Raw genomic sequence first — 56777 nt, 5'->3', positions numbered from 1 at the left:
GAACCCTCCCTCGGGCTCGCCCCGCTGATGGCGGCCCGGATCGCGGACGCCGTCCGCGAGATCAACACCCAGGGGACGGCGGTGCTCCTCGTCGAGCAGAACGCGGCGCTCGCGCTGCGGCTCGCCTCCCGCGCGTACGTCCTGGAGGTCGGCGAGGTCACGCTCTCCGGGCCCGCCGCCGAACTCGCCGCCTCCGACGAGGTGCGCCGCCGCTACCTGGGCGTGGTCGACGAGGACGCCGCCGCCGACGCGGCCCGCGCCGCCACCGCCCACCCGGTCCTGACCCGCTGGGAGGAGACCCGATGAGACCGCAGCCACCGCAGCCCCCACCGGCGGAACCCGCACCGGCCCCCGGCACCGCGCCCGCGCCCGGCACCGCCCCCGGCGCTTCCGACGTCCCCGCCCTCCACGTCCGCGACCTGACCGTCCGGTTCGCCGGGCTCACCGCCCTCGACGCCGTCGGCTTCACCGTCCGGCCCGGCACCGTCCACGCCCTCATCGGCCCCAACGGCGCCGGCAAGTCCACCTGCTTCAACGTCCTCTCCGGCGTCCACCGCGCCACCTCCGGCTCCGTCCGCCTCGGGGAACGCGAGCTGACCGGCCTGCCCCCGCACCGGATCGCGGACCTCGGCGTCGGCCGGATCTTCCAGAACCTGGCCCTGCCGCCCCGCGCCACCGTCGAGGACAGCCTGATGCTCGGCCGCCACCGGCTCACCCGCACCGGCTTCCTCGCTGCCGGGCTCCGGCTCCCCTCCGCCGCCCGCGAGGAGGCCCGGCACCGGGCCAGGGTGCGGGAGATCGCCGCCTTCGTCGGCCTGGAGCGGGAGCTCTCCAGACCCGCGGGCTCCCTCCCGTACGGGCAGCAGAAGCTCGCCGAACTGGCCCGCGCCCTCTGCATGGAACCCCGGCTCCTGCTCCTCGACGAGCCCGTCGCCGGGATGACCGCCGACGAGCGGCGCCGCACCGCCTCCGTCATCGCCGGGGTCCGCGACGGCCTCGGCATCTCGGTCCTCCTCGTCGAGCACGACATGGGCCTGGTGATGCGGCTCGCCGACTCCGTCACCGTCCTCGACTTCGGCCGCCGGATCGCCGACGGAGCGCCCGCCGACGTGCAGAACGACCCGGCGGTCGTCCGCGCCTACCTCGGAGAGGAGTCCGCCGCGTGAGCACCCTCGCCGAGTTCCTGATCAACGGCGTCTCCCTGGGTTCGGTCTACGCCCTCGTCGCCCTCGGCTTCGTCGTCGTCTTCCGCGCCACCGAGGTCGTCAACTTCGCCCACGCCTCCCTCCTCCTGGCCGGCGGCTACGTCACCGCCGTCCTCCACGACGAGATCGGCTTCTGGCCCGCCCTGCTCGCCGGGATCGCGGGCGCGGCGGTGGTCGGCGCGGCCGTCGAGTTCCTCGTCGTGCGCCGCCACCGGGGCGCCGACCACAGCGTCCTCGCGATCGTCACCATCGGCGTCGACATCCTGCTCGCCACCGAGCTGACCCGCCGGATCGGCACCGACATCCTCGCCCTCGGCGACCCCTGGGGCGACGCCGTCGTCACCGCCGGACCGGTCACGATCGCCCAGACCCGGATCGCCGCCCTCCTCGCGGCGGCCCTCCTCATCACCGCCTTCCTGCTCGCCTTCCGGCACACCTCCTGGGGCGTCGCCATGCGGGCCGCCGCCGAGAACCAGGAGACCGCCGCCCTCATGGGCATCCGGCTCGGCCGGGTCTCGCTCGGCGCCTGGGCGGTCGCGGGCGGCCTCGCCGCGGTCGCCGCGCTCTTCCTCACCGTCTTCCCGACCCCCGGCCTGGAACGGGCCACCTCGCTCGCCGCCCTCAAGGCCTTCCCGGCCGCGATCCTCGGCGGCCTCGACTCCACCACGGGCGCCCTCGTGGGCGGCCTCCTCGTCGGCGTCACCGAGTCCCTCGCCACCGGCTACCAGGGCGACCTGGCGTTCCTCGGCCGGGGCATCGGCGACCTCGCCCCGTACCTCGTCATGGTCGCCGTGCTCCTGATCCGCCCGTCCGGCCTCTTCGGCACGAAGGAACCGGCCCGTGTCTGAGACCCCCGCCCGCCCCGGCCTCCGGCTCCGCCCCGCGGCGTACGGAGGGGCCGCCGCCGGCCTCGTCCTGCTCGCCCTGCCCTTCTACCTGGACCGCTTCTGGCTCCAGGCCGGCCTGTTCGCCATGGCCGCCGCCCTCGGCGCCCTCGGGATCAACCTGCTGACCGGCGCCACCGGACAGCTCTCCATGGGCCACGCCTTCTTCCTCGCCGTCGGCGCCTACGGCTACTGCGCCCTCGCCGGGGACGGCGCCGACGGCCTCGCCGGACTCGGTCTGCCCGGCTGGCTCGCCGCCGTCCTCGCGGTCGCCCTCGCGGGCCTGGCGGGCGGGGTGTTCAGCCCCATCGCGGGACGGCTGCACGGCGCGTACCTCGGCATCGCCACCCTCGCGCTGATCTTCATCGGCCAGCACGTCCTCTTCAACGCCCACGACCTCACCGGCGGCTACAACGGCCGGGCCGTCCCGCCGCTCTCCCTCCTCGGCCTCACCTTCGACGACACCGAGCTGCTCGTCGCCCAGGTCCCCTTCGGGGCCGTCGAGAAGCTCTGGTACCTCGGGCTCGCGCTGCTCCTGGGCGGGGCGCTCTTCGCCCGGGGCGTCCTCCGGGGCCGCCCCGGGCGCGCCATGAACGCCATCCGCGACCACCGGATCGCCGCCGGCGTCCTGGGCGTCCCCGTGGCCCGCCACCGGGCCACCGTCTTCGTCCTGTCCTCCGTGTACGCGGGCCTGGCCGGCGTCCTGCTCGCCCTGGTCTTCCAGCGGACCGTCCCGGAGTACTTCGGCATGGCGCTCTCCCTGGAGTACCTGGCCATGATCGTCATCGGCGGCCTCGGCTCGGTCGCGGGGGCGGTCGCCGGAGGCGTCTTCGTCTCCCTCCTGCCCCAGCTCCTCACCCGCTACGGCGACGCCCTGCCCCTGGTCTCCGCCCCCGGAACGGGAGGGATCGCACCGGGGGAGGCCGCCCGCTACCTGTACGGCGCCGCCGTCGTCGCGGTGGTGCTGTTCCTGCCCGGCGGCCTGGCCCGCCTCGCCGCCCGGACGCCCGGGGCCGCCGCGGCACCCGGGACACCCACGACCCCCACGTCCACCGAACCCCCAGGGGAGACACGATGAACCACAGACGACAGGCCGTGCGGGGCCTGGCCGCCGCGCTCGCCGCACTGGTCGCCCTCACCGCCGCCGGATGCAGCTCCAAGGCCAGGACCGGCGACGGAAAGCAGACCGGCGCGGGCGGGGTGAAGACCGGCAAGGGCGTCACCGACGAGACGATCGCGCTCGGCGCGCTCACCGACATGACCGGCGTGTACGCCACCCTCGGCAAGAGCGTCACCCAGGCCCAGCAGCTCTACGTGAAGCAGGTCAACGCCGCCGGAGGGATCTGCGGCCGGCGACTGGAGCTCACGGTCCGCGACCACGGCTACGACCCGCAGAAGGCGCTCGCCGCCTACACCGAGCTGGAGCCCGGGGTCGTCGGCTACGTCCAGTTCATCGGCTCCCCGTTCGTCGCCGCCGTCAAGCAGCGCGTCGACGCCCGGGACAAGGGCCTCGTCCTCCCGCAGGCCTGGTCGGCCTCGCTGCTCGGCTCCCCGTACATCCGCGTCCTGGGCTCCACGTACGACGTCGAGACGATCAACGCCGTCGACTTCCTCCTGAAGGAGAAGGGGCTCAGGGCCGGCGACCGGCTCGGCCACGTCTACTTCGAGGGCGACTACGGCGAGAACGCCCTCAAGGGCTCGAAGTACGCGGCGCAGAAAGCCGGCCTGACCGTCGTCGAGCAGAAGATCAAGCCCACCGACAACGACATGTCCGCGCAGGTCGCCGCGCTCAAGCAGGCCGGGGTCAAGGCCGTCGTCGTCAGCGCGGGCCCCCGCCAGGCCGCCTCCCTCGTCGGCGTCGCCGCCGCCACCGGCCTGAAGGTCCCGGTCGTCGGCAACAACTCGGCCTTCGCCCCGCAGCTCCTCGGCACCCAGGCCGGACCCGCCCTGGAGAAGATGTACTGGTTCGCCTCCCCGAGCCTCCCCGTCGGCGCGGACACCCCGGTCGCGAGGAAGCTGGTGGCGGACTACCGGGCCGCCTACCCGGGCGATGCCCTCGACAACGGCGTCGTCGCCGGCTGGACCGCCGCGAGCGTCTTCGGCGAGGCCCTGAAGAAGGCCTGCGCCGCCGAGGACCTCACCCGCGAGGGCGTCGGGAAGGCGCTGCTCACCCTGACCGCCCACGACGCCGGCTTCGGCATGACCCACGACCTCGGCGACCCGAAGGCCCCGTCGTCCCGCGAGTCCGTCATCGTCCAGCCCGACAAGTCCGTCCCCGGCGGCATGCGCACGGTCCGGCAGCCCTTCGTCTCGGACGCGGCGAAGGGTTACGCCCCCTAGAAGCCCTTGAGGAGATCGTCACCTCCCGGAAACACGCCGGTGTGAAGCTCGGGCCCATGAAGCCGTACACCGCTCCCCTCATCGAGGAGAACCGTTCCCACCCGCACCTCGCCGACCTGCTGGGCGCCTACCACCTGGCCAACCAGGAGGAGAAGGGGACGCCCGTGGCGACGGTCGCCGAGCTCCCGGCCGCCTACCGCGGGGAGGCCGAGGACCCGGCCGCCGCGTTCGCCGCCGACACGGTCCTGCTCGCCATCCCGCCCGGCGGGGACGGACCGGCCGGCTGCGTCGTCCTGAAGGCCCCCCGCGCGGGGCGCGCGCCCGAGGTCAAGCGGCTCTGGGTCGTGCCCGCGGCCCGCCGCAAGGGCCTCGCGCGGGCCCTCGTGGCCGAGGCCCTGCGCCGGGCCGCCGCCCTCGGGGCGCCCTCGGTGCGCCTCACGGTCTGGGACTGGCGGCGGGAGCCGCTGGCCCTCTACCGGAGCCTCGGCTTCGAGACGGTCCCCTCCTGGGACCCCCGCCCCGGCCTCCTCTGCCTGGAGAAGCCCCTCGCGGCCGACCGCGTCGAGCTCCTCGCTCCCGGCGCCGTGCGCGCCCACGCCGCCGACGGCCTCGCCGCCCTCCTCGTGGACGCCGTGGACGGCGGGGCCTCCGTCGGCTTCACGGCGCCCCTGGACGCCGCCGAGGCGGCCTCCTGGTGGCTCGGGGCCGCCGAGGAGGCCGAGGAGGGCGTACGCGAGGTCTGGGCGGCCCTGGACGGCGCGGGACGCCCGACCGGGGTCGTCACCCTCGTCCGCGCCTCCGCGGCCAACGGCCGGCACCGGGGCGAGATCGCCCGGCTCCTGGTCCACCGCTCCGCCCGGGGCCGGGGCCTCGGGCGGCGGCTGCTCGCCGCGGCCGAGGCGCACGCCGCCGCCATCGGTCTGACCCTGCTCGTCCTGGACACCCAGGCCGGCAGCCCGGCCGAGCGCCTCTACCGGGGCGCGGGCTGGACGGCCGCCGGGACGATCCCGGACTTCGCCGCCGACCCGGCCGGGGTCCTCCGCGCGACCACGCTGTACTACAAGAAGCTCGGCTAGGGCACGCGAAAGGGCCCCGGAAGGCTGCTCGCCTTCCGGGGCCCTGTCGTACGCGTACCGTCCGCTACGGGAGCTGGGCCGCCCGCGCCTCCCGGCTCTCGCGCCGGTTGCCGCGGAAGGTGTTCACCCGCCGGGCCGTCGCGAAGAGGGGGATCACGGCGCCCATCACGACCTGGAGCGCGCAGCCGGTCTGGAGCAGGAACTGACCGCCCGGGGCGTCGAACGCCCAGGCCGCCAGCATGCCCATCGCGCCGACGATCCAGGAGAGCATCGCCACCGCGAGCACACCGCGCGGCTTCGGGTACTCGACCCGGCTCACCATCAGCCAGGCCACTCCGATGATCGCGAGGAGGGTCGGGATGAACGGCAGCTCCAGGAGGACGATCGAGACCACCGTCAGCGCGCCGAAGGGGCTCGGCATGCCCTGGAACATGCCGTCCTTCATGGTCACGCAGGAGAATCTCGCCAGGCGCAGCACCACCGCGAGCAGTACCACGATCGCGGCCACCGCCGAGACCTTCTGCTGCGCGTCGTCCGCGACCATCCCGTACACGAGCACGAAGTAGGCCGGGGCCAGGCCGAAGCTGATCAGGTCCGACAGGTTGTCGAGCTCGGCGCCCATCGGGGACGAGCGGAGCTTGCGCGCCACGATCCCGTCGAAGAGGTCGAAGATCGCCGCGCACAGCATCAGGATCACGGCGGTGGCGGCGCTGTTGCGCGCCATGCCGGTCTCGGTGCTGCCCGTCAGGTGCGGGATGAGGATGCCGGTGGTGGTGAAGTACACCGCCATGAATCCGCACGTGGCGTTACCGAGCGTGAGGGCGTCCGCTATGGACAGCCTCAGCGACAGCGGCATCTCCTCGGCCTCTTCGGCCGCGTCGGCCCAGTCGGCCGCCCGTGTGTCGGGATCAATCACGGTCAATGCGAGTCACCCCCGCCGTGGTGACCTGCCCGACCTCGACCGCGACCTCGACGCCCTCGGGGAGGTAGATGTCGACGCGCGAGCCGAAGCGGATCAGGCCGATGCGGTCGCCCTGCTCCACCTTCGTCCCCTGGGGGACGTACGGCACGATGCGACGGGCGACGGCGCCCGCGATCTGGATCATCTCGATGTCGCCGAGCTCGGTGTCGAAGTGCCAGACGACGCGCTCGTTGTTCTCGCTCTCCTTGTTGAACGCCGGCACGAACCCACCGGGGACGTGCTCCACGGACGTCACCGTGCCGGCCAGCGGCGCGCGGTTGACGTGGACGTTCAGGGGGCTCATGAAGATGGCGACCCGGGTCCGCCCGTCCTTCCACGGCATGATGCTCTGCACCACGCCGTCGGCGGGGGAGACGACCCGGCCCTGAGCGATCTCGCGCTCGGGGTCGCGGAAGAACCACAGCATGCCGGCCGCGAGAGCGGTGGTCGGCACGGCGATGGCCGCGGCGCGCCGCGAGCTGCGGGCGCGCACGAGGCTGAGCGCCGCGGTGGCGACGGTCGGCAGGAGCCACGGCGATGCTCCGCGCGCGAGGCGAACGCCCTTGAGGCTGTCGCGGTGTGCAGAGGTTTGGCTGTGGGGCATGGATGACCTTCGTAGCGGATGATGCCGCGCAGGCAACAGGGACGGCGGCTTTCCGGCGATGCTATCGGTTGCGGGGCGCAACTGGGCAAGCCAGGAACCGAGTCGGAGGCCGGAAGACGAACACAGGGTGTGATCTTCTTCGCGGCCCAACCGGCTCAAAAGCGACAATCATCCCTGGAATCGGTACTCCTCGAGCAGCCGACGACCAATGATCATTTTCTGGATCTCGGCGGTACCTTCGCCGATGAGCAGCATCGGCGCCTCGCGGTAGAGGCGCTCGATCTCGTACTCCTTCGAGAACCCGTATCCACCGTGGATACGGAAGGCGTCCTCGACGACCTCCTTGCAGTACTCGGAGGCGAGGTACTTCGCCATCCCCGCTTCGAGGTCGTTTCGTTCTCCGGAGTCCTTTTTGCGTGCTGCGTTGACCATCATCGCATGAGCGGCCTCGACCTTGGTAGCCATTTCGGCCAGTTTGAACTGGATGGCCTGGTGCTGGGCGATGGCCTTGCCGAAGGTGTGGCGCTGCTGGGCGTACGAGACGCCCAGTTCGAACGCACGCTGAGCGACGCCGCAACCACGGGCCGCCACGTTCACGCGCCCGACCTCGACACCGTCCATCATTTGGTAAAACCCCCGGCCGGTTTCCCCGCCCAGGACACGATTGGCCGGAATGCGCAGTCCGTCCATGATGAGCTCGGTCGTGTCGACGCCCTTGTAGCCCATCTTGTCGATCTTCCCGGGGATGGTGAGGCCGGGGCGGACCTCTCCGAAGCCCGGCTCCTTCTCCACGAGGAAGGTCGTCATCGACTTGTGGGGCGCGGTGCCCTCGGGGTGTCCTTCGTCACTTCGGACCAGAACGGCCACGAGCGAGGACGTCCCGCCGTTCGTCAGCCACATCTTCTGGCCGTTGAGGACGTACTCGTCGCCGTCCCTCACCGCCTTCGACGTGATGGCCGACACGTCCGAGCCGAGGGCCGGCTCCGACATCGAGAAAGCGCCGCGCGTCTCGCCGGCCGCCATCCGCGGGAGGAAGTGATCCTTCTGCTCCTGCGTGCCGTGCTGCTTGAGCATGTACGCCACGATGAAGTGCGTGTTGATGATGCCGGAGACCGACATCCAGCCGCGGGCGATCTCCTCCACGCACAGCGCGTAGGTGAGCAGCGACTCGCCCAGGCCCCCGTACTCCTCGGGGATCATCAGGCCGAAGACGCCGAGCTCCTTGAGCCCGTCCACGATCTGCTGGGGGTACTCGTCGCGGTGCTCCAGGTCCGTCGCGACCGGGATGATCTCCTTGTCGACGAAGTCCCGGACGGTGGCGAGGATCTCCTGCTGGACATCGGTCAGACCGTGGGTCTGGGCGAGTCGCGCCATGACTACTTCTCCGACTTCTTGGAGGGCTCGACGAGCGTGGGGCGGCCGGGCTGCTCCCCGCCGCGCTCCTTGATGTACGTCTCGGTGGGGACCATCACCTTGCGGCGGAAGACGCACACCAGGGTGCCGTCCTGCTTGTAGCCCTTGGTCTCCACGTACACGATCCCGCGGTCGTTCTTCGACTTCGACGGGGTCTTGTCGAGGACCGTGGTCTCGCCGTAGACCGTGTCGCCGTGGAAGGTCGGCGCCACGTGCCGCAACGACTCGATCTCCAGGTTGGCGATGGCCTTGCCGGAGACGTCCGGCACGGACATGCCGAGCAGCAGCGAGTAGATGTAGTTGCCGACGACGACGTTCTTGCCGAAGTCCGTCGTGTTCTCGGCGTAGTTCACGTCCATGTGCAGCGGGTGGTGGTTCATCGTGAGCAGACAGAAGAGGTGGTCGTCGTACTCCGTGACCGTCTTCCCGGGCCAGTGCTTGTAGACGGCACCGACCTCGAACTCCTCGTACGTGCGGCCGAACTGCATGGGACTCAGGCCTCCGCCTTCTTCTCCGTCGAGGGGTGTTCGAACTTGCTGGTGCGCTGCATGCCGGCGGCGCGGCCCTTGCCGGAGATGACCAGGGCCATCTTGCGGGAGGCCTCGTCGATCATCTCGTCGCCGAGCATCGCGGAGCCCTTCTTCCCGCCGGCCTCGGACGTGTAGTAGTCGTACGCGTCGAGGATCAGCTCGGCGTGGTCGTAGTCCTCCTGCGAGGGCGAGAAGATCTCGTTCGCGGCGGCGACCTGGTCCGGGTGCAGCACCCACTTGCCGTCGAAGCCGAGGGCGGCGGCGCGCTGCGCGACGGCCCGGTAGCCCTCCTGGTTGCGGATCTGGAGGTAGGGACCGTCGATCGCCTGGAGGTTGTTGGCGCGGGCGGCCATCAGGATGCTCATCAGGATGTGGTGGTAGGCGTCGGCCGGGTAGCCGGGCGGCTGCTCGCCCACGACCAGCGACTTCATGTTGATGGAGGCCATGAAGTCGGCCGGGCCGAAGATGATCGTCTCGACGCGCTGGGAGGCCTGCGCGATGGCGTTGACGTGGGTCAGGCCCTGCGCGTTCTCGATCTGCGCCTCGATGCCGATCTTGCCGACCTCGAAGCCCATCGTCTTCTCGATCTGGGTGAGCAGCAGGTCGAGCGCGACGATCTGCTGCGCGTCCTGGACCTTCGGCAGCATGATGCAGTCGAGGTTCTGGCCGGCGCCCTCGACGACCGTGACGACGTCCCGGTACGTCCAGTGGGTCGTCCAGTCGTTCACGCGGACCACGCGCGTCTTGCCGGTCCAGTCGCCCTCGTTCAGGAACTTCACGATGGTGTGCCGGGCCTCGGGCTTGGCCAGCGGGGCGCAGGCGTCCTCCAGGTCCAGGAAGACCTGGTCGGCGGCGAGGCCCTGGGCCTTCTCCAGGAACCGCGGGTTGGACCCGGGGACCGCCAGGCAGGAGCGGCGGGGGCGCAGCCGGTTCACGGGGGACGCGGGGCTGGTCATGCGGGGACCTCCAGGGGATCGAGCTTGTTCGCTTTCCGGATCTCGTCGACGATACGGCCGATGATCTCCGTGATGCCGAAGTCCTTCGGTGTGAAGACGGCGGCCACGCCCGCGCGCTTCAGTTCTGCGGCGTCGGCGTTCGGGATGATCCCGCCGACGATGACCGGGATGTCGGCCGCGCCCGCCTCGCGGAGGCGGTCGAGGACGTCCGGGACCAGCTCGGCGTGCGAGCCGGAGAGGATCGACAGGCCCACGCAGTGCACGTCCTCGGCCAGGGCCGCGTTGACGATCTGCTCGGGGGTCAGCCGGATCCCCTGGTAGACCACCTCGAAACCGGCGTCACGCGCGCGTACGGCGATCTGCTCGGCCCCGTTGGAGTGCCCGTCCAGGCCGGGCTTGCCGACGAGCAGCCGCAGCCGCCCGGCGTTCAGCTCCTCGGCGGTCCGCGCCACCTTCTCGCGCACGAGGGCCAGCGGCGTGCCCGCCTCGGCCGTCACCGCGACCGGGGCGGAGGAGACGCCCGTCGGGGCGCGGAACTCGCCGAAGACGTCCCGCAGCGCCCAGGACCACTCCCCGGTGGTGACGCCCGCACGCGCGCACTCCAGGGTGGCGGCGAAGAGGTTGCCGTCGCCGGCCGCCACCGCCTTCAGCGCCGCCAGGGACTCCTGGGCGCGGGTCTCGTCGCGGTTGTCGCGCCACTCGTGGAGGGCGGCGACCACCCGCGCCTCGTTCGCCGGGTCCACCGTCATGATCGCGGTGTCCAGGTCGGCGGTGAGAGGGTTCTCCTCGGTCGACTGGAAGATGTTGACGCCGACGATCTTCTCCTCGCCGGCCTCGATCCGGGCGCGCCGCTCGGCGTGCGAGGAGACGAGCTGCGACTTGAGGTAGCCGGACTCGACGGCGGCCATCGCGCCGCCCATCTCCTGGATCCGGTCGATCTCGGCCAGGCACTCCTCGACGAGGGCGTCCACCTTGGCCTCGACGACGTGCGAGCCGGCGAAGATGTCCTCGTACTCCAGCAGGTCGGACTCGTGGGCGAGCACCTGCTGGATGCGCAGCGACCACTGCTGGTCCCAGGGCCGGGGCAGGCCGAGGGCCTCGTTCCAGGCGGGGAGCTGGACGGCCCGCGCGCGGGCGTCCTTGGAGAGGGTGACGGCCAGCATCTCCAGGACGATCCGCTGGACGTTGTTCTCCGGCTGGGCCTCGGTCAGACCGAGCGAGTTGACCTGCACGCCGTAGCGGAACCGGCGCTGCTTGGCGTTCTCGATGCCGTACCGCTCCCGGGTGACCTTGTCCCAGATGCGCCCGAAGGCGCGCATCTTGCACATCTCCTCGACGAAGCGGACGCCCGCGTTCACGAAGAACGAGATGCGGGCGACCACCTCGCCGAAGCGGTCCTCCGGGACCTGGCCGGAGTCCCGGACCGCGTCGAGCACCGCGACGGCGGTGGACATCGCGTACGAGATCTCCTGGACCGGGGTGGCCCCGGCCTCCTGCAGGTGGTAGCTGCAGATGTTGATCGGGTTCCACTTCGGGATGTTGTTCACCGTGTAGGTGATCATGTCCGTCGTGAGGCGGAGGGAGGGGCCGGGCGGGAAGACGTGCGTCCCGCGCGACAGGTACTCCTTCACGATGTCGTTCTGGGTGGTGCCCTGGAGCCTGGTGACGTCCGCGCCCTGCTCCTCCGCGACCACCTGGTAGAGCGCCAGGAGCCACATCGCCGTGGCGTTGATCGTCATCGAGGTGTTCATCTGCTCCAGGGGGATGTCCTGGAACAGCCGGCGCATGTCACCGAGGTGCGAGACGGGGACGCCGACCCGGCCGACCTCGCCGCGGGCGAGGATGTGGTCGGGGTCGTACCCGGTCTGCGTCGGCAGGTCGAAGGCGACCGAGAGGCCGGTCTGACCCTTGGCGAGGTTGCGCCGGTACAGCTCGTTGGACGCCTCGGCGGTCGAGTGACCGGCGTACGTCCGCATGAGCCACGGACGGTCCTTCTGGCGCTCAGTCATCTATGGTCCCGGGCTCAGATGTTGCGGAAGCGGTTGATGGCGTCGATGTGCTGGGCCCGCAGCTCCGGGTCGCGCACGCCCAGGCCCTCCTCGGGCGAGAGCGCGAGGACGCCGACCTTGCCCTGGTGGAGGTTGCGGTGGACGTCGTAGGCGGCCTGGCCGGTCTCCTCCAGGGAGTAGACCTTCGACAGGGTCGGGTGGATCTTGCCCTTGGCGATCAGGCGGTTGGCCTCCCAGGCCTCGCGGTAGTTCGCGAAGTGCGAGCCGATGATCCGCTTGAGCGACATCCACAGGTAGCGGTTGTCGTACTGGTGCATGTAGCCGGAGGTGGAGGCGCAGGTGGTGATGGTGCCGCCCTTGCGGGTGACGTACACGGAGGCGCCGAAGGTCTCGCGGCCCGGGTGCTCGAAGACGATGTCGATGTCCTCGCCGCCGGTCAGCTCGCGGATGCGCTTGCCGAAGCGCTTCCACTCCTTGGGGTCCTGGGTGTTCTCGTCCTTCCAGAACTTGTAGCCCTCGGCGTTGCGGTCGATGACCGCCTCGGCGCCCATGGACCGGCAGATGTCGGCCTTCTCGGGGGAGGAGACGACACAGATCGGGTTGGCGCCGCCGGCCAGGGCGAACTGCGTGGCGTACGAGCCGAGGCCGCCGCTGGCGCCCCAGATGAGGACGTTGTCGCCCTGCTTCATGCCGGCGCCGTTGCGGGAGACGAGCTGGCGGTAGGCGGTGGAGTTGACCAGGCCCGGGGCCGCCGCCTCCTCCCAGCTCAGGTGGCCGGGCTTCGGCATGAGCTGGTTGGACTTGACGAGGGCGATCTCCGCCAGGCCGCCGAAGTTGGTCTCGAAGCCCCAGATGCGCTGCTCGGGGTCGAGCATCGTGTCGTTGTGGCCGTCCGAGGACTCCAGCTCGACCGAGAGGCAGTGCGCGACGACCTCGTCGCCCGGCTTCCAGGAGTTGACGCCCGGGCCGGTGCGCAGGACGACGCCCGCGAGGTCGGAGCCGATGACGTGGTACGGCAGGTCGTGGCGCTTGGTGAGCTCGGAGAGCCGGCCGTAGCGCTCCAGGAAGCCGAAGGTCGAGACCGGCTCGAAGATCGAGGTCCAGACCGAGTTGTAGTTGACCGAGGAGGCCATGACGGCGACGAGCGCCTCGCCCGGGCCGAGCTCGGGCAGCGGGACGTCGTCCAGGTGGAGCGACTTGCGCGGGTCCTTGTCGCGGCTGGCGAGTCCGGTGAACATCTCCGCCTCGTCCTTGTGGACGGTGACGGCGCGGTACGACTCGGGGAGCTTGATGTTCGCGAAGTCGGCGGACGTGACCGCGGCGGAGCCGCTCGATGTCACAGTCTGGGACTGGATCGCGTCCAGGATTTCCTTCACGGGTTGCCTCCGGCGGTGAGCGTCCGAGGGGAGGACGCCTGAGGGTTACGGCGGTGGGTGCTGCTGTGGAGGTGTGCCGTCGGTTCGGCTGGGTCGTGCGGTGGCGCGGCGCCGGTCGGGCGCGGGGTTGCCTGTGACGCAGGCGTCCGGGCACACGAGCCGTCGGCTTGTGGGGACAGCCGGCGCACGAGGTTGGTCTCTGCGCGCCGGCCGCCCGGACAACATCAACGTATGGCACGCCGTGTCACCTGACAAGGCACTGGGTGCCAACAATTTCACTCAGATGCAATCTGGTGGTCACACATGAGCGATGATCGATCGAATCGACCCCTCGAACCGCTCCGACCTGGGCAAACGCCGTGTGGGCCGCCCCCGGATCCCGGGAACGGCCCACACGGCGAAAAGGCTTCGGAGGGGGAGGAGGGGCTCAGGCGGTGCCGAGCGCCTTCTGGATGGTCCGCATGACCTCGTCGAGGGGCGCGTCCGTGCGCGCCACGGCGACCACCACGTCACCGGCGGTGGAGGCCCGGACGGCCGGGGCGGCCGGGGCGGTCTCCTCCGGAGCGGCGGAGGAGGCGGCGGACGGGGCCGGCCGGCCGGCGCCTATGCCCGATCCGAAGGTCTCCCGGACGATCGCGAAGGCGTGGTCGAGCTGGGTCTCCACGTCGCCCCGGCCGCCCGCCCGCAGCCAGCGGCGCAGCACGTGGTTGTGGGCGGTGACCACCGCGGAGGCGGCCACCTCGGCGAGCAGCGGGTCGTCGTTGCCGTCGTGGTGGTCGCGCTCGTCGAAGTGCCCGAGGAGGTAGCGGGTGAAGAGGCGCTCGTAGCGGGCCACCGAGGCGATCTCCCGCTCCCGCAGGGTCGGCACCTCGCGGGTGAGCCGGTAGCGCTCCACGGAGACCGCGGGGGACCCCGCGTACATCTTCATGACCTCCTTGATGCCCCGGCACACCGTGTCGAGCGGGTGCTCGTGCGGCGGCGCGGCGTTGAGGACCGCCTCCGCCCGCACCAGGGTGTCGTCGTGGTCGGGGAAGATCGCCTCCTCCTTGGACCGGAAGTGCCGGAAGAAGGTCCGCCGCGCGACCCCGGCCGTGGCCGCGATCTCGTCCACCGTGGTGGCCTCGTACCCCTTGGTCGCGAAGAGTTCCATCGCGGCGGTGGCGAGCTCCCGGCGCATCTTGAGCCGCTGAGCGGCGGCACGGGTGCCCGCCGCGCTCTCCGGAGCGTCGGACGGGGACGTGGCACGGGGTGACTTCGCGGCCTTGGGCATGGTCCGAACGTACTGCATCGGAGGGGAAGTGTGCCCAGGTGGGGGCGGGGAGCCCCCCGGGGCACCGGAGGTGCCCGAGGGGCTCAGGAGCCCGCCCCAGTTGGGAGTGCGGGGCTCAGCGCCGGGCATATTCGCGGAAGCCGCGCCCCGTCTTGCGGCCCAGGCAGCCGGCCGCCACCAGGTGCTCCAGGAGCGGGGCCGGGGCGAGGCCGGGGTCGCGGAACTCGCGGTGCAGGACCTGCTCGATCGCGAGCGAGACGTCCAGGCCGACCACGTCGAGCAGTTCGAACGGGCCCATCGGGTAGCCGCCGCCCAGCTTCATGGCGGCGTCGATGTCGTCCAGGGTCGCGTAGTGCTCCTGGACCATCTTGATCGCGTTGTTCAGGTACGGGAAGAGCAGCGCGTTCACGATGAAGCCGGCCCGGTCGCCGCAGTCCACCGGGTGCTTGCGGATCTTCGCCGTGACCTCGCGGACGGTGGCGTGGACGTCGTCGCCGGTCAGGACCGTGCGGACGATCTCCACCAGCTTCATCGCGGGCGCCGGGTTGAAGAAGTGCATCCCGATGACGTCCTGCGGGCGCGTGGTGGCCCGGGCGCAGGCCACGACCGGCAGCGAGGAGGTCGTGGTGGCGAGCACCGCGCCCGGCTTGCAGATCTTGTCGAGCCGCGCGAACAGGTCCTGCTTGACCTCCAGGTCCTCCGCGACCGCCTCGACCGCCAGGTCGACCTCGGCGAAGGCGTCGAGCGTACCGGCCGGGGTGATCAGGGCGAGCACGGTGTCGCGGGCCTCGGCCGTCATCCGGCCCTTGGAGACCGAGCGGTCCAGGGACGTGGCGATCCGGGCCTTGGCGGTGTCCGCCTTCTCCTGGGAGCGGGCGGCGAGCACGACCTCGTACCCGGCCTTGGCGAAGACCTCCGCGATGCCCGAGGCCATGGTGCCCGAGCCGGCGACGCCGACCGAGCGGACCTCGCGCCCGCCGCCGCCCTCCGCCGCGGTCAGCGGGGTCAGCGCGTCGCGCACCACCTCGTCGGAGCCCGGCGCCGCGTACGTGTAGAAGCCGCGGCCCGCCTTGCGGCCGGTCAGGCCCGCCTCGCTGAGCTGCTTGAGGATCGGGGCCGGGGCGTGCAGCCGGTCGTGCGAGGAGGCGTACATGGCCTCCAGGACCGTACGGGCCGTGTCCACGCCGATCAGGTCGAGCAGCGCGAGCGGGCCCATCGGCAGGCCGCAGCCCAGCTTCATCGCCGCGTCGATGTCCTCGCGGGAGGCGTACTTGGCCTCGTACATGGCGGCGGCCTGGTTCAGGTAGCCGAACAGCAGCCCGTCCGCGATGAAACCGGCCCGGTCCCCGACCGCCACCGGCTCCTTGCCGAGGTCCTGGGCGAGCCGGGTGACGGCGTCGACGGCCCGCGGGTCGGTCAGCACCGAGGAGACCACCTCGACCAGCTTCATGGCCTGGACCGGGGTGAAGAAGTGCAGGCCGAGGACCCGCTCGGGGTGCGCCGAGTCGGCCGCGAGCCGGGTGACGGAGAGCGCGTTGGTGCCGGTGGCCAGGATCGCGTCGGGCCGGACGATGCCGTCCAGGGCCCGGAAGACCTCCTGCTTCGCCTCGTACGACTCCGGCACGACCTCGATCACGAGGTCGGCACCGGCGGCCGCCTGGAGGTCGGAGAAGGTGCGGAAGCGGGCCAGGACGTCCTGCCGCTCCTCCTCGGTGATCCGCTCGCGGGCCACGGCGCGGGCGGTGGAGGCCTCCAGGGCGGCGACGGCCCGGGCGGCGGCGGTGTCGCTGACGTCGATGCCGATGACCTCGCGGCCGGCCCGGGCGAGGACGTCGGCGATGCCCGCGCCCATGGTGCCGAGACCGACGACGGCGATGGTGGAGAGAGGGGTGTCCATCAGGGGACTCCAGAGAGGAAGAGTGACGACTGAGGGCAGTGCGTGCGGGTGGTGCCGCGGAATTGCGCGAGCGCGGGGCGAATCGCGGGAAACACACGGGAAGGAGCCCGCGGAAAGGGGCGGCGCCCGGTGGAGAAAGGGGCGACGGGCTCTGTCCCGGAGCCGCGTCGAAACTGCCGAACCGACGTACGCTCACCACGGCTGCGTCACCAGGCCGTTGTGAGAAGCGGGGGTTGACCCGCTCACCTGAGACTAACCGGCGGGTAACGAGCGCGCCAGTCCCGGGAAGTCGAGAAGATGTGATCTGGATCGCGGATACGCTCGGTTTCATGGAATACGCCGAGGATCCGGAATTCTGCTCGATGATCGATCGATTGCGCGACGAGATCGGGAATGGCACCGGAGAAGTCCCGGCGGCATTCGGCCGGCTCGCGGAAACCGGCGACCCCGCGGAACTGCCCGGCGACCCCGAGGAGCTGCACCGCCTCCTCACCGAGCCCGGCCGGCCGCTCTGGGCCCGCGAGGTCGCCGCCTACGCCCTCGGGGTCGCCGGCGACCCGCGCGCCTTCGAGGCCCTCGTGCTCCTCCTCAACCACCGCGACCCCGAGCGCTGCGTCACCGCCGCCCACGCCCTGGCCCGGCTCGGCGACCCCCGCACCGCCCGCGCGGCCGCCGCCCTCGCCACCAACGAACTCCGGGCCGCCTACGCCCTGCTGCCCGTCCGGCTCCTCGCCGAACTGCGCGCCCCCGAGTCCGTACCGGCCCTGATCACCGTCCTCGAACGGCGCCTCCCGGCCGACGACCCCCACTGGCGGGTCGGCCTCGCCTGCGTCGAGGGCCTCGGCACCCTCGGCGACCCCCGGGCGCGCCCCGCCCTGGAGGCCGCCCTGCCCCATCCGCGCCTCGGCGCGGCGGCCGCGCGCTCACTGGGCCTGCTCGGCCCGGAGCGCGCGGCCGACCGCGCCTGAGGGAAGGGGAGTTCGGTGCGTACGCCCGCTCAGCGCACGTGCCCGAGGAGGCCGTGCAGGGTGGTGCCGGCCGGTGCCTTCCGCCCGGTGCCCGCGCGCGTGCCGCTCTTCTCCGGGGGCTTCGAGCCGTTCGTGACGACGGGCTCGGGCTCCGGCTCCGGGAGCGCGGCGCAGACCGCGTCCACCTCGGCGCCGTCCTCGCCGCGCGGGACCCTGCCCGTGGCCAGGTAGGCGGCCAGGTGCTCGTCCAGGCAGTCGTTCCCGGCCAGCGTCACGCCGTGGTTGCCGCCGCCCTCCTCCACGACCAGGCTGGAGCGGCGCAGCAGCCGGTGCGCGGCCACCGCCCCCTCGTACGGCGTCGCCGCGTCGTCGGTCGCCTGGAGGACGAGGACCGGCGGCAACCGGTCGTTGCGGACGTCGGTCGGGGTCAGGGACTCCACCGGCCAGAACGCGCACGGCGCGTTGTACCAGGTGTTGTTCCAGGTGGAGAAGGGTGCCTTGGTGTGCGTCTTCCACGCGTCCTCGCGCCAGACGTTCCAGTCGCGGGACCAGCCCGCGTCCCGGCACTGCACGCTCGCGTAGACCGAGTAGCCGTTGTCGGCGGCCGCGTCGGCCTCCCCGTACCGCTCGTACGCCTCGACCAGCGGCCCGGAGTCCCCGTCGTTGACGTACGCGGAGAAGGCGCTCGCGAGCCTGGGCCAGTAGCCGTCGTAGTACCCGCCGGGCAGGAAGGTGTCCTCCAGCTCGCCCGGCCCGACCTTCCCGCCGGCCGGCTCCGCGCGCACCGCGTCGCGCATCCGGTACCAGGCGGCCTCGACCGCCGCCGGGTCGGTGCCGAGCCGGTACGTGGCGTCGTACCGGGCCACCCACGCCATGAAGTCCTTGTGGCGCGCGTCGAAGGCGGAGTTCTGGGCGACGTTGCTCTCGTACCAGACCCCGTGCGGATCGACGACGGAGTCGAGCGCCATGCGCCGCACCCGGTCGGGGAAGAGCCGGGCGTACACGGCGCCCAGGTAGGTGCCGTACGAGTAGCCGAGGTAATTGAGCTTCGGCGCGCCGACCGCGTCCCGGATCGCGTCCAGGTCCTTCGCCGCGCTCACGGTGTCGACGTACGGCAGCACGTCGGCGTACTTCTCGCCGCAGGCCCGCGCGAAGGCCCGCGCCCGCTCGATCCCCGTCCGCTCGGCCCGCGAACCGCGCGGCACCGAGTCGGGGCGGACCGGGTCGAAGTGGCCGGGCAGGCAGTCGAGCGCGGGCTCGCTCTTCCCGACCCCGCGCGGGTCGAAGCCGATCACGTCGTACTGGGCGGCCACCTCCTGGGGCAGCGACGCCGCCACGTACCCCGCCATGCCGCGCCCGCTGCCGCCGGGCCCGCCCGGGTTGACGAGCAGCGGACCCTGGAAGGTCTCCGCGGTGTGCGGGACCCGGGTCAGGGCGAGGGTGATCCGCCGCCCGTCCGGGTCGTCGTGGTCGAGCGGCACCTCCAGGGCGGCGCACTGGAGCCTCGGGTACGCCTGGGTGGCGCAGTCGGTCCAGGCGAGCCGGGGGAGCGGGCGGGGGGCCGGGTCGGCGGCGTCCGCGGGCGCGGCGGGCAGCGCGGTGACCGTCCCGGCCACCAGCGCTCCAGCGGCGATCAGCATTCCTGCGCGTGGGGTCATAGGGCCTTTGTGCCTCGCACGGGCGCCGGCGGGACCCGTTCCGCCCGGAGTTGACCCGAAAGGAGGGGATCGGACGGCGCGTCAGACGGGCCGGTCCGATGATCCGCCCGGCCGCCGGAGGTCTCGGTCCCCGGGACGCGGAGGTCTCCGTTTCCGGGTCTCGGGGTCTCGGGATCTCGGGGTCTCGGGGTCTCGGTTCCCGGGGCTCAGAGGAAGGTGAGCTGCTCCGGGTCGGTCGCCGCGTCCGGCTCCTCCGGCAGGGCGATCCGGCGCGTCCCGTCCCGCCCCGCGGGGCCGATGCCGAACTCGGCCGCGAACTCGTGCACCTGACGGGTGATCCGGCGCTGGTACCAGGTCGGCGCGTAGGCCCCGTCCGCGTACATCCGCTCGTACCGCCGCACCAGACCCGGGTGGTGGCGCCCCAGCCACTCGGCGAACCACTCGCGGGCGCCCGGCCGCAGGTGCAGGACGAGCGGGGTGACCGAGCTCGCCCCGGCCTCGGCCACCGCCCGGACCGTCGCGCGCAACTGCTCGGGCCGGTCGCTCAGGAAGGGCACCACGGGGGCCATCAGGACCCCGCAGTCGATGCCGTTCCGGACGAGCGCGCGGACGACGTCGAGGCGGCTCTGCGGGGAGGGCGCGCCGGGCTCGACCGTGCGCCACAGTTCCCGGTCGGTGAAGCCGACGGAGACGGAGACGCCGACCTCGGTGACCCGGGCCGCCTGGGTCAGCAGCGCCAGGTCGCGGAGGACCAGGGTGCCCTTGGTGAGGATCGAGAAGGGGTTGGCGCGGTCGCGCAGGGCGGTGAGGATGCCCGGCATCAGGCCGTACCGCCCCTCCGCCCGCTGGTAGCAGTCGACGTTGGTGCCCACGGCGATGTGCGCGCCCTGCCAGCGGGGGGAGGCGAGCTGGCGGGCGAGCAGTTCCGGGGCGTTGACCTTGACCACGATCTGGGAGTCGAAGCCGAGGCCGGTGTCGAGGTCGAGGTAGGCGTGGGACCTGCGGGCGAAGCAGTACACGCACGCGTGCGTGCAGCCCCGGTAGGGGTTGACCGTCCATTCGAACGGCATCCGGGAGGCGCCGGGGACCCGGTTCAGGATCGACCGGGCCCGTACCTCGTGGAAGGTGACGCCCCGGAACTCGGGCGTGTCGAAGGTCCGGGTGGTGACCGCGTCCGTGCCGAACAGGGCGAGGTCGGCGGGGGCGGAGGGGATGGGGGAGGCGGAGGGGTTCGCAGGGGTTTCACCCAGGTTGTCCCAGCGCATGGACGCCTCCTCGATCGCTCGGATCCGGCCGTTCGCTCAGAATAGAACACTTGTTCCCTTGATCGTCGCAACCCGGATTTCGCGCCCCGCGGCGCACGTGGTTCGCTTGGCCCGCAACCCCGACCAACCACGAGCTGGAGGAAGTCAATGGCGCAGGTCGAGGCCACGACGGAACGGATCATCGCCGCGGACGCCGAGACGGTGTTCGACGCCCTCGCCGACTACAGCGGCACGCGCGCGAAGCTGCTCCCCGAGCAGTTCAGCGAGTACGAGGTGCGCGAGGGCGGCGACGGCGAGGGCACCCTCGTCCACTGGAAGCTCCAGGCCACCAGCAAGCGCGTCCGCGACTGCCTCCTGGAGGTCAGCGAGCCCACCGACGGGCAGCTCGTCGAGAAGGACCGCAACTCCTCCATGGTCACCACCTGGACCGTCACCCCCGCCGGCGAGGGCACGTCCCGCACCGTCGTCAGCACGGTCTGGAACGGCGCCGGCGGCGTCGGCGGCTTCTTCGAGAAGACCTTCGCGCCCAAGGGGCTCGGCCGGATCTACGACCTCGTCCTCGCCAGGCTCGCGACCGAGGTCGAGAAGTAGGTCCGGGGCGGAACGGACAACGCCCGGAGCGCGAGAAGCAACGCCCGGAGCGTTCACCGGTTCGAGTGGATCGCCCGCGCCTCCCGTGACCGCGCCCGCGCGCGCCGGGGGCGCGGGCCCTCTCGTAAACGCGCTGATGAGCGACCCAAGTGCGCCGTCCCGCCGGGCCGTTCACCGCCCCGGGCGCCGCTGACCCCCGTACCGCCCGACTTGCTCCCCCTTCGCGCCCAATGCGAAGAATGGCGCGGCGCAGACGCCGTGACGAGGGGAGCAGGCACGTGGGTGCGGTCACCGTGGTGAAGAACACCGGGAACGCTGCGGATGCCGCGAGTGTCGGCGGTGCCGGAGGTGCGGAGCCGTTCGCCCCGTCCGACGGGCCCACGCCGCCACCCGGCCCCGGCTCCGGACCGACCCCCCTCGACCCCCGCCGCGTCCGGCTCGTCTTCCTCGGCCTCATGCTCGCGCTGCTCCTCGCCGCGCTGGAGCAGATGATCGTCGCCACCGCCCTGCCGAAGATCGTCGGCGAACTCCAGGGCCTGGACCGGATGTCCTGGGCGATCACCGCCTACCTGCTGACCTCCACCATCGGCCTGCCGGTCTACGGCAAGCTCGGCGACCTCCTCGGCCGCAAGGGCGTCTTCCTCTTCGCCATCATCGTCTTCGTCATCGGCTCCGGACTCGCCGGCTGGTCCCGGACGATGGACCAGCTCATCGCCTTCCGCGCCGTCCAGGGCATCGGCGCGGGCGGCCTCATGATCGGCGTCCAGGCGATCATCGCCGACATCGTCCCGCCCCGCGAACGCGGCCGGTACATGGGCATGATCGGCGCCGCCTTCGGCCTCGCCTCCGTCGCCGGACCGCTGCTCGGCGGCTTCTTCACCGACCACGTCTCCTGGCGCTGGTGCTTCTACTTCAACGTGCCCTTCGGGCTCGTCACCCTCGCCGTCGTCGCCACCGTCCTCAAGCTCCCCAAGCCCGCCGCACGCGCGCGCTTCGACGTCCTCGGCGCCCTGCTCCTCGCCGCCGCCTCCACCTGCCTGGTGCTGCTGACCAGTTGGGGCGGCACCGAGTACGCCTGGGACTCCCGGGTCGTCCTCGCCCTCGCCTGCGGCGCCGCCGGAACCACCCTGCTCTTCCTGGTCGTCGAGCACTTCGCGCCCGAACCCCTCATCCCGCTCCGGCTCTTCCGCGACTCCGTCTTCACCGTCACCGCCCTCGTCGGCGCCGTCGTCGGCATCGCGCTCTTCGGCGCCGCCAGCTACCTGCCCAGCTTCCTCCAGATGGTCGAGGGCGCCACCGCCACCGAGTCCGGCCTCCTGATGCTCCCCCTCATGGGCGGCATCGTCGTCGCCTCCGTCGTCTCGGGCCAGCTCATCAGCCGCACCGGCCGCTACAAGGCCTACCCGCTGGCCGGCGGGGCGCTCGCCGCCCTCGGCATGTGGCTGCTCTCCCACATGGGCACCGACACCCCGCGCCTCCAGCACAGCCTCTGGCAGGCCGTCCTCGGCACCGGCATCGGCCTGGTCATGCCGGTGCTCGTGCTCGCCGTGCAGAACTCCGTGCGCCCCGCCGACCTCGGCACCGCCACCAGCGCCCACACCTACTTCCGCCAGATCGGCGGCAGCGTCGGCGCCGCGATCTTCGGCACCCTCTTCGCCTCCCGGCTCGACGACGCCCTCGGCGACCGGCTCGCCGGCGTCCTGCCGCGGGACGGCTCCGCCGCCCCGCTCCCGGCCGAGTCGATCACCCCGCAGACGGTGCACACCCTGCCGCCCGCCCTGCGCGACGCGTACGTGCAGGCGTACGCGGACGCGATGCCGCGCATCTTCCTCTACCTCGTGCCGGTCCTCGTGCTCGGCCTCGTCCTCGCCTTCTTCCTCAAGGAGAAACCGCTGGTGTCCCACCACACCCCCACCGCCGAGGCCGCGGACTTCGCCACCCAGGCGGTCCCGCACGCCCGGCACGCCGCTCCCGAGCCCGCTCCGGCCGCCGCCCCGCCGCACTCGGGACTCCCGGTCTGCGGCACGGTCCAGCACCACGACGGCAGCCGGGTCCCCCGGGCCGCCCTCACCCTCATCGACGTCCAGGGGCGGCAGGTCGGCCGCGGCGCGAGCGGCGAGGACGGCCGGTACGCGCTGAGCGTGCCCGGCGGCGGCGCCTACGTCCTGATCGCGGCGGCCGGCGGACACCAGCCGCAGGCCGTCTCCGTCACCGTCGGGGACCGCCCGGTGGAGCTCGACGTCGTCCTCGGCGGCGCGGGCCGGCTCGCGGGCAGCGTCGTCACCGCCGACGGCACGCCCGTGCGGGACGCGGCCGTCACCCTCACCGACGTGCGCGGCGAGGTCGTCGCCTCCACCCGCAGCAGCCGCGAGGGCGGGTACGTCATCACCGAACTGGTCGCGGGCGAGTACACGCTCGCCGCCAGCGCCCCCGCCTTCCGGCCCGCCGCGCTCCCGGTGAGCGTCCAGGCCTCCCGCGAGACCCGCCAGGACATCGAGCTCGCGGGCGGGGCCGTGCTGCGCGGAACGGTGCGGGCGGGCGGCGGGCGTGCCGTCGAGGACGCCCGGGTCACCCTGCTCGACGCGGCCGGGAACGTCGTCGACACCCTCACCACCGGGGCCGACGGCACCTTCCGCTTCATCGACCTGTCCTCCGGCGAGTACACGGTCATCGCCGCCGGGTACCCGCCCGTCGCCACCGTCCTCCAGGTGGCCGGCGGGGGCCGCACGGAGCGCGACCTCCAGCTCGGCCACCAGGACTGAGGCCCCCCTTCCGGAGATCCCCGCGAGGGGCTCAGGAGGCGGAGGTGCTCCCTCCCGTGGACCCGCGAGAGCCTCAGGAGGCGGTCGACGCCCTGCGCAGCGCGCTGATGCAGGAGCCGATCGCCTCCTGGAGGGCTTCGAGGCGCTGGAGCATGTCGTCCTCGAAGACCTCCTCCTCCAGGACCTCGTCGAGCGTCAGCTCCTCGAAGACCTTCGTCGCCCTCTGCAGGCTGCTGTAGAACTTCGTCCGCCGCTCCTGGACCCGCAGCGCCGGGTCCTCCTCGACGGCCTTGGCGACGAGCCCCTTGACCGTGTCGTACGCCTCGCCGGCCCACTCGCCGGCCTCCTCCGAGTCGTCGAGCTCGTCGAGGAGCGACAGGTGCCGCTCGGCCTCCGCCCGCAGCTCGGGCGGCGCCTCCACGGTCTGCCCGGCGGGCGTCTTGATCTGCCCCTTCTCCACGATCTGCCGGACGTACCCGATGCGGTCGGCCGCCTTCGCCTCGCTCGCCACCGCCTTCTTCAGGTCGTCGGTGCGCACGAACGCGCGGGCCATCTCCGTCTGGAGGGCCGGGTCCTCCTTCATCCGGTCGAGCAGCGCGCCGCGCGCCGCCTCCGCCGTCCCGGGGTCGGCGAGGATCGCCGCGCGCAGCGCCGTCGGGTTCTCCGCGACCTCCAGGGCCTTCGTCGGCCGGATGCCCTCGGCCTCGGCCACCGCGCTGATCGCCTGACCGCGCACCGAGCCGGCGCTGTTGCGGGAGGAGTAGTACGAGATCCAGACGTCGGCGTCGGGCAGCTCGACGTCCTCGCCGGGGACCAGCACCTCGAACTGCGGGACCAGGCCGTCGTCGGCCGCCATGTCCCAGGCCTTGTAGTGGCGCATGACCCGCTCGGGCGAGCACCCCGCGAGTTCCGCGAACGCCTTCGCGGAGACCTTCCTGCGGGCCTCCCACTCGGCGGCCTGACCGCCGGGCCGCACGCTCCGCGCCACCTTGAGCGCGAAGGCCCAGCCGCCGGTACGGGCGTAGACGCCGAAGTCGTGGGCGTCGCGGACGACGACGGGGTCGACCTCTCCGGGGTCCTGATCCTCTTCCTCCCGTTCCTCTCGTTCCCCTTCCTCCCGGCCCTCTTCCTCCCGGTCCCCGGTGTGCTGCGCGTCGTGCTCGTCCCGGGGCTCCGGGGCCGGGGGCTCCCAGAACTCGGGCTCCTCCGCCATGACGGGCCCGGCGGCCCCTTCGGCGGACGCGGTTTCGGACGGGGTGAAGGCGATGGTCACCGGGGTTCTCCGAGGGTTGGGTACGACAACTGCGACCGACAGCCTATACAGGCCTCTTGGCGATGTTTCGTCCGTTTCGGGACCTCGCCGGTCCGCCGTCCGGCCCGTGCCGTCGGTCCGTGGCACCGGTGGTTTTCCACAGGGGTGGTACGGCCGCCGGGCGGCGCGTACGGTGCCAGGCATGAAGATCCTCATCAGCGCCGACATGGAGGGCGCGACCGGCGTGACCTGGCCCGCCGACGTGCTGCCCGGCACGCCGCAGTGGGAGCGGTGCCGCGCGATGTTCACGTCCGACGTGAACGCGGCGGTGCTCGGGTTCTTCGACGGCGGCGCCGACGAGGTCCTGATCAACGAGGCGCACTGGAGCATGCGGAACCTGCTCCTGGAGCGGCTCGACGAGCGGGCCGAGATGCTCACCGGCCGGCACAAGTCCCTCTCCATGGTCGAGGGCGTCCAGCACGGCGACGTCGACGGCGTCGCCTTCGTCGGCTACCACACGGGCGCGGGCGCCGAGGGGGTCCTCGCCCACACCTACCTGGCCAACTCCATCACCGGCGTCTGGCTCGACGGCGAGCGGGCGAGCGAGGGCCTGCTCAACGCCCGGGTGGCCGCGGAGTACGGCGTCCCCGTCGTCCTCGTCACCGGCGACGACCTGACCTGCGAGGACGCCCTCGGCTACGCCCCCGAGGCCCCCAAGGTCGCCGTCAAGGACCACGTCTCGCGGTACGCGGCGGTGTGCCGGACCCCGGCCAGGACCGCCGCCGACATCCGGGCCGCGGCGAAGGCCGCCGCCGCGCTCGCCGTGCGGTGCGAACCGGTCCGGGGCGGCCCCTTCACCGTGGAGGTCGAGTTCGACGCCGAGCACCTGGGCGCCGCCGCCACGGTGGTTCCCGGCGTGGCGCGGAGCGGGGAGCGGCGCGTCGCGTACACGAGCGGGACGATGTACGAGGCAATCCGTACGTTCAAGGCGGTCACGACCATCGTCTCCGCCGCGGTGGAGGAGCAGTATGGCTGAGGAGGTCCGGGAACCGGACGCGACGGCGCTCGACGAGGTGGTCACCTTCACCTCGGAGCTCATCCACATCGACACCACCAACCGGGGCGGCGGCGACTGCCGCGAGCGCCCCGCCGCCGAGTACGTCGCCGAGCGGCTCGCCGCCGCCGGGATCGAGCCCGCCCTCCTGGAGCGGACCACCGGCCGCACCAACGTCGTGGCGCGCATCCCCGGCACCGACCCCACGGCCCCCGCGCTCCTGGTCCACGGCCACCTGGACGTGGTGCCCGCCGACCCCTCCGAGTGGACCGTCCACCCCTTCTCCGGCGAGGTCCGGGACGGCCTCGTGTGGGGGCGCGGCGCCGTCGACATGAAGAACATGGACGCGATGGTCCTGGCCGTCGTCCGCTTTTGGGCCCGGCAGGGCGTCCGGCCGCGCCGGGACGTCGTCCTCGCCTACACCGCCGACGAGGAGGACAGCGCCGCCGACGGCTCCGGCTTCCTCGCCGACCGCCACGCGGCCCTCTTCGAGGGCTGTACGGAGGGCATCAGCGAGTCCGGGGCGTTCAGCTTCCACCCGGAGCCCGGCACCACCCTCTACCCGATCGCGGCGGGGGAGCGGGGCACCGCCTGGCTCAAGCTCACCGCCCACGGCCGCGCCGGCCACGGCTCCAAGGTGAACACGGCCAACGCCGTCACCCGCCTCGCCGCCGCCGTCGCCCGGATCGGCGCCCACACCTGGCCGGTCCGGCTCACCACCACCGTCCGCGCCGCCCTCACCGAACTGGCCGCGCTGTACGGGATCGAGGTCGACACCCACGCCCCCGACTTCGACACCGACCTCATTCTCGACAAGCTCGGCCCCGCCGCCGCCCTCGTCGCGCCGACCGTCCGCAACAGCGCCAACCCGACCATGCTGGAGGCCGGCTACAAGGTCAACGTCATCCCGGGCGCCGCCGTCGCGTACGTGGACGGGCGGACGCTGCCGGGCGCCGAGGAGGAGTTCGCCGAGACGATGGACCGGCTCACCGGGCCGGACGTGGAGTGGGAGTTCCACCACCGCGAGGTGCCCCTGGAGGCCCCCGTCGACTCCCCGACCTTCGCCAAGCTGCGGGCCGCCGTCGAGCGCTTCGACCCGGACGGGCACGTCGTGCCGTTCACCATGTCCGGCGGCACCGACGCCAAGCAGTTCTCCCGGCTCGGCATCACCGGCTACGGCTTCTCGCCGCTGAAGCTGCCCCCGGGCCTCGACTACGCGGCGCTCTTCCACGGCGTCGACGAGCGCGTCCCCGTGGACGCCCTCCACTTCGGGGTCCGGGTGCTCGACCACTATCTGAAGACCGCCTAGGGCACGCAGAGCGTCCGGGACACGTAGGACACGAGGGGGAACGAACCTGTGACAGGGGGAGCGGAGACCATGAACACGGCCGCCTACGGAAGCTGGCCCTCGCCCGTCGACGCGGCTCTCACCGCCGCGCACGACGGACGGCCCGAGTATCCGGGCGCCGTCGGCGACGAGCTGTGGTGGATCGCGCCCCGGCCCGCCGAGGGCGGCCGCCGGGCCCTCGTGCGACGGCGCGCCGACGGCACGGAGGAGACCGTACTGCCCGCCCCGTGGAACGTCCGCAACCGGGTCCTCGAATACGGCGGACGGCCCTGGACGGCGGCCGACCGCCCCGGGGACGGACCGCTCGTGGTGTTCTGCCACTTCCCCGACCAGCGGCTGTACGCGTACGAGCCCGACGCCGGGCCCGGCGCGGAGCCCCGGCCGCTCACCCCCGTCTCCGCCGTCGGCGGCGGACTGCGCTGGGCCGACCCGGTGGTCCACCCGGACCGGGGCGAGGTGTGGTGCGTCCTGGAGGAGTTCACCGGGCCCGCGCCGACCGACGTGCGCCGGGTGCCCGTCGCCGTGCCGCTCGACGGCTCCGCCGCCGGGGACCGCACGGCCGTGCGCGAACTCACCGGCGAACGGCACCGGTTCGTGACCGGCCCCCGGCTCTCCCCGGACGGGGCCCGGGCGGCCTGGATCGGCTGGGACCACCCCCGGATGCCGTGGGACGGCACCGAGGTCCTGCTCGCCGAGGTCGCCCCCGACGGCACCTTCCGGGACGCCAGGACCGTCGCCGGCGGACCGGCCGAGTCGATCCCGCAGGTCGACTGGGACGCGGCGGGCCGGCTGCTCCTCGTCAGCGACCGCACCGGCTGGTGGAACCTCTACCGGGCCGCGGTCGGCGACGACGGCGCCCTGTCCGAACCGGTCGCGCTCTGCCCCCGCTCCGAGGAGTTCGGCGGCCCGCTCTGGAAGATCGGACTCACCTGGTTCGCGCCCCTGGAGAACGGGCTCGTCGCCGTCGTCCACGGCACGGGCACCACCTCCCTCGGCATCCTCGACCCCGAGCGCGGCGAGCTCGTCGACGCCGTCGGCCCCTGGACCGAGTGGGCGCCCTCCCTCGCCGTCCACGGCACCCGGGTGGTCGGCGTCGCCGCCGGACCGTACAGCTCCTACGAACTCGTCGAGCTCGACACCCGCACCGGCCGCGCCCGGGTGGTCGGCGCCGCGCACACCGACGCCGTCGACCCCGCGTACTACCCCGAGCCCCGGGTCCGCACCTTCACCGGGCCCGGCGGCCGGGAGATCCACGCCCAGCTCTACCCGCCCCGCCACCCCGGCTTCACCGGCCCCGCCGGAGAGCTGCCGCCCTACGTGATCCGTGCCCACGGCGGGCCCACCGGGCACGACCCGCTCGTCCTCGACCTGGAGATCGCCTACTTCACCTCGCGGGGCATCGGCGTCGCCGAGGTCAACTACGGCGGCTCGACCGGCTACGGCCGGGAGTACCGGGAGCGGCTGCGCGAGCAGTGGGGCGTCGTCGACGTGGAGGACTGCGCGGCCGTCGCGACGGCGCTCGCCGCCGAGGGCACGGCCGACCCGGCGCGGCTCGCCGTGCGCGGCGGCAGCGCGGGCGGCTGGACGACCGCCGCCTCCCTCACCGGCACGGACGTGTACGCCTGCGGCACGATCCTCTACCCCGTCCTGGACCTGCGGGGCTGGGCCACCGACGAGACCCACGACTTCGAGTCCCAGTACCTCCACGGCCTGATCGGCCCCTTCGACCGGGTCCCGGGCCGTTACAAGGAGCGCTCGCCCATCGAGCACGTCGACCGGATCACGGCCCCGTTCCTGCTACTCCAGGGACTCGACGACGTCATCTGCCCGCCCGCGCAGGCCGAGCGCTTCCTCTCCCGCACGGCCGGCCGGGGCGTCCCGCACGCCTACCTCGCCTTCGCGGGGGAGGGCCACGGCTTCCGCGGGGCCGACACCCTGGTCCGCGCCCTGGAGGCCGAACTGTCGCTGTACGCCACGGTGTTCGGCTTCGACCGTACGGACGTCCCGGCCCTGGAGTACCGCACGTGACCGGCCGCGCGGCGCGGGAGCCGCTCGCCGTCGGACCCCTGGAGCGGCCCGCCCGGCTCCGGCCCGGGGCGCGGGTCGCCGTCGTCGCCCCCAGTGGACCCGTCCCCGAGGAGCGGCTGCGGGCGGGGCTCGACGTGCTGCGCGGCTGGGACCTGGAGCCGGTGGTCGCCCCGCACGCCCTGGGCGTCCACCCCGCCCTCGGGCACCTCGCCGGGGCGGACCGGGCGCGGGCCCGGGACCTGACCGAGGCCTGGTGCGACCCCTCGGTCTCCGCCGTGATCTGCGCGCGCGGGGGGTACGGGGCCCAGCGCATGGTGGACCTGGTCGACTGGACGGCGGTCCGGGCGGCCGGACCCAAGGTCTTCGTCGGCTACAGCGACGTCACCGCCCTGCACGAGGCCTTCGCCGTCCGCGCGGGCTTCGCCACCCTGCACGGACCGATGACCGCGGCGGGCACCTTCCTGTCGGACCCGCGTACGCGGGAGTCGCTGCGGGCCACCCTGTTCGCACCCGAGTCGGTACGGACCCTGGGCCTGGAGACGGCGCGGCCGCTGGTGCCGGGCCGCGCCCGGGGCGTGACCCTCGGCGGCTGCGTCAGCCTCCTCGCCGCCGACCTCGGCACCCCGCACGCCCGGCCCTCCGCGCGCGGAGGGCTGCTCGTCCTGGAGGACGTGGGGGAGGAGCCGTACCGTCTCGACCGGATCCTCACCCAACTCCTGCGCTCCGGCTGGCTCGACGGGGTCGCGGGCGTCGCGCTCGGCTCCTGGGAGGAGTGCGGGCCGTACGAGGAGGTGCGGGCGGTGCTCGCCGACCGGCTCGGCGGCCTCGGGGTGCCGGTCGTGGAGGAACTGGGCTTCGGACACGGCCCAACCGCCCTCACCGTGCCGCTCGGGATACCGGCGGTGCTCGACGCGGACGCGGGGACGCTCACCCTGGACGTACCGGCGCTGCGCTGAGGAGCGGAGACCCTCCGCGGACCACAGCTCCCCCACGGCCCGCGGCCCCCGTGGGCCGCCCGTCTTCACGGACCGCCCGCCTTCACTGAATCTCCGTCAACAACCTTTGACGCGCGCGTTGACGGCCCTGTGAGGCGTGCCACACGATGGGCGCGCTGCCCTGGTACTGACCAGTCGGTACGTACCCGTGGGTCGCCCGGTGTCGTCCTCAGCGTGGAGGTCCCTGTGTCCCGTGCCGTGCCCCGGCCCCGCAAGCTCCTCGCCCTCGCGGCCGCTGCGGCCGCGCTGGCCGCGCCCCTCGCCCTCGCGGCCCCGGCCGGGGCCGCCCCCGCCGGGGAGGTCGGCACGTACACCGTCACCCCGCTGAAGTTCACCGTCGAGGCGGGCGGCCGGAGGTGCGCGGTCGACGCCGACCTCTACCGGCCGGCCGGCGTGGACGCCGAGCACCCCGCGCCCGCCGTCCTCGCCACCAACGGCTTCGGCGGGAGCAAGAGCGACGGCTCCACCGACGCCATCGGCAGGGCCTTCGCCGAGCGCGGCTACGTCGGCCTCGTCTACTCGGGCCTCGGCTTCGGGAAGACCGGCTGCCTGATCTCCCTGGACGACCCGGAGACCGACGGCCGGGCCGCCTCCCGGCTCGTCGACTTCCTCGCGGGCACCCGGGCCGCCGACGACGGCACCCGCGTCGACTTCGTCACCCGGGACGGCGCGGACGACCCGCGCGTGGGCATGGTCGGCGGCTCGTACGGCGGCGCCGTGCAGCTCGCCACCGCCTCCGTCGACCCGCGCCTCGACGCCCTCGTCCCCCTCATCACCTGGAACGACCTGGCGTACTCGCTCTCCCCCAACGCCGCCGACCGCGCCACCCCCGGCGTCTTCAAGTGGCAGTGGGCGAACGGCTTCTACCTCATGGGCGAAGGACAGCCGCTGCTCGTCCCCTCCCTCGACCCCAGCCGGATCAACGCGCTCGGCTGCCTGCACTTCACCACCGACGCCTGCGAGACCGTACGGCTCCTCAACTCCGGCCGCCTGCCCGGGGCCGCGACCGCGAAGATGCTCGCCTACGCCCGCAGCGTCTCCCCGGTCTCCTACCTCGACCGGGTCACGGCGCCCACTCTGATCGTCCAGGGCCAGTCCGACACCCTCTTCAACCTCAACGAGGCGCGGGCCACCTACGACCGGCTCCGCGAGCGGGGCGTCGACACCCGCATGATCTGGCAGTCCTGGGGCCACAGCGGAGGGCAGAAACCGGGCGAACTCGACCTCGGGAACCCGGAGGGGAGCTACGTCGGACAGCGGATCCTCGCCTGGTTCGACCGGTACCTGCGGAAGGACGCGGCCGCGGACACCGGCCCCGCCTTCGCCTGGTACCGCGAAGGCGAGGACGGCTACGGCACCGCCGACGAGGTCCCGGCCCTCAGCCAGGAGCTGTACCTCTCCGGGAACGGCAAGCTCGTCGACGACCGCGCGAAGGTGGCCCGGGGCTCCCGCACGTACACCAACTGGCTCGTCCCGACGAGCCACTCGGAGTCCTCGCTCGCCGGCGTGATCGGACTGCCCGACCCCCGGCCGTACGACACCCCCGGCACCCACCTCGGCTGGACCAGCGCGCCACTGACCGCCCCCGTCGACCTGGTCGGCGCCCCGAAGGCCACCCTGAGGGTCGTCTCCCCGGCGACCGAGCGGGTCCAGGACTCCGGCGACGCCGCCGACAAGCTCGTCCTCTTCGCCAAGCTCTACGACGTCGCGCCCGACGGCACGAAGACCCTGGTCAACCGGCTCGTCGCGCCGGTCCGCGTACCGGACGTCACCCGCCCGTTCACGGTCGAACTGCCGGGCATCGTCCACCGCTACGAGACCGGTCACCGACTGGAGTTCGTGATCGCGGCGAGCGACACGGCGTACTCCGGCAACCGCGGGATCAAGCCGGTGACCGTCGTCAGCGCCCCCGGGTCGACGGGCACGCTCTCCCTGCCCCTGGTGCGGGGGAGGGTGGGCTGAGGACTTCCCCCAAGTCGCCCGTGCCGTCCGCATGTTCGTCGTGACGACGAAGCGCCTTCGTCATCTTCGTGGTTTCCGCCAGTACGACCCCCCGGACGGCCGGGGAGAGACTGCCCGGCAGGGGCCGCGGCCTGCCCGAAGGTCGACGCCAGGACGAGGGGAACGGCACGATGAGCGGTCAGTTGTACGACGGGATCGGCGAGGCGTTCGAGGGGTTCAAGGGCCTCCCCCTCGCGCGCTACGGGGAGGTGCCCTCCTTCCTCGCCCTCGTCGGGGACGTGAAGGGCCGGTCCGTCCTCGACCTGGCCTCCGGAACCGGCTTCTACAGCCGGGAGTTCAAGCGCCGGGGCGCGTCCGACGTCCTCGGCGTCGACATCTCCGGAGCCATGGTCGGCGCGGCCCGGGCCCTGGAGGACGCCGAACCCCTGGGCGTGCGCTACGAGGTCGGCGACGTCGCGGAGCTGCGTACCTTCGACGAGCCCTTCGACCTCGCGGTCGCGGTCCAGCTCTTCAACTACGCCGACGCCGTCGCCACCATCGAGCGGATGTGCCAGAACGTCCACCGCAGCCTCGTGGCCGGGGCCGAGTTCTTCGTCTTCACCCAGAACCCGGACTTCCGCTTCGGCGGGCCCTCCCTGGCCAAGTACGGCTTCCTGTGCGAATCGCTCGGTGAGGAGACCGGGATCGGGCCGCGCGAGAGGCTCACCGCGCTCCTCGACCCGCCGATCTCGTTCGAGGTGAACCCGCCCCGCCGCGAGGTCCTGGAGGAGAGCCTGCGGGCGGCCGGGTTCGACGGGATCACCTGGGTCCCCCTGGAGATCTCCGAGGCCGGAGTGGAGGCGTACGGCGAGGAGTTCTGGGCCGACCACGACGCCAACCCGCCGCTGACGATGCTGCGCTGCCGCGCCTGACCCCGGGCGCCCCGGCGCCGCCTCCCCGGCCCGTGGGGGCGGCGCCGGAATGCGAGGAAGGTCACGGGCCCGGCCGTACATCCCCGAGGCCCTTCCGTGCGTCTTGTGTGCGCCGGGTCCGTGCGGACCCGGAAGGCATCGATCCAAGGGCAGAAGACTTTGAAGACTCCCACACTCGGGGTGCGCAGCGCCGTGACCGTCGCGTTCACGGCCTCGGCCGTCCTGGCCGGCGGCCTCTTCGCCGGCCAGGCGTACGCCGCGCCGGCCGTCCCGACGATCACCGCCCAGGGCGGCTTCGTCATGAACAACGGGACGGGCGCGACGCTGTACGGGAAGACCGCGGACACCCGCCGGTCGACCGGTTCCACCACGAAGATCATGACCGCGAAGGTCGTGCTCGCCCAGAAGGGCCTCAACCTCGACGCCAAGGTCACGATCGACAAGGCGTACAGCGACTACATCGTCGCCAAGAACGCCTCCTCGGCCCGGCTCATCGTCGGCGACAAGGTGACCGTCCGCCAGCTCCTCTACGGCCTCATGCTGCCGTCGGGCTGCGACGCCGCCTACGCCCTCGCCGACAAGTTCGGCACCGGCACCACCCGCGCGGCCCGGGTCAAGTCGTTCATCGGCAAGATGAACACCGAGGCCAAGAACCTCGGCCTGAAGAACACCCGCTTCGACTCGTTCGACGGCATAGGCAACGGGCAGAACTACTCGACCCCGCGCGACCTGACCAAGCTCGCGAGCAGCGCGATGAAGAACTCCACGTTCCGCGCCGTCGTCGCGACGAAGTCCACGCAGCAGAAGGTGACCACGAAGACCGGTGGCTACCGGTACATGACGTGGACCAACACCAACAAGCTCCTGAGCACCTACAGCGGCGCGATCGGCGTGAAGACCGGTTCGGGCCCGGAGGCCAAGTACTGCCTCGTCTTCGCGGCCACCCGCAACGGCAAGACGGTCATCGGCACGGTGCTGGCCTCCTCGTCCGAGGCGAACCGGACGGCCGACGTCAAGAAGCTGCTGGACTACGGCTTCGCGAAGTAGCCCGGTCCACGGAGCAGGACCGGAGGGGCGGGACCGGGCGCGACCGCGCCGGCCCGCCCCTCCGGGCGCGTCTCAGAGCGCCGCGTACCCCGGGCGCACGACCTCGTCGATCAGCCGCCGCCGCTCCGGCAGCGGCAGGAACGCGGCCTCCAGGGCGGCGACCGTGAACTCCTCGAAGACCTCCGGGCCGTAGCCGAAGGCGTCCGCCATGTGCTGGAACTCCTCGCTCATGGTGGTGCCTGAGACCAGGCGGTTGTCCGTGTTGAGCGTGATCCGGAAGCCCAGGCGGCGCAGCTCGTCGATCGGGTGCGTGGCGTAGTCCTTCGCCGCGCCCGTCTGCAGGTTGGAGGTCGGGCAGACCTCCAGGGCGATCCGGTTGTCCCGGACGTACGAGGCGAGCCGGCCGAGCGTGCCGTCCTCGGCTATGTCGTCCGTGATCCGCACGCCGTGGCCGATCCGCTCGGTGCCGCAGACCTGCACGGCCTCGTGGATCGACTCCGCGCCGACGGCCTCGCCCGCGTGGATGGTGAAGTGGCAGTTCTCCCGCTTCAGGTGCTGGAAGGCGGGGAGGTGGCGGGCCGGCGGGTTGCCGATCTCGCCGCCCGCGATGTCGAAGCCCGCCACGCCGTTGTCCCGGTGCGCGACCGTGAGCCGCGCGATCTCCAGGGAGCGGTCCGTGTGGCGCATGCCGGTGAGCAGGGTGCGGACGGTGATGCGGCCGCCGGAACGGCGCTCGCCCTCGCGGAAGCCGTCGTTGACCGCCTCGACGACCTCGTCGAGGGTGAGGCCGCCCTCCAGGTGCTGCTCGGGGGCGTAGCGGACCTCGGCGTAGACGACGCCGTCCGCCGCGAGGTCCTCGGCGCACTCGGCCGCGATGCGCACGAGCGCCTCGCGGGTCTGCATCACCGCGCAGGTGTGGGCGAAGGTCTCCAGGTACCGCTCCAGCGAGCCGGAGTCGGCGGCGTCCCGGAACCAGACCGCGAGCTCGGCCGGGTCCTCGGTCGGCAGCGCGGTGTATCCGCACTCGCGCGCCAGCTCGACGATGGTCGCGGGGCGCAGCCCGCCGTCGAGGTGGTCGTGGAGGACGGCCTTGGGGGCCCGCCGGATCCAGTCGGAGACGGAGGCGGCGGTGGGCGCGGTGAGGTTGTCAGACAAGTGCATGGCGGGGAAGTGTACGCGACGGAGCGGGGGCGCGCTGTGGCGCCTCCGACAGGAGGTGCGGCGGGGCCCGGAGCCGGGGCGCTCAGTGGGAGTGCAGCACCGGCAGCGCGGGGGCGCCCGTCGGCAGCATGTGCTTGGCGGCCAGGACCGGGACCTCGCCGACCCGCACGACCTGGGTGACCAGGACGGCCGGGGTGTCGGCGGGGCGTCCGAGCTGGTCCCCGCGCCGCCGCCCGAGCAGCGTCGCCGTGATGCCGCTGTGCGCGCTCAGGGCCGTCTCGCGCGAGGCCCCGACCAGGACCGAGAGCATGGAGACGGCGGGGCGTCCGTCGCCGTCCGTCTCCCGCAGGGCCCGCGCGAAGTCGGGGTGCACCCGGTCGAGGAGGCCGTCGGGCGCGGCCCACTCGTGGCTCAGGGCCGCCGCAGCGCCCTCCCCGGAGAGCACGGACTCCCAGAACCGCAGCTCGGCACGGGCCGGGGCGAGCAGGTGCTGGGTGGTGAAGTCGGTCGGCTCCTCGACCGTCCGCAGGAGCGCCCGCACGCGGAGCGGGGCGCCCCCGCCGATCAGCTCCTCCAGCGGCTGGACCTGCTCGAAGCCGCGCCGGGGCGGGCGGTCGTTCACGGTCCGGCCGACCCCGCGCCGCACGGTGAGGACGCCGTCCTCCTGGAGCAGCAGCAGCGCCTCGCGCAGGGCGGGCCGGCTCACGCCCAGCTCGGCGGCGAGCTTCGGCTCGGAGGGGAGGGTGGAACCCGGCGGATAGGTGCCGTCGTGGACGGCGTCCGCGATCCGCTCGTAGAGCGCCACGACCGGCCGCCGCCGCTGTCCGCTGACCGCCACGGCCCCTCCTCTTCTCGCTGTCGGCTTCTCGTTGTCGGCCTCGTCCCGGCACCACCGTAGTCGGGTCACGCTGTCTGACAAGTCACCCGTACGGCTCTCCACGCCGTCACGGCGGGCCCCCGATCCCCCCATTCTGGACGGACGGCGCGACGGCGCGACGGTACGGACGGTACGGACGGTACGGACGGCACGGCGGTACGACGAGGAGAGGCCCCGAAGCGATGAGCTCCAAGGATTCCCAGGAGAGGGAGCGGGTGGCGTCCCGGTCCGGTGGGGTCTCCGTGCCCGCCCGGAGGCGGAAGTGAGGCGGGCCGCCGTCGTCGGCGCGGGCGCGCTCCTCGCGCTCGCGGCCGTCGCTGTGACCTCGGCGGAGGAGACCTCCGAGGCCGGGACCGGGGGCGGAGCCGGGCGCGGGTCCGGGCTGGGAACCGGGGACGACACGGAGAAACGGACCGTGCCGGACTTCCTGGGCTTGGGGCTGTGGCGGGTCTTCACCCGGCTCGACCGCCGGACCCGGCTCGACGTCCACGACGTGAGCGGGCGGGACCGGCGGGTGCTCTGGCCCTCGCGCTGGCAGGTCTGCACCCAGTACCCGGCGGCCGGCACGGACCTCGACCGGCGGACCACCGTCATGCTCGGGGTCGTCCGCAGGGGCGAGACCTGCCCGCCCCGCGTCCGCACGGCCCGTCGCTGACGGGTCCCGGGACCGGGACTGGTGGCCGGAGGCCGTACGGTTCACCGCTGCCCGGTCCCGAGGCGCGTACGGCCCGCCGCCGACCGGCCCCACACCGTACGGCCCGCCGCCGACCGGCCCCACACCGTACGGCCCCCCGCCGACCGGCCCCACACCGTACGGTCCGATGCCGCCCCCCCACGCCGTACGGTCCGATGCCGCCCCCCACGCCCGTACGGCCCGCCGCCGACCGATTCCGTACGGCCGTCCCGCGTAACCTGGCCGCATGTCCGACGCCCCAGGTCCGCACCCCTCCGTCCCGGGTACGTCCTCCAGGGATCCCGCCCCCTATCTCGCCCTCGGCCCCCGCGTGGGCCTGCGGCCCTTCTCGCAGGGTGACGCCGGCGAGTTCACCGCGCGGGCCCGCGAGAGCCGGGAGCTGCACCGGCCGTGGCTGTTCCCGCCGTGCACGCCCGAGGCGTACGCCGCCTACGCCGGGACGCTCCTCGGCGACCCGGCGCGCACCGGGTTCCTGGTGTGCGAGCGCGCGGAGGGCGGCCGGATCGCCGGGTTCGTCAACATCAACAACATCGTCCGGGGCGCCTTCCGCAGCGGGGCCCTCGGCTACGGCGCCTTCGCGCACGCCGCCGGGCGGGGTCTGTTCACCGAGGCCCTGGGCCTGGTCCTGGAGCACGCCTTCGGGCCCCTCGACCTGCACCGCCTGGAGGCGAACATCCAGCCCGGCAACGCGGCCTCCCGCGCCCTCGTCCGCCGCGCCGGCTTCCGCCTGGAGGGGTTCTCGCCCGCGATGCTGTTCATCGACGGGGCCTGGCGGGACCACGAGCGCTGGGCGATCACGGCACCCGCGGCGGCCCCGGAACCCGCGACCGCCCCGGAACCCGCGGCGTGACGCGCGACGGCCTCAGCGCTTGCGGTTGATCTTCATCGTGTCGAGGTCCGTCACGGTCGAGCGCAGCCCCTTGTACCCGTGCCCCAGCTCCCCGAGCGCCGTCTCCACACGGTCCTCCGCGAGCGCGCCCGCCATCTCCTCGCCGTCCTCGGCGTCGGAGACGACGACCAGGCGGTACGAGAAGTGCTTCAGCGTCCGGTCGTAGGCCAGCGAACCCTCCTCCGTGAACTGCATCGCCGTCAGGCCGTGGTCGTCCACCTCGGCGAGCAGCCGGGACCGGCCCTCCTCCGACAGACCGTCGAACGTGCCGCGCACGATGACCCGGTAGGTGTGCTGCGTGCCCATTCCTCGTACTCCCTGTGCCCCTGGTACCGCTGCTCCCGGCGCGCCACGGCGGCGCGCCGACCCGTCACCGTACGACGACGGGCGCCCGCGCCGCCCGGAATATCCGACCGCGCCACCGGTCGTCCCGCGGGGCCGCCCCGCCGGGCCGTCCCACCCGTCCCCTTTGCCGAACCCTGACGCCGAGAACCCCTGGTGAGGACGGGCCCCGGCGTGTTCCATGGGGCGATGACGACCGTACGACGTGCCGTACTGACGCTGCCCGCGGCCCCGTTGGGACCCGACAACCCCCTCCCCGCCCTGCGCGCCCCCGCCCGCGCCGGGGCGCACGCCGTCGACGAGCGGACCCTCGCCGGACTCCCGCGCGACATGGCCCGGGGCATCGGCCGGGCGCCGCTGCGCAGCCTCCTGCCCGTCCCCGTGCGCGACGGCTACGGCCGCGACCGGGTCCCCACGGACCTCGACACGCTCGTGATCGAGAACGACCGGCTCCGGGTGACCGTCCTCCCCGGCCTCGGCGGCCGGATCCACTCCCTCCACCACAAGCCCACCGGCCGCGAACTCGTCCACCGCAACCCCGTCCTCCAGCCCGCCGCCTTCGCGCTCAACGGGGCCTGGTTCGCCGGCGGCGTCGAGTGGAACACCGGCGCCACCGGCCACACCGCCCTCTCCTGCTCGCCCCTCCACGCGGCGACCGTCCGCGCGCCCGACGGCGGTCCGATGCTCCGCCTCTGGGAGTGGGAGCGGCTGCGCGACCTGCCGTTCCAGGTCGACCTGTGGCTCCCGGAGGGCTCCGACTTCCTCCGCGTCGGCGTCCGGATCCGCAACCCCCACGAGCGCCCCGCCCCCGTCTACTGGTGGTCCAACACCGCCGTCCCCGAGGACCGGCGGATCCTCGCGCCCGCCGACGCGGCCTGGCACCACGGCTACGAGCGCGGCCTGAACCGCGTGCCCGTACCCGTCGACGACACCGGCACCGACCGCTCGTACCCCCTGAACAGCACCCACGCCGCCGACTGGTTCTACGACCTCCCGGAGGGGCGGCGGCGCTGGATCGCCGCCCTCGGCGCGGACGGGACCGGGCTCGTCCAGACCTCCACCGACGCCCTGCGCGGCCGGAAGCTCTTCGTCTGGGGCACCGGGCGCGGCGGCCGCCGCTGGCAGGAGTGGCTGACCGGACCCGGCGCCCCCGGCTACGCCGAGATGCAGGCCGGGCTCGCCCGCACCCAACTGGAGCACCTGGAGCTCGCGGGCGGGGAGGAGTTCGCCTGGCTGGAGGCGTACGGCCCGCTCGCCGCCGACCCCGCCGCCGTGCGCGGCGACGACGGGGAGGCGGCCCGCGCGGACGCCGAACGCGCCCTGGAGGACGCCCTGCCCCGGGCCGCCGTCGACGCCGCGTACACCGCCTGGCGGGAGCACGCCGCCGACGCCGCGCCGGAGACCGTCCTCGCGACCGGCTCCAGCTGGGGCGCCCTCGAAGTCCTGCGCGGCGGGTACGAGCTGCCCGGCACGCCCTTCCCCGAGTCGGCGATCGGCCCGGAGCAGGAGCCGTGGCGCGAACTCCTGCGCACCGGCGTCCTGCCGCCCCCGCCGAAGGGCGCCGGGCCCGGCGCGCCGCTCGTCTCCGCCCCCTGGCGGGACATGCTGGAGACCGCCCCGGCGGACCCCTCCACCGAGTACCACCTCGGCATCGCCCAGTGGCACGCCGGGGACCGCGCCCAGGCGGTACGGAGCTGGGAGCGGGGACTGCGCGGGGCCGGGGCCTCCTGGCCGCTGCTGTACTGCCTGGCCGTGGCCGACCGCGAGGACGGGCACCCGGAGCGGGCCGCCGAGCGGTTCGCCGAGGCCTTCGCCGACCACGCGGGTCACACGGGTTCCGACGGGGGAGAGGAGACGACCGCCGCCCTCGGCCGCGAGGCCGTGACGGCGCTGCTCGCCGCCGGCCGGACCGACCGGGCCCGGCAGCTCTGGGCCCGCCTTCCCGACGGGATACGGGGGAGGGGCGCGTTCCGGCTCCTGGAGGTGCGGATCCTCCTCGCGGAGGGCCGCCCGGACGCGGCCCGCGCCGTCTTCGACGAGGGCTTCGAGGTGCCGGACCTGGGCGAGGGCGCCGAGACGCTCGGCGAGCTCTGGGCGCGGACCACCGACGAACCCCTGCCGGACGCCTACGAGTTCCGGATGCGCCCGAACCCGTGACCCGGGACGGGGGCGGGGCGCCCCGCGAGGGGCCCCGCCACCCGGACGGCCGTCAGGACACCCGGCACAGGACCTCTCCGTGCGGGACCATGAACCAGGCGTCCTCCCGCCCGCCCCACTCCCGCCAGGCCTCCGCGATCGCCGCCAGCTCCCCGGCGGTCGCGTGGCCGCCCGAGACGGCCAGGTCCGCGTAGCCGGAGGCGGTCGTGCGGTCCGCCCACAGGCCGCTCCACCAGGCCCGCTCCTCGGGGGTGGCGAAGCACCAGGTCCCGGCGGTCGTCGTGACGTCCGTGAAGCCGGCCCGCCGGGCCCAGGAGTACAGGCGCCGTCCCGCGTCCGGCTCGCCGCCGTTGGCGCGCGCTACCCGGTGGTACAGCTCCAGCCACCCGTCCAGGGCGGGCACTTCGGGGAACCAGGCGAAGGCCCCGTAGTCGCTGTCCCGGGCCGCGACGATCCCGCCGGGGCGGCACACCCGCCGCATCTCGCGCAGCGCCCGGACCGGGTCCCCGACGTGCTGGAGCACCTGGTGGGCGTGGACGACGTCGAAGGAGTCGTCGGGGAAGTCCAGGGCGTGCACGTCGGCCACGGCGAACCGGACGTTCTCCAGGCCGCGTCCGTCCGCGACGGCGCGGGCCTTCGCCAGGACGTCCTCGGCGGCATCGACCCCGGTCACGCGGCCCGGGGCGACCAGCGCGGCCAGGTCGGCGGTGATGGTGCCGGGCCCGCAGCCCACGTCCAGGACGTCCAGTCCCGCCCGCAGCTCGGGCAGCAGGTAGGCCGCGGAGTTGGCGGCGGTCCGCCAGTTGTGCGAGCGCAGGACCGACTCGTGGTGGCCGTGGGTGTAGACGGCGGTCTCGTGGGCCGCGGGCGGTGTGGAGGCGTGCGTCATGGAACCGGCTCCCTCGGTGTGGGCGGATGCTCCCACCGTATGCGCCTCGGCCGAATGATGAGATAGACGTCTTGGGATGTGGACACTTTCTCACTCCAACAGGTCCCGTCGACAACGGAGTTCCTCCAGGAGGACGCCGCCCGTCTCCTCCTGGACGGCCCCGCCGTCCGGTCGCCGGCCCGCCGCCTCGTAGAACCGCCGGGCCCGCCCGTTCCCCGCGAACACCCACAGTGCCGCCGAGCGGAAACCGGCCGCCACGAGCGCCCCGGCGGCCGCGGACAGGAGCGCCCGGCCGACCCCCGTGCCCCAGACCTCCGGCAGGGCGTACAGCGCCGCCAACTCGGCGGTGGGCGCGGGGTCGAACCCCTCGCCCGGCCAGGGACGGAAGCAGGAGAAGGCGACCAGCCGCCCGTCCCCGCCCCCGACGTCCCCCTCCCCGCCCGTCGCGAGCAGCACGGTGGGCCGGTCCGGGGCCGTGAGACGGGCGCGCCAGGCGGCGGCGCGCTCCTGCACGTCCAGGCCCTCCAGGTACGGGCGGGGGAGGAGCCCGCGGTAGGCGGCCCGCCAGGACAGCACGTGCACGGCGGCGAGGGCGGCCGCGTCCCCGGGAAGCGCTTCACGTATCGGCATGCCGTGCATTCTGCGCCCGGCCCCCACCGGGCGACCTCGCATTTTCCGGCCCCCGCCGGAGGTCGCGCTCACGTCTGCCAGGCTCCTCGGAGCCTCTGTGACAGGCCTGTGAACGGGCCGTTCGAACGCGCCCCGCGCCCCTAGGATCGGCGCGCCGCCCGTTCGGCCGTTCCCCCCTTCCTTCCGCCGAGGAGACCCGTGCCGTACTCGCCCGTGCCCGTCCGACGCTCCCTCCTGAAGCTGCTCGCCGCGAGCCCGGCGGTCTCCGCCCTCGGCGGGCTCGCCGCCGCGGCCCCCGCGCGGGCGGCGACCGCGGGCCCCACCGCGCCCGGGATCGTCAAGGCCCTCCCCGCCGAGCACTTCACCGTCCGGGGCACCAACGCCGAGGCCCGGTTCGACGCCTTCGCGGACACCGGGCACCTCACCCCCGCCGACCGCTTCTTCGTCCGCAACCACACCTCCACCCCGGTCCTCGACGCCCGCGACTGGCGCCTGACGCTCTGGGGCGACGGCCTCCACGGCCGCCGGCCCGTCCACTTCACCTACGGGCAACTGCGCGACCTGCCGTCCGTCACCCGGACGGCCCTCATCGAGTGCGCCGGCAACGGCCGCAGCTTCTACACGAGCCAGCAGGGCGAGGCCGTCACCGGCACCGCCTGGACCCTGGGCGCCGTCGGGGCCGCCCGCTGGCGCGGCGTCCGCCTCGCCGACGTGCTCCGGCGCGCCGGGATCGCCCGCGACGCCGTCGCCGTCCAGCCGCGCGGCCTCGACGACCCGTATGTCTCCGGCGGCGTCGACCACGGCCGGGTGCGCCGCCCCCTGCCGATCGCCAAGGCCCTGGACGACGTGATCCTCGCGTACGAGATGAACGGCGAGCCCCTCCCGTACGACCACGGGCACCCGGTCCGGCTCGTCGTGCCCTCCTGGATCGGCATCGCCTCCATCAAGTGGCTCGGCGACATCGAGGTCTCCGCCCGCCCCCTGACCTCGCCCTGGTCCACCGACTGGTACCGGCTCTTCGGCGACGCCCACCCCGAGGGCGGCAGCGCCCCGCTCGGCCGCCAGACCCTCAAGTCCGGCTATCAGCTCCCCTTCGGCGCCACCCTGGAGGCCGGCCGCGTCCACCGGCTGACCGGCCGCGCCTGGTCCGCCCTCGCCCCCGTGCGGAAGGTGGAGGTCTCCACCGACGGCGGCGCCCGCTGGCGCCCGGCCCAGCTCCACGACGCGCCCCGGCGCGACGGCTGGGTCCGCTGGAGCGCCCCGTGGCGTCCGCACCGCGGCGGCCCGGTCACCCTGCTCTCCCGCACCACCGACGCCGCCGGCGACGTCCAGCCCGAGCGGGCCGTCCACAACACCCAGGGCTATCTCTTCAACGCGGTCGTGCGCCACCCCGTCACCGTCGCCTGAGCCGCCCCGGTCCGACGTCCGGCCCCGCCCCGCGCCGTCCCCCGGAGCGACCCCAGAAGCGGCGGAACCGTCCGAACCTCCGTATAAAGGGCACGAGGGTGCCGTGCCCGGTACCCCCGTGCGCTCAGGAGGTACGGGACATGCCGCAGAAGGCTCCGGAAGGGCGCGGTCCGGTGCGCTACGGTCCCCCCGCCCCCGACACCGGCCTGCCCGTCCCGCCCGTGCTCGCCGGCCTCCTCTCCACCGCCGCCGGACGCACCGACCCCGAGCCGCCCGGCGGCGGCCCCGTCCTGCGCGAGGCAGCCGCCGGCCACTGGTGGCGCCGGGGCCTGCGCACCCACCCCGAGGACGTGGTGGCCGCCCCAGGCGCCCCCGCCCTCCTCCTGGCCCTGATGGCCGCCCACGGCGGCGACCTCCTGCTGCCCCGACCCTGCCCCGCCTGGTGGGCCCCGCAGGCCCGGCTCCTCGGCCGCCCCGCCTACCACGTGCCCACCCCCGCCGAGTGCGGCGGCGTCCCCGACCCGTACGCCCTCCTGGAGACCGTCCGGCGGATCCGCGCCGAGGGCGGCCACCCCCGCGTCCTGCTCCTCTCCGTCGCCGACGACCCCACCGGCACCGTCGCCCCGCCCGAACTCGTCCGCGAGGCCTGCGAGGCCGCCGTCGCCGAGGGCCTCCACGTCGTCAGCGACGAGACCTGGCGCGACACCCGCCACGACCCGCACGACACCGTCCTCGTCAGCCCCGCCGAGATGTGCCCCGACGACGTCACCGTCCTCAGCGACCTCGGCGGCGCGCTCACCCCCGCCGCCTGGCCCTGCGCCGTCGCCCGCTTCCCGCCCACCGACCCCTCCCGCGCCGACCGCTGGACCGACCCCCGCGCCCGCGTCCTCGACGTCCTCACCGCCCTCGGCTCCGTCGTCCCCGGCCCCCTGGCCCCCGCCCTCGCCCACGCCCTCGACGAACCCGAGGACGTCACCGCGCCGGCCCGGCGCGCCGCCGCCGTCCACGGGCGCCTCGCCCGGGCCGCCCACCACGCGGTCCTCGCCGCCGGAGCGCTCTCCCTGCCCCCGCAGGCCGGCCGCCACCTCTACGCCGACCTCGGACCGCTGCGGGCCGGCCTCGCCGCCCGGGGCGTCACCGACTCCCTGGAACTGGAGAACCTCCTCACCGAACGGCTCGGCGTCCCGGCGGCCGGCGGCCACCGCTTCGGCGACGAACTCGGCGCCCTGCGGGTCCGCTTCGGCACGCGCATGTTCCTGGGGGCCTCGGGGGAGGAGCGGACCGAGGCCCTCGGGGCCGAGGACCCCCGGGAACTCCCCCGGGTGGCCCGGGCCCTCGCGGACTTCGGCGCGGCGCTGGAGGAACTCCGGTGACCCCGGCGGCGCGCCGACGTCCCACGAGCCCGCCATGAAGCGCCGAGCGGAACGGAGCCCGCAGATGACCGAACGGACGGCAGCCGCCCCGTACGAGACCGACCGTGCCGCAGCCCCCGCACGTCCCCTCCAGCCCGTCGGCCGACTGCGCCACGACTGGCCCCGCACCTTCGTCGACCGGCTCACCGCGCCCCTCCCCGGCGTCCGTTCCATGGCCCGCTTCGCCCGCGAGGGCGCCGTACGGCCCCGCCCCGAGGGCCTCCGCGACATCCCCCTGCTGCCGTTCGAACCCGGCCCGCCGCCGCCCGCCGGACCCGACACCCTCGCCGTCACCTGGGCCGGGCACGCCAGTTGGGTGGTGCGGATCGGCGGCCTCACCGTCCTCACCGACCCGGTCTGGTCCCGCCGCATCCTCGGCACCCCCGCCCGGATCACCCCTGTCGGCGTCCGCTGGGAGGACCTGCCGCCCGTCGACGCCGTCGTCATCAGCCACAACCACTTCGACCACCTCGACGCCCCCACCCTGAAGCGGCTGCCCCGGGACACCCCCGTCTTCGTCCCGGCCGGCCTCGGCCGCTGGTTCACCCGCCGCCGCTTCAGCCGGGTCACCGAGCTCGACTGGTGGGAGGCGGCCGAACTCGACGGCGTGCGCTTCGACTTCGTCCCCGCCCACCACTGGTCCAAGCGCACCCTCCTGGACACCTGCCGCTCCCTGTGGGGCGGCTGGGTGCTCACCGACCGCTCCGGACACCGCGTGTACTTCGCCGGGGACACCGGATACGGCCACTGGTTCGCCGAGATCGGCCGCCGGTACCCCGGCATCGACCTGGCGCTGCTCCCGATCGGCGCCTACGACCCGCGCTGGTGGCTCCGCGACGTCCACACCGACCCCGAGGAGGCCGTCCAGGCCCATCGCGACCTGGGGGCCCGGCGGATGGCGCCCATGCACTGGGCCACCTTCGTCCTCTCCTCCGAGCCCGTCCTCGAACCGCTCACCCGGGTCAGAGCCGCCTGGCAGCGGGCCGGACTCGCCCGCGAGGACCTGTGGGACCTGCCGGTCGGCGGCTCACGGGTGCTCGTGCCGTGACCCGCCGGGCCCGTCGGGAAACCCCGTGCCGGGGCCGGGGCCCGGGTCGCCGGCCGCCCCCGCCGCCGGGGCTCCGGGCCGCGTCCCGCGCACCCGCCGCCACAGCCCCGGGACCGCGCTGACGAGCACCGTCAGGACCACCGCCGCCACGACCCCCTGCCACGGCTCCGGGAAGAGCGAACCGCCCAGGATCCCGATCAGTTGGTACGTCGCCGCCCACGCCAGACAGGCCGCCACGTCCCCCCGGACGAAGCGGCGCAGCGGCATCTCCGCGAGCAGGCACGCCAGCATCACCGGGATCCGGCCCGCCGGCACCAGCCGGGACAGGACGAGCACCGACACCTGGTGGGTGTCGAGCCGCTCCCGCGCGTGCGCGAGCCGCTCCGGCGTGACCCGGCGCTCCAGGGCGGCCAGCCACCGCGAGCCCTTGTCGGAGTGCACCCCGCGTCGCCCCAGCCAGTACAGCGCCGTGTCCCCGAGGCACGCGGCGAACGCCGCCACCAGGAAGACGAAGAGCAGCGACAGCGGCGAGGTCTGGTGGAACGCCACCACCGCCGCCGAGCTGACGATCGCCCCCGTCGGCACCACCGGCACCAGCGCGCCGAGCGCCACGAGCAGGAACAGCGAGGGGTAGCCGACCGCCTGCTGCGTGGACTCCGGCGGCAGCTCGCGCACCGCCGTGACGAACCGGGCGATCCCGTCGATCACCGGGCGACCTCCGGCCGCACCCGCTCGCCGTGCCCGAGCAGGTGCACCGCCACCTTCGGCGCCAGGCGCGCCGCGTGCCGGACGAACTCGTCCCCGGGGGAGTGGAACTCGTGCGGCCGGACCCCGTCGAGCCCGATCGGCCAGTACGTGCCGTAGTGCACCGGCACCGCCGCCGCCGGCGACAGCTCCGCGAGCGCCTCGGCGGCCCGGCCCGCGTCCAGGTGGCCGGGACCCAGGTACGGCCCCCAGCCGCCGACCGGGAGCAGCGCCACGTCCACCGGGCCCACCGCCTCCGCCATGCCGTCGAAGAGGCCGGTGTCCCCGGCGAAGTACGTCCGCGCCGCGCCCTCGACCACGTATCCGAGCGCGGGCGCCCGGTGCGGCCCCACGGGCAGCCGCCGCCCGTCGTGGCGCGCGGGGACGGCCCGTACCGTCACGCCCTCCACCGCCACCTCGTCGCCCGCCTCCATCTCGGTGAGCCGCAGCCCGGAGCGCTCCAGGCGGCGCAGCCCCGGCACGGCGGCGGGGGCTCCGCGCGGCACCAGGAGCCGCGTCCCGGGCGCGAGCCGCGCGAGGGACGGCAGGTGGAGGTGGTCGGAGTGCAGGTGCGAGACGAGCACCGCCTCGGCGGCCGCGGCCTCGGGCGGCGGCGGGGCGCCGCGGCGGCGCCGCAGGTGGGCGAGCCGCCGCGCGAACAGCGGATCGGTGAGGAAGCGGACCCCGGAGTCCTCGACCGTGCAGGTCGCGTGACCCCACCAGGTGACCTCCACCGGCATGCCGCCTTCCGTCCGTCGTCCGTCCGTTTCCGTGCCCCCGGGCCCTCCGTACCCCCGTAACGAGGGTAGATGTCCGGAGCGGCCGCCGGAGGATGTTCGGCCGCGGCTTCCCGCAGTAGGGTCCCTCCATGGACGACGTTCGGGTGGCGGCGATCGCCAGCCTCACCCCGCTCGAAGAGCTCGACAGCGAACCCTTCCTCGTCGACACGCGCGGCCAGCACGCGGTGTGCGCGCGCTGGGCCGAGGACAAGGGGTACGTGATCGCCCGCCAGTTGCTGTTCTACGGCATCCGGCCCGACCACGAGGCGCTGTGGGCGGACGTGGAGGCCGGCGCGGTCGACCTCTTCGTCGCGGCCAGCGAACGGGTCCTCGCCCGCGCGCTGACCTCGGTGACCGGCTTCCGCGCCGAGTGCGAGCGGCGCGGGGTGCGCCTGGAGACGGTCCGTCCCGACGAACCGGCGTACGACACGGCGGCCAAGGCCGGGGTGCACCGGCGGCTCTCGATGCCCACCGCCGGATACGACGGCTCCTGACCCCGCCGGGCCCGCCCGCCCTCCTCCGGTCCCGCCCCGGGCGTTGTGACACGCTTGGGGCAGGAAACGGCTGGAAGGCGAGGCGGACGAAGGGCGAGGCGGGCGTGGGTGACGGACGAGGGGGCGGCGCCGACCGCCAGGGGTCCGGGACGGGGCAACGGTCCGCGAAGGGCCGGTGGTCCACGAGAACGAGGGGCTGGCGGTCCGCGGGAGGCGCGCTGGGGCGCGTGATCGCGGTCTGGGCGGTCTCCACGCTCACCTTGCTCCTCCTCGCGGGGCTCCTCCCCGACTTCCAGCTCCAGTCCCCCGGCGGGGACAGCCTCACCCGCACCGCGATCACCGCCGCCTGGGCGGCGGGCGCCTTCGGTCTGCTCGGCGCGCTCGTCTGGCCGCTCCTCGTACGGGCCCTGCTGCTCGTCCCGGCCCTCGTCCTCGGCCTGCTCGGCTTCTTCCTCAACGGCTCGCTGCTGCTCGTCGCGCTCTGGGTCACCCCCGACGGGCGCGGCGCCGCCGACCCCGAGACCGCCGTCGTGGTCGCGGCCGTCATGTCCGCCGTCGCCTCCGCCACCTCCACCGGCCTCGCCGTCCGCGACGACGACGCCTACCGGCGCCGCCTCTACCGGCTCACCGGCCGCACCCGGCCCCGCGACTCCGGCGACGCGGCGGAGACCGTCCCCGGCACGGTCTTCCTCCAGCTCGACGGCGTCGGCCACCGCGTCCTGCGCGACGCCGTCGCCGACGGGCTCATGCCGACCGTCGCGGCCTGGCTGGAGGCCGGCCACCGGCTCACCCCCTGGCGCACCGACTGGTCCAGCCAGACCGGCGCCAGCCAGCTCGGCATCCTGCACGGCTCCAACGAGGACGTGCCCGCCTTCCGCTGGTACGAGAAGGACACCGGCCGGCTCATGGTGTCCAACCGCCCGGCCAGTGCCGTCGAACTCCAGCGGCGGGCGGTGTGCCGCACCGGCGACGGCGGGCTCCTCACCTTCGACGGGGCCTCCCGGGGCAACCTCTTCAGCGGCGGCGCCGACCAGCTCGCCCTCGTCCTGTCGGTGGCCGCCCGGCGCGGCCGCCGCAACCGCTCCCGGGCCGGCTACTTCGCGTACTTCTCCGACCCGGCCAACGCGGTCCGCACCGCCGGCTCGTTCGTCACCGAGTGCGTCCGCGAGGTGTGCCAGTCGGCACGGGCGAGGCTGCGCCGCGAGACCCCCGGGATCTCGCGCGGCGGCACGTACCCCTTCGTCCGCGCCTTCGCGACGGTCGTGGAGCGGGACGTGGTGGTCGCGGCGGTGATGGGGGACATGCTGGCGGGCCGGACCGCCGTCTACGCCGACCTCGTGGCGTACGACGAGGTGGCCCACCACTCCGGCCCGCACGGCCGGGACACCGACCAGGTCCTGCGCCGCCTCGACCGCGCGATCGCGCTGATCGCGGACGTCGCCGAGCACGCCCCGCGCCCGTACCGGATCGTGCTCCTCTCCGACCACGGGCAGAGCCCCGGCGACACCTTCGAGTCGGTGTACGGCCTCACGCTCAAGGACCTGGTCAGGGCCGGGTGCGGGCTGCCCGTGCCGCGCCGGGTACGGCGCACCCGCAGCGGTTCGGAGGCGCGGGACGCGGCCAGGGACGCGCTGCGCGGCGCGCTGCACCGGCCGGTCGACGAGCGCGACGAGACGGCGCGGGAGCTGTCCGCCAAGCCCTCCGAACCGGTGGTCCTCGCCTCCGGCAACCTCGGTCTCGTCTCCTTCCCGGACGTGCCGCACCGGATGACCCGGGAGGAGATCGACCGGCGCCACCCGGCGCTGCTCCGCACCCTCGCCCACCACCCGGGCGTCGGCTTCGTCCTCGTGGCGAGCGCCGAGCACGGCTCGGTGGTCCTGGCCGGCGACGGGACGGAGGTCCCGGTCGCCGAGCTGACCGACGACGGGCCGCTGGCCGTGTTCGGACCGGGCGCGGCGCGGGCGGTGCGGCGCACGGACGGCTTCCCGCACGTCGCGGACATCATGGTCAACTCCATGTACGACCCCGGGACCGGCGCCGTGCACGCCTTCGAGGAGCAGATCGGCTCGCACGGCGGCCTCGGCGGCGAACAGTCGGAGCCCTTCCTGCTCTCGCCGCCTGACCTCTCGCCGCCGGTCGGGGAGGACGGGGAGGACGGGGAGCTGATCGGCGCGGAACAGGTCCACCGGGTGCTGCGCCGCTGGCTGCGGGAGGCCTCGGGACCCCAGGTGCCGGTGGACACGCCTGCCGTTCCGGCGGTACCGGGAAAGCCGGAAGTAGGTCGGTCGGGAGCGGGAAGGCCGGAAGCGGGAAAGGCGGGAGCGGGAAAGCCGGAAGCGAGTCGGCCGGGAGCAGGAAGGCCGGAAGCGGGAAGGCCAGGCGGAGGGCCGGTCGACGGCGCCCCCGGCGGGCCCGTCCGCGGGCCGGTGCGCGAACCACCCGTGCACGAGCCCGTCGCACGGGACGAGAAGCGCTGATCCGGCGGTGCCCGCCGGTGCGGTGAACCCCGGAGGCTCGCGCGCGGGACCTGCCCGGCGGATCATGGCCGGGGCCGCGACGCCCTGCGATGTACCGCACCGGACGGGCGTCCCGCCCGGCCCCGATCCGCCGGACGGGCCCCGGGCGGAGCCGTCCGGCGGATCATGCCGGGCTCGCCGGGCCCGGCACGCCCGCCCCCGCAGTCCTCCGGACACGGGGGACGCTCCCCACCGCGTCGTCTCCGGTCGCCGACGCCCCGCGTCGGCCCCCTCCTCCGCCCTGCGATCGCACGCACCGGGCCCCGCTCCCCGATCCGGCCCGATCCGCCGGACGGGCCGTAGGCCGCCCGGGTGGATCTCGGCCCCCGGGCGCCGCGCCGGGACCCGTGCGGGGCAGTACGGATCTCCGTGAGCCCCGCGCCCGAGCCGACCGCAGCGCCCGCCGCCCCGGCGGGCCGCCGGGCGCGTCCGGGCCGCCACCGCCGGGTCGTCCTCCTCCTGGTCCTCGCCGCGCTGTTCGGCGCCGGGGCCCCCGCGCTGCTCTCCGGCGCCTCCCCGCTCCCCGCGGCGGCCGCCGCCCCCGCCTCCGACCCGGGCGGCGAGACCCACGACCAGGCCGCCGCCGACACCGCGCTCCCCGGCCGCACCCGACGGCACTGCGGAGGCCTGCGTCCCGCCGGGACCCGGCGGCGCCCCCGCGTACGCCGGGGACGCCGACGCGACCCGCTCCCCGCCCCCGTCCCCGCCTCGCGCGCGGACGCGCTCCGGTGCGTGGTGATGCGCTGCTGAGGGGCCCGTGCCCCTCCCGCAGTTCCCCATCACCCCCCTTCGCACCGCGAGGAGCTTCACCATGCCCGTCGATCCGTTCGCCGTCCTCCACGCCCTGATGAGGGCCGAGGCCTCCCGTGCCCGGCGCACCGCCCGGACCGCGCCCGAACCCGGCGTCCCGACAACGGAATCCGCCCCGACAACGGAATCCGCCCCGGCACCCGCCCCCGCTCCGGAACCGCCCGCGTCCCGGAACGAACCCGTCCGCTGACACCCGGGCACGGCCCGGCGCGGGCCACGGCGACATCCGACGTGCGGACCGGTGTCCGGAGGCGCGAGGACGATCCGACGACCTCGGCCGACCGGAACACCGGCCCCGACCGGCCCGCCGGGCCCGCGTCCGGCCCGGGCCCCGGCGCGGTGCCGGCTCCCGACGCGGTGCCGGCGCCCGCCGCCCCCCGCATTACCTCCCGCGTCATCGACCCCCCGCCCACCGCCCGGCATGCTCGGGGACACCGGAACCCGGGCGGCGCACTCCGTCCGGGCTCCGGGCCCACCACCCGCACGAACGCCCCGGAAGGTGATCCGCCATGTCCCAGGCCCCGCTCGCCGGACTCGCCCGCCCCACCCGCCCCCACACGGCGCTGCGCCGCTTCCTCGCCCTCGACGCCGCCGTCACCGGGGCCAACGGCGTCGCCTGGCTGGCAGCCGCCCGCAGCCCCCGGCGCCCGCCGTGAAGCTGGTCGTCGACGCCCACCTCCTGTGGGCCGCCCTGAGCGTCGTCGCCCTGGCGGCCTGGCTGGAGCCGACCACCGCCGGCCTGGTGTGGACACCGCTCCAGGCTGCCACCGTCGCCGGGTTCGCCCTGCTCCAGTGGACCGCCCTGCGGACCGTCAGCCGCCGGCGGAAGCCTCCTCGGCCTCCGCGAGCGACCGCAGGTACGCGGCCGTCTCCGGATCGGCCGGGATCAGCGTCTCGATGGCCAGCTCGGCGACCGTCACGTCCATCGGGGTGTTGAACGTCGAGATCGACGACACGAACGACAGCACCCGCCCGTCGTGCTCGATCCGCATCGGCAGCGCGAAGTACGGATACGGCTCCGCCCCCTCCGGTCCGCCCTCCGCCCCCTCCGGTCCGCCCTCCGCGCCGGGAGGCGGCGGATACGCCGCCACCTCCTCGTACAGCGCGCGCAGCGGCTCCGAGCGGACCAGGCCGATCTGACGCTCCATCTGGGACAGCAGATGGGCCCGCCACTCCCGCAGGTTCCGGATCCGGGGCGCCAGGCCCTCCGGATGCAGGGCGATCCGCATCGTGTTCAGCGGCGGGGTCAGCAGGTGCCCGGGCAGTCCGCCGAGCAGCAGGTGCACCCCCCGGTTGGCCGCCACCACCGTGTACGAGCCGTCCACCACGAGCGCCGGGTACGGCTCGTACCCCCGCAGCAGCCGCTCGACGCCCTCCCGGAGCGCCTCCAGGCGCGGGGCGTCGAGCGGCGACTCCGTGTACCGGGGGGCGTAACCGGCGGAGAGCAGCAGCGCGTTCCGCTCCCGCACCGGCACCTCCAGGTGCTCGGCGAGCCGCAGGACCATCTCCTCGCTCGGCCGGGAGCGGCCCGTCTCCACGAACGAGATGTGACGCGCCGACGAGCCCGCGCGCAGCGCCAGCTCCAACTGGCTCAACCGGCGCCGCCCCCGCCAACCGCGCAGCAGCGGCCCCACTCCCGTGTCGTTCACGACGGTCGTCATGGCCAGACGGTATCCCAGAGGGGCGGGCCGGGTACCTTTCCCGGGAACCCCCGCGCACCTTCACCACCGCCCGCCCGCCACCCCACCGGAGGGAGCACCGCCGTGCCCACAGAACCGCTGTCCCAGAAGGAGATCGAGGACCGTCTGCGGGAACTCCCCGGCTGGTCCGTCGAGGGCGACCGCCTCACCCGCGCCTACCGGCTCGGCGACCACTTCGCGGCGACCGCCCTCGTCGTCCACGTGGCGCAGGTCCAGCAGGAGCTGAACCACCACTCCGACCTGACGCTCGGCTACGACTCGGTCGCCCTCTCCGTCCACACCCACTCGGCGGGCGGCGCCCTCACGGAGAAGGACTTCGAACTCGCCGAACGCGTCGAACGGATCGCCCCCGGCCACGGCGCCCGCTGATCCGCCGACCGGCCCGGCCCACGGGCCGCACCACGCCCCCGGGACTCAGGACACCGGCTCCAACCGCCACCACTGGAACGGCGAGTCGGTGTCCTCCCACTGCCGCACGCCCCCGCCGTCCTCCTCCGAGCCGTCCGCCACCTCCAGGAACAGTCCGCTGACGAAGCTCACGAGGGCCACGGTGCCCGGCGACTGGAGGTCCTGCTCGATGATCCACTCCTGCGCGCCGAAGTTGTTCGCCCGCCACTGCTGGATGCGCGCGCCGTTCTCCGTGGACGCGTTCGCGACGTCGAGCCGTTTGCCGCTGGCCGCGTTGACCAGGTGGTGGAGCCCGCCGCCGTTCGGCACGGGCGCGATGTGCCAGTGCTGCCCGGGAGTTCCGCTCTCGGTGCCCTGCTGCACCTTCGCACCGGCCCGCGAGGACCCCTCGTACACCTCCAGGAGCAGCCCGCTTGCCACGTTCCGCACCCGGTAGACGCCCTCCTCCACGGGCCCCGGCGCACCGCTCACCGTACCGACTCCTCACGCTCCACCGACCGGTCGGGACGCACCGCGTCCCCGGCCCCCACGGGCCGTCACCGACCCTACGCCCGGGGTACGACAACGGGCGCCGGAGCCGTCGGAACGGCCCCGGCGCCCGTCGGCGCCCCGCGCGGGGTCAGGCGCCGGCGTTGAACTCCGCCGGGTTCGGGCCGAGGCGCCGGTTCTCGTCGAGGGCGGCGATCCCGGCCAGGTCCTCGTCGTCCAGCTCGAAGCCGAAGACGTCGATGTTCTCGCGGATGCGCGAGGGGGTGACCGACTTCGGGATCACCACGTTCCCGAGCTGGAGGTGCCAGCGCAGCACCACCTGGGCCGGGGTCCGGCCGTGCTTCTGCGCGATCGCGACGATCGCCGGGACCTCCAGGAGGCCCTTGCCCTGGCCGAGCGGCGACCACGCCTCGGTCGCGATGCCGTACCGGGCGTGCGCCTCGCGCGAGGCCTGCTGGGAGAGCTGCGGGTGCAGCTCGATCTGGTTGACGGCGGGCACGACCGACGTCTCGCCGATCAGCCGCTCCAGGTGCTCCGGGAGGAAGTTCGACACGCCGATCGCCTTCGCGCGCCCGTCCGCGAGGATCTTCTCGAACGCCCGGTACGTGTCGACGTACGCGTCCTTCGCCGGCACCGGCCAGTGGATCAGGTACAGGTCGACGTAATCGAGGCCCAGCTTGTCCAGGGAGGCGTCGAAGGCGCGCAGCGTCGTGTCGTGGCCCTGCTCGCTGTTCCACAGCTTGGTGGTGACGAACAGGTCCTCGCGCGCGATCCCGGACGTGGCGACGGCGCGGCCGGTGCCCTTCTCGTTCTCGTAGATCGCGGCGGTGTCGATCGAGCGGTAGCCGGCCTCCAGGGCGGTCGCCACGGCCTTCTCCGCCTCGTCGTCCGGCACCTGCCAGACGCCGAAGCCGAGCTGCGGCATCGGCACGCCGTTGTTCAGGGTGACCTGGGGAACCTTGCTGTCCGTGCTCACGTGAGGGAGATCCTTACGTCGTGTGGTCGTACGGGGGTACTCCCAGCGTCAACGATCACGGACCGCCCCGCATTCCGCGACGGACGTCCCGGTTGCCCGGGCCCCGCACCCGCACCGGCCGCGCCCCCGCACACCGGCGCCGGCCGGTCCCGCCCCGCCTCAGCCGTACAGCGCCGCGACCTCCGTCGCGTACGCCCGCTCGATCGCCCTCCGCTTCAGCTTCAGGGAGGGGGTGAGCAGCCCGTGCTCCTCGCTGAAGGGGTGCGCCAGGATGCGGAAGGTCCGGATCGACTCGGCCTGCGAGACCAGCGTGTTCGCCGCGACCACGCCCCGCCGGATCTCCGTCTCCAGGGCCGGGTCGCGCACCAGCTCGGCCGGGGCGAGCGGCGGCCGCCCCTGCATCGCGAGCCAGTGCTCCACCGCCTCCTGATCGATCGTCACCAGGGCGGCCACGTACGGCCGGTCGTTGCCGACGACGATGCACTGGGCGATCAGCGGATGCGCCCGCACCCGCTCCTCCAGGGCGCCCGGGGCGACGCTCTTGCCGCCCGACGTCACCAGGATCTCCTTCTTCCGGCCGGTGATCGTCAGATAGCCGTCCTCGTCGAGGCTGCCGATGTCCCCGGTGGCCAGCCAGCCGTCGCTGAGGACGGCGGCGGTCGCCTCCGGGTCGTTGAGGTAGCCGGAGAAGACCTGGCCGCCATGCAGCCACACCTCCCCGTCCTCCGCGATGTGCACCGTCGTCCCCGGCACCGGCTGTCCGACCGTGCCGTACTTGATCCGCTCCGGCGGATTCGCCGTGGCGGCCGCCGAGGACTCCGTGAGCCCGTACCCCTCGAAGACCGTGACCCCCGCCCCCGCGAAGAAGAGGCCCAGCCTGCGGTCCATGGCCGAACCGCCCGACATCGCGTGCCGGACCCGCCCGCCCAGGGCCCCGCGCACCTTCCCGTACACCGTCTTCTCGAAGAACTGGTGCTGGACGCGCAGCGCCGCCGACGGCCCCGGCCCGCGCCCGAACGCCTTCTGCTCCAGCGCCTCCGCGTACGCCACCGCCACCTCCACCGCCCTGTCGAAGGGGCCCGCCCTCCCCTCGCCCTCCGCCCTGCGCCGGGCCGCGTGGAATACCTTCTCGAAGACGTACGGCACGGCCAGGACGAAGCTCGGCCGGAAGGCCGCCAGGTCGGGGAGCAGTTCGGCCGCCGCCATCACGGGCTGGTGCCCCAGCTTCACCCCGCCCCGGACCGCCGCGACCTCCACCATCCGCCCGAAGACGTGCGCCAGCGGCAGGAACAGCAGCGTCGAGGCCTGCTCCCCGGGGCGGGAGCGGAACACCGGCTCCCAGCGGCCCGTCACCATGTCCGTCTCGAACATGAGGTGGGAGTGGGTGATCACACAGCCCTTGGGCCGGCCGGTCGTGCCCGACGTGTAGATGACCGTCGCCACCGTCTCGGGGGTCACCGCCCGCCGGTGCCGGTGCACGACCTCCTCGTCGATGCCGGCCCCCGCCGCCGTCACCTCCTCCACCGCGCCCGCGTCCAACTGCCACAGCCGCCGGAGCCGGGGCAGCCGGTCGACCACCGAGCCGATCGTCATGGCGTGGTCCTCGTGCTCCACCACGCACGCCGTGACCTCGGCGTCGTGCAGCATCCAGAGGACCTGGTCGGCCGAGGAGGTCGGATAGACCGGCACGGGCTGCGCGCCCAGCGTCCACAGGGCGAAGTCGAAGAGCGTCCACTCGTACCGGGTGCGGGCCATGATCGCGACCCGGTCGCCGAACCGCACCCCCTCCGCCACCAGCCCCTTCGCGAGGCCCAGGACCTCGTCCCGGAACCGGGCGGCCGTCACGTCCCGCCACTCCCCGTCCGGGCCCTTGCGGCCGAAAGCGATCCGGTCCGGGTCGGCCAGGGCGTGTGCGAACACGGCGTCCGCCAGACCGCCGACCTGAGGCGCCGCCTCGACGGGCGGCACGGTGAACTCGCGCACTGACCTGCTC

At 74.0% G+C, this 56777-nt stretch carries 49 protein-coding genes and 2 pseudogenes (1 of these 51 only partly in view); 28 read left to right on the top strand and 23 right to left on the bottom strand.

What is annotated here, in order from left to right; genetic code table 11:
- The 7 genes and pseudogenes from ACFYNX_RS25445 to ACFYNX_RS25415 form a co-directional block, all read left to right on the top strand.
- Window positions 1-306 carry the 3' portion of an ABC transporter ATP-binding protein gene (locus ACFYNX_RS25445; RefSeq protein ID WP_388664385.1) on the top strand. It extends 513 nt beyond the left edge of the window, so 306 of the gene's 819 nt are visible here — the last part of the coding sequence; its start codon lies beyond the left edge, outside the window; its stop codon occupies window positions 304-306.
- Window positions 303-1166 (top strand): ABC transporter ATP-binding protein, encoded by an 864-nt coding sequence (locus ACFYNX_RS25440; protein ID WP_388664383.1) that lies wholly within the window; start codon window positions 303-305, stop codon window positions 1164-1166. Before ACFYNX_RS25445 ends, ACFYNX_RS25440 begins: the two co-directional genes overlap by 4 nt.
- Window positions 1163-2053, top strand: coding sequence for a branched-chain amino acid ABC transporter permease (locus ACFYNX_RS25435; protein ID WP_388664381.1), 891 nt, complete (start codon window positions 1163-1165; stop codon window positions 2051-2053). Before ACFYNX_RS25440 ends, ACFYNX_RS25435 begins: the two co-directional genes overlap by 4 nt.
- A complete protein-coding gene (locus ACFYNX_RS25430; RefSeq protein WP_388664379.1) occupies window positions 2046-3167 on the top strand; it encodes a branched-chain amino acid ABC transporter permease in 1122 nt (373 codons plus the stop codon). Before ACFYNX_RS25435 ends, ACFYNX_RS25430 begins: the two co-directional genes overlap by 8 nt.
- On the top strand, window positions 3164-4429 hold the full coding sequence (locus ACFYNX_RS25425; protein ID WP_388664377.1) for an ABC transporter substrate-binding protein: 1266 nt from the start codon (window positions 3164-3166) through the stop codon (window positions 4427-4429). Before ACFYNX_RS25430 ends, ACFYNX_RS25425 begins: the two co-directional genes overlap by 4 nt.
- 56 nt (window positions 4430-4485) lie before the next feature.
- Window positions 4486-4911, top strand: a pseudogene (locus tag ACFYNX_RS25420) (GNAT family N-acetyltransferase); the annotation flags it as partial.
- A gap of 102 nt (window positions 4912-5013) precedes the next feature.
- A complete protein-coding gene (locus ACFYNX_RS25415; protein ID WP_388664544.1) occupies window positions 5014-5505 on the top strand; it encodes a GNAT family N-acetyltransferase in 492 nt (163 codons plus the stop codon).
- A 64-nt stretch (window positions 5506-5569) separates the two neighbouring features.
- On the opposite strand, the gene pssA is transcribed toward ACFYNX_RS25415, so the two are convergent.
- From pssA to ACFYNX_RS25370, 9 genes are all read right to left on the bottom strand, one after another.
- Window positions 5570-6421: a CDP-diacylglycerol--serine O-phosphatidyltransferase gene (gene pssA / locus ACFYNX_RS25410; protein WP_388664375.1), complete on the bottom strand. Its 852-nt coding sequence runs from the start codon at window positions 6419-6421 to the stop codon at window positions 5570-5572.
- A complete protein-coding gene (locus ACFYNX_RS25405; RefSeq protein ID WP_356548859.1) occupies window positions 6414-7070 on the bottom strand; it encodes a phosphatidylserine decarboxylase in 657 nt (218 codons plus the stop codon). The genes pssA and ACFYNX_RS25405 overlap by 8 nt, the downstream gene beginning before the upstream one ends.
- Before the next feature lie 168 nt (window positions 7071-7238).
- Window positions 7239-8444, bottom strand: coding sequence for an acyl-CoA dehydrogenase family protein (locus ACFYNX_RS25400; RefSeq protein WP_383443385.1), 1206 nt, complete (start codon window positions 8442-8444; stop codon window positions 7239-7241).
- A gap of 2 nt (window positions 8445-8446) precedes the next feature.
- The gene (locus ACFYNX_RS25395; RefSeq protein WP_388664372.1) at window positions 8447-8971 is read right to left on the bottom strand and encodes a MaoC family dehydratase; all 525 of its coding nucleotides are present in this window, start codon (window positions 8969-8971) and stop codon (window positions 8447-8449) included.
- Between the two features lie 5 nt (window positions 8972-8976).
- On the bottom strand, window positions 8977-9969 hold the full coding sequence (locus ACFYNX_RS25390; protein ID WP_365540398.1) for a CoA ester lyase: 993 nt from the start codon (window positions 9967-9969) through the stop codon (window positions 8977-8979).
- Complete coding sequence (locus ACFYNX_RS25385) at window positions 9966-11978, bottom strand: protein meaA (RefSeq protein WP_388664370.1); 2013 nt, start codon at window positions 11976-11978, stop codon at window positions 9966-9968. The genes ACFYNX_RS25390 and ACFYNX_RS25385 overlap by 4 nt, the downstream gene beginning before the upstream one ends.
- Window positions 11979-11992: 14 nt before the next feature.
- Window positions 11993-13354 carry a crotonyl-CoA carboxylase/reductase gene (ccrA, locus tag ACFYNX_RS25380; protein WP_386365565.1) on the bottom strand — a complete coding sequence of 454 codons (1362 nt, stop codon included), beginning with the start codon at window positions 13352-13354 and terminating at the stop codon, window positions 11993-11995.
- A 427-nt stretch (window positions 13355-13781) separates the two neighbouring features.
- Entirely contained in the window at window positions 13782-14624 is an 843-nt protein-coding gene (locus tag ACFYNX_RS25375; protein WP_365540396.1) for a TetR family transcriptional regulator, read from the bottom strand.
- 115 nt (window positions 14625-14739) lie between these two features.
- The gene (locus ACFYNX_RS25370; protein ID WP_365540395.1) at window positions 14740-16521 is read right to left on the bottom strand and encodes a 3-hydroxybutyryl-CoA dehydrogenase; all 1782 of its coding nucleotides are present in this window, start codon (window positions 16519-16521) and stop codon (window positions 14740-14742) included.
- 329 nt (window positions 16522-16850) lie between these two features.
- Here ACFYNX_RS25370 and ACFYNX_RS25365 point away from each other — a divergent pair, with 329 nt between their 5' ends.
- Window positions 16851-17489: a HEAT repeat domain-containing protein gene (locus tag ACFYNX_RS25365; protein WP_388664366.1), complete on the top strand. Its 639-nt coding sequence runs from the start codon at window positions 16851-16853 to the stop codon at window positions 17487-17489.
- 29 nt (window positions 17490-17518) lie between these two features.
- Here the strand turns inward: ACFYNX_RS25365 and ACFYNX_RS25360 are convergent, their stop codons facing one another.
- Both ACFYNX_RS25360 and ACFYNX_RS25355 read right to left on the bottom strand, forming a co-directional pair.
- Window positions 17519-19147, bottom strand: a complete 1629-nt coding sequence (locus tag ACFYNX_RS25360; protein ID WP_388664364.1) for an alpha/beta hydrolase — start codon at window positions 19145-19147, stop codon at window positions 17519-17521.
- A gap of 206 nt (window positions 19148-19353) precedes the next feature.
- Window positions 19354-20412, bottom strand: coding sequence for an Rv2578c family radical SAM protein (locus ACFYNX_RS25355; RefSeq protein ID WP_388664362.1), 1059 nt, complete (start codon window positions 20410-20412; stop codon window positions 19354-19356).
- A 147-nt stretch (window positions 20413-20559) separates the two neighbouring features.
- On the opposite strand from ACFYNX_RS25355, the gene ACFYNX_RS25350 reads away from it, so the two are divergent.
- On the top strand, window positions 20560-21003 hold the full coding sequence (locus tag ACFYNX_RS25350; protein WP_388664360.1) for an SRPBCC family protein: 444 nt from the start codon (window positions 20560-20562) through the stop codon (window positions 21001-21003).
- A gap of 278 nt (window positions 21004-21281) precedes the next feature.
- A complete protein-coding gene (locus tag ACFYNX_RS25345) occupies window positions 21282-23765 on the top strand; it encodes an MFS transporter (protein ID WP_388664358.1) in 2484 nt (827 codons plus the stop codon).
- A 73-nt stretch (window positions 23766-23838) separates the two neighbouring features.
- Here the strand turns inward: ACFYNX_RS25345 and ACFYNX_RS25340 are convergent, their stop codons facing one another.
- Entirely contained in the window at window positions 23839-25038 is a 1200-nt protein-coding gene (locus ACFYNX_RS25340; protein WP_388664356.1) for a hypothetical protein, read from the bottom strand.
- A gap of 181 nt (window positions 25039-25219) precedes the next feature.
- On the opposite strand from ACFYNX_RS25340, the gene ACFYNX_RS25335 reads away from it, so the two are divergent.
- The 7 genes from ACFYNX_RS25335 (at window position 25220) to ACFYNX_RS25305 (ending at window position 34362) form a co-directional block, all read left to right on the top strand.
- A complete protein-coding gene (locus tag ACFYNX_RS25335) occupies window positions 25220-26053 on the top strand; it encodes a M55 family metallopeptidase (protein WP_365540388.1) in 834 nt (277 codons plus the stop codon).
- Window positions 26046-27380: a M20/M25/M40 family metallo-hydrolase gene (locus tag ACFYNX_RS25330; protein ID WP_388664353.1), complete on the top strand. Its 1335-nt coding sequence runs from the start codon at window positions 26046-26048 to the stop codon at window positions 27378-27380. The genes ACFYNX_RS25335 and ACFYNX_RS25330 overlap by 8 nt, the downstream gene beginning before the upstream one ends.
- A 69-nt stretch (window positions 27381-27449) precedes the next feature.
- A complete protein-coding gene (locus tag ACFYNX_RS25325) occupies window positions 27450-29447 on the top strand; it encodes an LpqB family beta-propeller domain-containing protein (RefSeq protein WP_388664351.1) in 1998 nt (665 codons plus the stop codon).
- Window positions 29444-30403 carry an LD-carboxypeptidase gene (locus tag ACFYNX_RS25320; RefSeq protein WP_388664349.1) on the top strand — a complete coding sequence of 320 codons (960 nt, stop codon included), beginning with the start codon at window positions 29444-29446 and terminating at the stop codon, window positions 30401-30403. The genes ACFYNX_RS25325 and ACFYNX_RS25320 overlap by 4 nt, the downstream gene beginning before the upstream one ends.
- A gap of 225 nt (window positions 30404-30628) precedes the next feature.
- Window positions 30629-32404 carry a CocE/NonD family hydrolase gene (locus tag ACFYNX_RS25315; protein ID WP_388664347.1) on the top strand — a complete coding sequence of 592 codons (1776 nt, stop codon included), beginning with the start codon at window positions 30629-30631 and terminating at the stop codon, window positions 32402-32404.
- Window positions 32405-32574: 170 nt separating this feature from the next.
- Window positions 32575-33315 carry a class I SAM-dependent methyltransferase gene (locus ACFYNX_RS25310; protein ID WP_388664345.1) on the top strand — a complete coding sequence of 247 codons (741 nt, stop codon included), beginning with the start codon at window positions 32575-32577 and terminating at the stop codon, window positions 33313-33315.
- 180 nt (window positions 33316-33495) lie between these two features.
- The gene (locus tag ACFYNX_RS25305; RefSeq protein ID WP_125664102.1) at window positions 33496-34362 is read left to right on the top strand and encodes a D-alanyl-D-alanine carboxypeptidase family protein; all 867 of its coding nucleotides are present in this window, start codon (window positions 33496-33498) and stop codon (window positions 34360-34362) included.
- 72 nt (window positions 34363-34434) lie between these two features.
- On the opposite strand, the gene ACFYNX_RS25300 is transcribed toward ACFYNX_RS25305, so the two are convergent.
- Together ACFYNX_RS25300 and ACFYNX_RS25295 are read right to left on the bottom strand one after the other, a co-directional pair.
- Window positions 34435-35523, bottom strand: a complete 1089-nt coding sequence (locus ACFYNX_RS25300; RefSeq protein WP_388664343.1) for an adenosine deaminase — start codon at window positions 35521-35523, stop codon at window positions 34435-34437.
- A gap of 82 nt (window positions 35524-35605) precedes the next feature.
- Window positions 35606-36361, bottom strand: coding sequence for a GntR family transcriptional regulator (locus tag ACFYNX_RS25295; RefSeq protein WP_365540381.1), 756 nt, complete (start codon window positions 36359-36361; stop codon window positions 35606-35608).
- Window positions 36362-36662: 301 nt separating this feature from the next.
- On the opposite strand from ACFYNX_RS25295, the gene ACFYNX_RS25290 reads away from it, so the two are divergent.
- Window positions 36663-37055 carry a hypothetical protein gene (locus ACFYNX_RS25290; protein WP_365540380.1) on the top strand — a complete coding sequence of 131 codons (393 nt, stop codon included), beginning with the start codon at window positions 36663-36665 and terminating at the stop codon, window positions 37053-37055.
- A gap of 265 nt (window positions 37056-37320) precedes the next feature.
- Window positions 37321-37944 carry a GNAT family N-acetyltransferase gene (locus ACFYNX_RS25285; RefSeq protein ID WP_388664340.1) on the top strand — a complete coding sequence of 208 codons (624 nt, stop codon included), beginning with the start codon at window positions 37321-37323 and terminating at the stop codon, window positions 37942-37944.
- 12 nt (window positions 37945-37956) lie between these two features.
- Here ACFYNX_RS25285 and ACFYNX_RS25280 read toward each other — a convergent pair whose 3' ends face one another.
- On the bottom strand, window positions 37957-38289 hold the full coding sequence (locus tag ACFYNX_RS25280) for a DUF6204 family protein (protein ID WP_365540378.1): 333 nt from the start codon (window positions 38287-38289) through the stop codon (window positions 37957-37959).
- Window positions 38290-38514: 225 nt separating this feature from the next.
- Between ACFYNX_RS25280 and ACFYNX_RS25275 the strand changes: the two genes are divergently transcribed.
- Window positions 38515-40482 (top strand): DUF5107 domain-containing protein, encoded by a 1968-nt coding sequence (locus tag ACFYNX_RS25275; RefSeq protein ID WP_388664338.1) that lies wholly within the window; start codon window positions 38515-38517, stop codon window positions 40480-40482.
- Window positions 40483-40534: 52 nt separating this feature from the next.
- On the opposite strand, the gene ACFYNX_RS25270 is transcribed toward ACFYNX_RS25275, so the two are convergent.
- Entirely contained in the window at window positions 40535-41371 is an 837-nt protein-coding gene (locus ACFYNX_RS25270; RefSeq protein WP_365540376.1) for a class I SAM-dependent methyltransferase, read from the bottom strand.
- Window positions 41372-41461: 90 nt separating this feature from the next.
- Window positions 41462-42001 (bottom strand): GNAT family N-acetyltransferase, encoded by a 540-nt coding sequence (locus ACFYNX_RS25265; RefSeq protein ID WP_388664335.1) that lies wholly within the window; start codon window positions 41999-42001, stop codon window positions 41462-41464.
- 198 nt (window positions 42002-42199) lie between these two features.
- Here ACFYNX_RS25265 and ACFYNX_RS25260 point away from each other — a divergent pair, with 198 nt between their 5' ends.
- From ACFYNX_RS25260 to ACFYNX_RS25250, 3 genes are all read left to right on the top strand, one after another.
- Complete coding sequence (locus ACFYNX_RS25260; RefSeq protein WP_388664333.1) at window positions 42200-43408, top strand: sulfite oxidase; 1209 nt, start codon at window positions 42200-42202, stop codon at window positions 43406-43408.
- Window positions 43409-43548: 140 nt separating this feature from the next.
- Window positions 43549-44781, top strand: a complete 1233-nt coding sequence (locus tag ACFYNX_RS25255) for an aminotransferase class I/II-fold pyridoxal phosphate-dependent enzyme (RefSeq protein WP_388664331.1) — start codon at window positions 43549-43551, stop codon at window positions 44779-44781.
- Window positions 44782-44845: 64 nt separating this feature from the next.
- Window positions 44846-45868, top strand: a complete 1023-nt coding sequence (locus ACFYNX_RS25250) for an MBL fold metallo-hydrolase (protein WP_388664329.1) — start codon at window positions 44846-44848, stop codon at window positions 45866-45868.
- Here the strand turns inward: ACFYNX_RS25250 and ACFYNX_RS25245 are convergent.
- Together ACFYNX_RS25245 and ACFYNX_RS25240 are read right to left on the bottom strand one after the other, a co-directional pair.
- Window positions 45848-46576, bottom strand: a complete 729-nt coding sequence (locus ACFYNX_RS25245; protein ID WP_365540371.1) for a VTT domain-containing protein — start codon at window positions 46574-46576, stop codon at window positions 45848-45850. The genes ACFYNX_RS25250 and ACFYNX_RS25245 overlap by 21 nt on opposite strands.
- Entirely contained in the window at window positions 46573-47352 is a 780-nt protein-coding gene (locus tag ACFYNX_RS25240) for an MBL fold metallo-hydrolase (protein WP_388664327.1), read from the bottom strand. Before ACFYNX_RS25240 ends, ACFYNX_RS25245 begins: the two co-directional genes overlap by 4 nt.
- A 128-nt stretch (window positions 47353-47480) precedes the next feature.
- Between ACFYNX_RS25240 and ACFYNX_RS25235 the strand changes: the two genes are divergently transcribed.
- From ACFYNX_RS25235 to ACFYNX_RS25220, 4 genes and pseudogenes are all read left to right on the top strand, one after another.
- Window positions 47481-47885, top strand: a complete 405-nt coding sequence (locus ACFYNX_RS25235; protein ID WP_365540369.1) for a recombinase family protein — start codon at window positions 47481-47483, stop codon at window positions 47883-47885.
- Window positions 47886-48112: 227 nt separating this feature from the next.
- A complete protein-coding gene (locus ACFYNX_RS25230; protein ID WP_388664324.1) occupies window positions 48113-50362 on the top strand; it encodes a phage holin family protein in 2250 nt (749 codons plus the stop codon).
- A 408-nt stretch (window positions 50363-50770) separates the two neighbouring features.
- Entirely contained in the window at window positions 50771-51151 is a 381-nt protein-coding gene (locus ACFYNX_RS25225) for a hypothetical protein (protein WP_388664322.1), read from the top strand.
- A 569-nt stretch (window positions 51152-51720) separates the two neighbouring features.
- Window positions 51721-52031: pseudogene (locus ACFYNX_RS25220) on the top strand (hypothetical protein); the annotation flags it as partial.
- Here ACFYNX_RS25220 and ACFYNX_RS25215 read toward each other — a convergent pair.
- Complete coding sequence (locus ACFYNX_RS25215) at window positions 52024-52872, bottom strand: helix-turn-helix domain-containing protein (RefSeq protein WP_388664320.1); 849 nt, start codon at window positions 52870-52872, stop codon at window positions 52024-52026. The pseudogene ACFYNX_RS25220 and the gene ACFYNX_RS25215 overlap by 8 nt on opposite strands.
- Before the next feature lie 102 nt (window positions 52873-52974).
- On the opposite strand from ACFYNX_RS25215, the gene ACFYNX_RS25210 reads away from it, so the two are divergent.
- Window positions 52975-53280 carry a 4a-hydroxytetrahydrobiopterin dehydratase gene (locus ACFYNX_RS25210; protein WP_125664774.1) on the top strand — a complete coding sequence of 102 codons (306 nt, stop codon included), beginning with the start codon at window positions 52975-52977 and terminating at the stop codon, window positions 53278-53280.
- Between the two features lie 45 nt (window positions 53281-53325).
- Here the strand turns inward: ACFYNX_RS25210 and ACFYNX_RS25205 are convergent, their stop codons facing one another.
- From ACFYNX_RS25205 to ACFYNX_RS25195, 3 genes are all read right to left on the bottom strand, one after another.
- Window positions 53326-53790 carry an RICIN domain-containing protein gene (locus ACFYNX_RS25205; RefSeq protein ID WP_388664317.1) on the bottom strand — a complete coding sequence of 155 codons (465 nt, stop codon included), beginning with the start codon at window positions 53788-53790 and terminating at the stop codon, window positions 53326-53328.
- 148 nt (window positions 53791-53938) lie between these two features.
- On the bottom strand, window positions 53939-54733 hold the full coding sequence (locus ACFYNX_RS25200; RefSeq protein ID WP_388664542.1) for an aldo/keto reductase: 795 nt from the start codon (window positions 54731-54733) through the stop codon (window positions 53939-53941).
- Window positions 54734-54943: 210 nt separating this feature from the next.
- The gene (locus ACFYNX_RS25195; protein WP_388664315.1) at window positions 54944-56767 is read right to left on the bottom strand and encodes an AMP-dependent synthetase/ligase; all 1824 of its coding nucleotides are present in this window, start codon (window positions 56765-56767) and stop codon (window positions 54944-54946) included.
- Window positions 56768-56777: the final 10 nt, after the last annotated feature.

Origin of the sequence: Streptomyces sp. NPDC007872, from assembly GCF_042868165.1 — a bacterium.
Classification (GTDB): domain Bacteria; phylum Actinomycetota; class Actinomycetes; order Streptomycetales; family Streptomycetaceae; genus Streptomyces.
Note: the sequence above shows the minus strand (reverse complement) of the source record. Positions and strands in the feature narration are given on the sequence as shown.

Coding starts and splice junctions, on each gene's coding strand:
- ACFYNX_RS25280 (WP_365540378.1), bottom strand. CDS start 38,289: ATGGGCACGCAGCACACCTACCGGGTCATCGTGCGCGGCACGTTCGAC.
- ACFYNX_RS25425 (WP_388664377.1), top strand. CDS start 3,164: ATGAACCACAGACGACAGGCCGTGCGGGGCCTGGCCGCCGCGCTCGCC.
- ACFYNX_RS25370 (WP_365540395.1), bottom strand. CDS start 16,521: ATGGACACCCCTCTCTCCACCATCGCCGTCGTCGGTCTCGGCACCATG.
- ACFYNX_RS25250 (WP_388664329.1), top strand. CDS start 44,846: ATGACCGAACGGACGGCAGCCGCCCCGTACGAGACCGACCGTGCCGCA.
- ACFYNX_RS25360 (WP_388664364.1), bottom strand. CDS start 19,147: ATGACCCCACGCGCAGGAATGCTGATCGCCGCTGGAGCGCTGGTGGCC.
- ACFYNX_RS25235 (WP_365540369.1), top strand. CDS start 47,481: ATGGACGACGTTCGGGTGGCGGCGATCGCCAGCCTCACCCCGCTCGAA.
- ACFYNX_RS25405 (WP_356548859.1), bottom strand. CDS start 7,070: ATGCCCCACAGCCAAACCTCTGCACACCGCGACAGCCTCAAGGGCGTT.
- ACFYNX_RS25440 (WP_388664383.1), top strand. CDS start 303: ATGAGACCGCAGCCACCGCAGCCCCCACCGGCGGAACCCGCACCGGCC.
- ACFYNX_RS25385 (WP_388664370.1), bottom strand. CDS start 11,978: ATGACTGAGCGCCAGAAGGACCGTCCGTGGCTCATGCGGACGTACGCC.
- ACFYNX_RS25255 (WP_388664331.1), top strand. CDS start 43,549: ATGCCGCAGAAGGCTCCGGAAGGGCGCGGTCCGGTGCGCTACGGTCCC.
- ACFYNX_RS25335 (WP_365540388.1), top strand. CDS start 25,220: ATGAAGATCCTCATCAGCGCCGACATGGAGGGCGCGACCGGCGTGACC.
- ACFYNX_RS25390 (WP_365540398.1), bottom strand. CDS start 9,969: ATGACCAGCCCCGCGTCCCCCGTGAACCGGCTGCGCCCCCGCCGCTCC.
- ACFYNX_RS25215 (WP_388664320.1), bottom strand. CDS start 52,872: ATGACGACCGTCGTGAACGACACGGGAGTGGGGCCGCTGCTGCGCGGT.
- ACFYNX_RS25275 (WP_388664338.1), top strand. CDS start 38,515: ATGACGACCGTACGACGTGCCGTACTGACGCTGCCCGCGGCCCCGTTG.
- ACFYNX_RS25270 (WP_365540376.1), bottom strand. CDS start 41,371: ATGACGCACGCCTCCACACCGCCCGCGGCCCACGAGACCGCCGTCTAC.
- ACFYNX_RS25400 (WP_383443385.1), bottom strand. CDS start 8,444: ATGGCGCGACTCGCCCAGACCCACGGTCTGACCGATGTCCAGCAGGAG.
- ACFYNX_RS25330 (WP_388664353.1), top strand. CDS start 26,046: ATGGCTGAGGAGGTCCGGGAACCGGACGCGACGGCGCTCGACGAGGTG.
- ACFYNX_RS25395 (WP_388664372.1), bottom strand. CDS start 8,971: ATGCAGTTCGGCCGCACGTACGAGGAGTTCGAGGTCGGTGCCGTCTAC.
- ACFYNX_RS25300 (WP_388664343.1), bottom strand. CDS start 35,523: ATGCACTTGTCTGACAACCTCACCGCGCCCACCGCCGCCTCCGTCTCC.
- ACFYNX_RS25375 (WP_365540396.1), bottom strand. CDS start 14,624: ATGCCCAAGGCCGCGAAGTCACCCCGTGCCACGTCCCCGTCCGACGCT.
- ACFYNX_RS25365 (WP_388664366.1), top strand. CDS start 16,851: ATGGAATACGCCGAGGATCCGGAATTCTGCTCGATGATCGATCGATTG.
- ACFYNX_RS25265 (WP_388664335.1), bottom strand. CDS start 42,001: ATGCCGATACGTGAAGCGCTTCCCGGGGACGCGGCCGCCCTCGCCGCC.
- ACFYNX_RS25325 (WP_388664351.1), top strand. CDS start 27,450: ATGAACACGGCCGCCTACGGAAGCTGGCCCTCGCCCGTCGACGCGGCT.
- ACFYNX_RS25285 (WP_388664340.1), top strand. CDS start 37,321: ATGTCCGACGCCCCAGGTCCGCACCCCTCCGTCCCGGGTACGTCCTCC.
- ACFYNX_RS25240 (WP_388664327.1), bottom strand. CDS start 47,352: ATGCCGGTGGAGGTCACCTGGTGGGGTCACGCGACCTGCACGGTCGAG.
- ACFYNX_RS25200 (WP_388664542.1), bottom strand. CDS start 54,733: ATGCCGCAGCTCGGCTTCGGCGTCTGGCAGGTGCCGGACGACGAGGCG.
- ACFYNX_RS25350 (WP_388664360.1), top strand. CDS start 20,560: ATGGCGCAGGTCGAGGCCACGACGGAACGGATCATCGCCGCGGACGCC.
- ACFYNX_RS25355 (WP_388664362.1), bottom strand. CDS start 20,412: ATGCGCTGGGACAACCTGGGTGAAACCCCTGCGAACCCCTCCGCCTCC.
- ACFYNX_RS25310 (WP_388664345.1), top strand. CDS start 32,575: ATGAGCGGTCAGTTGTACGACGGGATCGGCGAGGCGTTCGAGGGGTTC.